Raw genomic sequence first — 56,879 nt, 5'->3', positions numbered from 1 at the left:
TAATTTCCAATAACTGAACCAAAAACAACAAAGTATAATGATGTAGATATTACGGGGGATAGAAGAGATTGACCTATAGTTCTTATAAATCTATTCATCTCATGAACATAAATAGCTTTAAAGCCGTAATAGTTAAATTTCATTATTCTCCTTTACTAAATCAACAAATATTTTCTCTAATGTACTTTGTTCTGTTTTTAAATCTTTTAATTTTAAGCCAGTATCTTTTATATCTTGCAATAAATCAGTAATACCTGTTTTTTCAGCCTGAACGTTATAAGTATAAATTAATGACATCTGCTCTTCACTTATTTCAAGATTATACTTAGATAAATCTTCTGGAATTTCTGTAATTTTTTTCTGCAATTCAATGGTTAGTTTTTTGTGTCCCATTTTCTTAATTAATTCTTTTTTATCCTCAACTACAATAATTTCACCTTGATTAATTACAGCTACACGGTCCGCTATAGCCTCAGCTTCCTCAATGTAATGAGTAGTTAAAATAATTGTGACGCCTTTTTTTCTAAGGTCATCAACAACCATCCACATATCTCTTCTAAGCTCAACATCAACTCCGGCTGTTGGTTCATCAAGAAATAATATTTTAGGTTCATGAGATAAAGCTTTTGCAATTAAAACTCTTCTTTTCATTCCGCCTGATAATTGTCTTAATCTTTGATCTTTTTTATCCCACAAACTTAAATCTTTTAAAATTTTTTCAATGTGTTCTGGTTTAGGTGCTTTTCCATACAGCCCTCTTGAATAAGATACGGTATCAAAAACAGTCTCAAAAGATTCTAAATTTAATTCTTGAGGAACAAGCCCTATTCTTGATCTTGTCTCTCTATAATCTTTTATAATATCATAATTATTAATTGTGACAGTTCCTGAAGTAGGTTTAACAATTCCACAAATAATACTGATTAAACTAGTTTTGCCCGCACCATTTGGTCCAAGCATTGCAAGAATTTCACCTTGTTTTACTTTAAGGCTAACATTATTTAAGGCTTTAAAGCCATTATCATAAACTTTTGATAAGTTGTTAATGGATATTTGAATCTCAGACATTTGTTAGGGTGTATATAGTTACTTATACACCTTTTACAAATTATTAGGTCTATTTTTTAGATCCTTTTATTTTCCAAAATATTACAGGCAAAAAAGTTGCGATTATAAAAGATAAAAACAACAATGATTGAGAGACAAAAGCTGGAAAAGTATCTGCTGGTAAAATTATACCCACTAACAAACTCTTTGAAAAATCAGGAGCTGGGAATAAAAGAAACCCTCCAATTAACCCAATAATAATTGAAATATATGCCGTTTTTTCATTCAACTTTTTATTATAGAAACTATAAAAAACAGTAAGTACAAACGCACAACAAAATAAATCAGCAAGCAAGAATAAGTATAAAACACTGAATCCTTTTGAAGCAATTACAAAAGCTATAATTGAAAGCACTACTATAAAATATTTTGAAAGAGTTAAATAATTAGTTTTTTTATTTAAATTTAAAGTTGCTTTTCCATCAACCACTATTAAGCTTGATATTGCATTGACCAATGTATCAACAGTACTAATTGTTAATGATAAACCAAGGATCACAATTATTAATGATAAAAATTCTGTCTGTTCACTTAATAATAAAGAAAAGAAACCAAGGTCAGGAATAACTTTTGGATTAGCTGATACTGCAACTAAACCACTAAAGCCCATAAAAAAAACAATTGGAATAATAACGATGAACGCTACTATTAAACTTTTCTTTAAAACTTCATTATTTTTTGCCGCATAAACTCTTTGCCAATTTCCTTGATGAAAAAGATTAGTTGCAGCAACCGCGATAAAGAACGTTAATCCTGCAGTATAGTTTGGAATATAACTCGCACTTAATAAGTGAGGACTTTTTTCTTTAATAAATGAGAAAGAAAACTGATCCCCTGTAAATGATGTTAGATAAAATACTGAAATTAATAATAAAGCTACAATTACAATCATTTGAATATTATCTGTAAAAATTGAAGCTCTTAATCCACCGTATAAAGTGTAAGCAAGTGTTGCGATTAGAATAATTAAAGAGGTAACCCAAAGTTCAGTTCCTGAAATATAATTTATCAATATTGCAACTGCAGTAACTTCAGCACATAAAAAGACGAACATATAAAATACTGTCATAAGCAAAATAAGTTTAAATAAACTCTTTCCAAATCTTTTTCTTAAAAATTCAATTAACGTTGAACCTTTTGGAAAGTCAGTTCTTATTTTTTTTCCAAGTGAAATTAAAAAGATCATAGGAAATGCTGTTCCTAATGCGTAACCAATCACAGCTCCTATTCCACCCCATGTTGCAGCAGATGCTGGACCAAATAAAATCCAAGCCCCAAGCGCAGATGCAATTAGGCTTGTTGCTAGTGAAAAGAAACCAATGTTTCTATTCGCAGTTAGATAATTGTTAATCCCTTGATATTTTTTAGAGTAAATTAATCCAACAATTGTAAAGATTAAGCTTATAGTTATGACGAGTGTTAATGATGTTGATTGACTTATAAAGTATGTTTTATCCATTGTTCTCCCTTTCTGAATTACCGGACAGGTTATTAGGGTTTATTCTCAGTCAGTTACGACACCCCTAACAATTTTTATAGACTATAATTTAGAATATTAAAGAGAAACTTAGTGTTTAGTATCTAATATTTCTAAAGGCAATGGTGCTTCAGGGTACTTTTGCTTACACAATTTTTCATAATTCTTGCAAAGAGTACTTACCGTGTCATGTGCTTCATCTTTTGAAGTTAAAAATTTAATTAAAGTATCTCTCTCGAGTTCGATTTCTTTAATATCTGCTCCTCTTAAATATTCACCAGTTTCAACTTCCCAGTAAGTATCATTTAATTCACCGATATCTAAAATATTAAGTTTATTCTGAAGTTCAATAATAATCTCATCATCCGTTTTACTATCTTTCATTGGAGAGTTAACTAATTTTCCTAAACATTTGTCTTTTAGATCATCTAAAAAAGTATTGTAGGGTTTACCTTCAGCTAAACCATGAAAGTGATTGCTTTCAAAGTACTTACTGATTGCAGCATTAGTTGAAATTTTATTTTTACCCTTAGCAACGGCTACTTGAACGTAAACTTCCTGGCTAATGTATTCGTTTAAATAATCTTTAATTTTATCCGATAACATTAGTTAAAAAAATTACAGAGTTTTTAAAGGATCGACATAATCATACCCAAAAACATCAGCCACTGCTTTATACGTTACTTGACCTTTACAAACGTTTAGTCCTGCAAGCAAATGTTTATCATCGCTTAGTGCTTTAGCGTAACCGTTATTTGCAATTTTTACTAAATGTGGAAGTGTTGCATTGTTTAATGCAATCGTTGAAGTTCTTGGAACTCCACCTGGCATATTTGCTACACAGTAATGAATAACATCATCAATAATATAAGTTGGATCACCGTGAGTTGTTGGTTTACTTGTTTCAACGCAACCCCCTTGGTCAATTGCAACATCAACAATAACTGATCCTCTTTGCATTAATTTTAACATTGGTTTAGTAATTAATTTTGGAGCTTCTGCACCTGGTATTAAAACACCCCCAATTAAAAGATCAGCTTTTGCAACTAATTTATTTAAATCAATTTTATCACTTTGTTCTGGAATAATTTTATCACCAAACATTTCAACCAATTGTTTCAATCTTGCTTCAGACTTGTCAACGATATGAACTTTAGCACCCATTCCAGTTGCAATCACAGCAGCATTTTCACCAACAACACCGCCGCCTAAAATAACAACAGTACCTCCTTCAACTCCAGGAGCTCCTCCTAATAAAAGACCTCTACCATTTTGGTTTTTTTCCAAGCAATGTGCTCCAGCTTGAACTGACATACGTCCAGCAACTGCACTCATTGGTGCAAGTAATGGCAATCTGCCATTATCATCTGTAACCGTTTCATAGGCTATACAAACACCTTTAGATTTAACTAAACCTTCTGTTAATTCTTTAGCTGCTGCTAAGTGTAGATAAGTGTAGACGATTTGATTTTCTCTAATCATCTTAACTTCACCTGCTTGGGGCTCTTTTACTTTAACAATTATATCTGCATCATTGAAAATATCTTCAGCTTTATCAACAATTTTAGCACCTACACTTGTGTATTGATCATTTTCAAAACCAGCTTCAAATCCACCATTATTTTCAACTAAAACTTCATGACCTTCTGATATTAAAGTTTTAACACTTTCAGGGGTTAATCCAATACGATGCTCTTGTGGTTTGATTTCTTTAGGTACGCCGATTTTCATAACCTTCTCTCCTTAATTTAATACTTTAAAATTTTAAAGTTTTTAGTTTTTTTGATTTTTTTGATAGTTAGTGATACCAGTTCTTAACTTTTCAATAATCTCATCAATGTGTTTTTCTTCACAGATGAATTGAGGAGCTATAATTAAACAATCTCCTGTAGCTTTAAAGTTAACACCAGCTTCATAACAAGCTTTAAAACATTCATAACCAGCTTTACCTGGTTTAGTGTTTAGCTTCATGTCTATTCCGCCCATCATTCCATATCCTCTAATATTATCTACAGACTCTAGATCCTGAAGAGAGAATAATCCTTTTTGGAAATAAGGAGATAAATTTTTTGCTCTATTGAAAATATCATCTTTTTCAAAAATTTCCTGCACTGCAAGAGCGGCAGCAACTGCAACTGGAATTCCTGAATAAGTATAGCCATGAAACAATTCAACTGCACCTGTTGGTGAAGCATCCATTACCGCATCATAGATATAATCATTACATGCAACAACACCCATGGGAACAACACCGTTGGTTGTAGCTTTAGCCATTGTCATGATGTCTGGAGTTACTCCAAATTCATCTGCAGCGAATTTAGATCCTGTTCTGCCCCATCCTGTAATTACTTCATCAAAAATTAAAAGTATTCCATGCTTGTCACAGATCTCTCTTAGTTTTTGTAAATATCCTTTTGGTGGAACCAGTGTTCCAGTTGATCCAGCAATCGGTTCAACAATACAAGCAGCAATGTTTTCACCACCAAAATTTTGACAAATAGTTTCTAAATCATTTGCTAAATAGTCTCCAGTTTCTGGTTGACCACTCACAAACTTATGTTCTGGTAAATGTGTATGTCTAATGTGTTGGACACCTGGCATTAAAACGCTTGCAAACGTTTTAACATTATTTACCATTCCACCCACTGAAATACAGCCAATGTTCATTCCATGATAACCACGCTCACGTCCAACAAATCTAAATCTTTCTGCATGTCCTTTTGCTCTGTGATATGCAACAGCAATTTTAATTGCAGTTTCTACAGCTGTAGATCCACAAATTGTAAAAAACATTTTATTTAAATCACCTGGTGTGTGTTTTGAAATTTTTGTAGCTAATTCAAATGAACCACCAAAACCTTGTTGAAATGGTTGTGCGTAATCTAAAGTTTCTAATTGCTTTGTAACAGCTTCTGTGATTTCTCTTCTTCCATGGCCTAGTGGGTTACAAAATAACCCTGAGCTCGCATCTATTTGTGTTTTTCCATGGTGAGTTTTTAAGTAAACCCCCTTAGCTTCTGTAATTAGTCTTGGGTTTGCTTTGAAATCTTTATTAGATGTAAACGGCATCCAATGTTCATTTAATGAATTAGGTACTGAAGTTCTGTTTTCTGAGCTCATAAATATTCTCTCTCTAAGTATGTAGTGTTATAATTTTATTCCTAACTATTAGACTAAATCAAAAGGTTTTCTATAATTATTTTTTTCTTTAAGGCTTATAATTTTACAACTTATAGGTGTATAAAAATTAAAATTTGTTTTACATCAATTCCAAATTCTATTTAAATACAGATAATTTAATTAAATTACTAACAAAGGAATAATAATGAAAAAAATAATTAGTTTTATTCTTGGTGCTGTAGTTGCTCTTAACTTATCAATGTCAGTTGCTAACGCTGCTGCTAAAGAAGTTAGAGTTGCATTCTTTTTAGAATGGCCTACTCCAAACCAAGAAGACAAAGTTAAAAAGATGTTTGATAAAGCTCTAGGTGTTCCAGTTAAATGGACTAACTTTTCAAACGGTGGTGCAATGACTGATGCTATGTTAGCTGGAGATATTGATATTTCTTACTCACAAGGCTTAGTGCCATTTATCAATGCTGTTAAATCAAAAGCTCCGCTAAAACTTGTAGATATTGCTATGGAATACGGAATGGGTGGAACAACTTGTGTTACATCTAATGCTTCTGGAATTACAAAAGCTAACGCTTCTGAATTAGAAGGTAAAAAAGTTGCTGTTCCTCTAGGAACAATGGCTGAGTATGTTTTTGATGAAAGTATGAAAGTTGTTGGCGCTGATAAAAGTAAAATGACAGTTATTCAAATGGATCCTGAAGAAGGTGCTGCTGCACTAGTTTCTGGTGATGTTGTAATGGCATGTTTATTTGGTGGAAATTCTATTAAAGCTGCAACTGCAGTTGGAAGTAGATTACTAACAGTTCAAGAAGCGCGTGATGCTGGTATCTTAGGTATTGACATTACATCTGTTACTGACAAATTTATGAAAGAGAACCCAGGTATGCTGAGAACTTTCATAGAAGTAACTCATGAAGCAAATGCTAGATATGCAGCAGGTAAAAGTGATTTAAATGTTATCGCTAAAGATGCTGAGATGAAGCTTGGTGATATGAAAGAAACTTTAAGCGGATTTAAATTTCTTACACCTGAAGAGACTGAAAAATCTATGACTTCTGGAAATCTAAGTGGATTTTTAAAAGGAATGGGTACTCCTAATGGAGCAGTTGATACAAGCTTTTTACCTCTTTAATTTAGAGAGTTAAATAAATTTAAATAGGCGCCAATTTAATAAATTGGTGCCTATTTTTTTAAGAAAATTCTAATATAGTATTGTCTTATGAGTGATTTAATTTCTCAGAATTTAAACATGATCTTTAAAACTCCTAAAGGAGAAACAGTTCATGCATTAAAAGATGTAAACTTTACACTTAAAAAAGGTGAACTTTTAACTGTTCTTGGTCCTTCGGGCTGTGGAAAAACAACTTTGTTAAACATTACTGCTGGATTTCTACGACCTACTTCTGGAGTTCTCACTCTTAACGGAAATGAAATTAATGGCCCTGGTGTTGAACGGGGAATGGTCTTTCAACAAGGTGCTTTATTTGAATGGCTAACGGTTGCAGAGAATGTTGACTTTGGTTTAAGAATGAAAAAAGAAGACCCAGTTAAAACTGCTAAGAAAGTTGAAGAATGGTTAAATATAGTAGGCCTACAAGGTTTTGGAAACACTCCTACTTATCAATTATCTGGAGGTATGCAGCAAAGAGTTGCTCTTGCTAGATGTTTAATTAATGACCCTGATTTAATTTTAATGGATGAACCGTTAGGAGCATTAGATGCATTAACCAGAGAGAAGATGCAGTCTTTAGTTTTAAAAATTTGGAAAGAAACAGGAAAAACAATTATCTTAATCACCCACTCAGTTGAAGAAGCTTTACTACTAGGTGAAAGATTATATGTAATGGCACCAAGACCAGGTCGTATCCATAAAGAATATAATCTTCCTTTTGCATCAATGGGTATTGATGGTGATTTAAGAGAGATAAAAAAAACACCTGACTTTGTAAGCACTAGAGAAGAAATTCTAACTATGATTTGGAATATGGAAGAAGAAATTATGGGTAAAGATATTTAGTATGCTAACAGGTATTATAACATTCGTAGTAATTTTTGCAGTTATTGGATCTATTTTGTATGGAAGAAAATTAGCAAAAACTGAAAAATTAGATGCTGTATTTGGTAATCCTGAAAGAGCTAAAGGTGGAGTTCATTGGGTTATTGTTGGTAGTAGTTTTTTACTATTAACTTGGCTTTACTATTCTTGGGATATGGCGAAATCATTTTATCCCCAGTCTGCAAATGAACTTTGTCAGGTTGCAAAAGTAAACGACTCTTTACTTTCGTTAACATATTTATTTCCAATTGAAGAACGTGAATTTAAGAGTACTTCAATAATCAAAGGTGAAAACAAAAATATACAAAAACTAGCTAATGAAATTAAAAATTCACCCAATATAAGAGAGCAAGACAAAACTACTCTTTTAAAATTTATTGCAAAAACTCAACAATCAATTCCATTGTTAACCAATATTGACCTTTTAGAAGAAGAAACAAAAAGTCAAATTCGAGATTTAACAAATAGAATTACTTGGTTAACAGAAGATTTTCAAAAAATAAGCTATCCACCAATTAAAAGTATTGAAGAAGAGAACGCAAGAATTGAAGCTTTAAAAAAACAAGGGAAATGGGGAGCCTCTGCAACCGCTGTAGAAAATACAGTTGAAATACCAACAATTCCTGAAACAAAAATGGGTTTAAAATTTGATGCAGCTGCAAAAGAATTAACTCTTATTAGTAATGACTTTTTCAAATTAAGAAATCATAACTATAAATATAAGCAGTTAATGAAAGAGATTAAGGATGAGATTAAAGCTTATCGATCTAGTTTAGATGATACCCAAGAAGTAGCTTCTGCATTAGCAAAAGATGTTTTAAAAATTGCTCGAAGAATCGAATACGCAAGTATTTTCCCACCTAATACTCTTGATGATATGCAAAAATCAATAATAGAGTTTGATGAAGTTCAAAAGAAAGAGCAAGGTGTTTTAAGACTAGTTGATATTTTTTTATTTCCTGCAGGTACAATTGTTTCAAGTGGACCAAATTGTTCTGAGCAAGGATCTGGAAGATGGTTACCAAAACCGTCTGATACCTTTAATAAATTTGTGCTACTCCTTAAACCCAGTATTGGATTTAAAAACGTACCTCTAATTTGGTATGAAATGATGGATGTAAGTAAAATAGTTGGTTTTATATTACCTGATTGGATTGCAGATGCTATGCCTGGGGCATATCCAATTCATAATGCTGATGGAACTGTTACTCCAAACTTTAAGAGTAAAGTCTTAAGTGTTGTTACAGGTGAGTTTAAATTATTTAAGATACCAGTTCCGATGGGTCATATCTGGGATTCTTTTTTAAGAGTTCTCCTAGGTTTAGTACTTGGAATTATTTTTGGTGTGCCACTAGGATTGTTTATGGGTTTAAACAGATTTGCTAAAGGATTTTTTGATCCATTAATTGAACTATATAGACCGGTACCCCCATTAGCTTGGGCTCCTCTAGTTATTACTGTATTTGGAATTGATAATGTTGGGAAAGTTTTCTTATTATTTATGGTTTCATTTTCAATTATGATCATCTCTGCTAGAGCAGGAGCTGCTGGTACGCAGTTGTCTAAAATTCATGCTTCACACTCACTTGGTGCATCTAAATGGCAAATATTAAGACATGTAATATTTCCAAACTCATTACCAGAAATTTTAACAGGGGTTAGAGTTGCTGTTGGAATGTGTTGGGGAACTTTGGTTGCAGCTGAATTTTTAGCCGGTACTACAGGTATTGGATTTGTTGAAAACGTTGCTAAAAAATACTTCCAATATGAAGTTATTTGGATCACTATTTTTGTAATGGGTATGTTAGGTTTATTATTTGATGTTGCTTTAAGAAAAATAATTGACAAAACAATTCCATGGCATGGTAAAGGTTAATCAAACTTTTATTAAACTATGAAATCTTCGAAATTAAAAAGAATTATTAAAGATATCTTTATTAAGTATAAATTAAACAAAGATCATGCCACTATTTGTGCTGAAGCCTTAATCAATGCAGAATTAGTTGGTGCTCCATCACATGGTTTATCTAGACTTAAGATGTACTGTGACCGTATTTCTAAAAAAGTTATTAATCCAAAAGCTAAAATTAAAGTTAAAAAAATTTCTCAATCCATTGCCCATGTTGATGGTAACAATAGTATTGGCTTTGTTGCAGCAGATACCGCTATTAAAACTGCTATAAACAATGCTAAAAAAACTGGAATTGGCTTAGTTGCAGTTAAGAATAGTGGTCATTATGGTTTATCTGGTTATTACGCAGAGCAAGCAGTTAAAAAAGGTTTAATGGTAATGGTATTTACTAATGCACCTCCAGCAGTTGCACCTCATGGGGCTTTAAAAAGTTTATTTGGAACAAACCCTATTTGTTTTGGAACACCTACTGGATCAAAGGTTCCTTTTATTTTAGATACTTCAATCTCAATGATTAATAGAGGAAAAATTAGAGTTGCAGCAAGAGAAGGAACTAAAATTCCTGAGGGAGTTGCTTTAGATAAATTTGGTAAACCAACAACGGATCCTAAAAAAGCATTAGAGGGTGTTCAATTACCAATAGCTGGTTTTAGGGGTTCTGGATTAGCTTGGATGGTTGATATTTTAAGTGGTGTATTAACAGGTGGTAATCATGCAGGTAGAGTTAAAGATCCATTTACTGATTTTAGTGGTCCACAAAATATTGGTCACCTATTTTTTGTTTTAAAGCCTAATTTATTTGTAGGAAATTCTTTCAATAAAAGAATAAAAGACAATATCAAAACTATAAAAAAACTACCTAAGATAAAAGGTGTTAAAGAAATTCTTTACCCAGGACAAAGTAAGTTTAATAGGTTTAAAAGTAATCTTAAAAAAGAAATTAATATTTCAAAAGCTGTTTTAAAAGACTTGGAATATTTACAAAGTATCTAACTATCGTACAGATCTTGAAAACTTTACAAGATCATTAACAAGAAGTTCAGGTTCCTCAAGGGCTGCAAAATGTCCACCCCTCGGCATCTCTGTCCATTGAGTAATATTAAACATTCTATCTACATAAGATTTTGGTGGCCACTCAGACATTTCTGCTGGAAAAATTGCTGCAGCTGTTGGAATTTCTATTTTTTTAAAATCTTTAGGAAAAAAACGTCCACCCTCTTCTCTTCTTCCGTAATAAATCCAAGTAGCTGTGTTGAAAGTTTTTGTAACTACATAAACCATAATATTAGCTAAGAGTGTATCTTTTGAATAAACACTTTCAATATTGTTATCTTTTAAATCAGACCATGAGTACATTTTTTCAATAATCCATGCTGCAATTCCAACAGGACTGTCCATCATTCCATAACTTAAAGTTTGAGGTTTAGTTGCTTGTTGAGTTCTATATCCATCCTGCATTATTTGGTCTGTGTTAAATCTTTGTTGCCATTCTTCCTCTTGTTTTGTTTGTGGACCATCAGGGTGGCGCATTGTTAAACAATTAATGTGAATTGCCTTACATGATTTTGAATGATCATAACCAATCCAGTTTGCAATAGTTGCTCCCCAATCACCTCCTTGTGCTAAATATTTTTTATAACCAAGGTTTTCTGTCATCAATTTATTTAAAGTATTGGCTATTTTTCTTGGTCCCATGGGTCTTGAAGGTCTCCCAGAAAAACCAAAACCAGGTAATGATGGGACCACTACATCAAAGGCATCGTCAATGTTTCCACCAAATTTTTCAGGGTGTGCAAGTCTTTCTATAATATGTAAAAACTCAATTACCGATCCAGGCCATCCATGCATAAGAAGTAAAGGTGTTGGGTTGGACCCACTTCCCTTTTCATAAATAAAATGTATTTCGATATCATCTACAATAGTTGTGAAATTTGGAAATTGATTTATTTCTGCCTCATGTTTTCTCCAATCAAAATCTTTAATCCAATAATTTGAGATCTCTTTCATATAATCAAGATTACTTCCATATTTCCAGCCACCATCATCTGGCATTTCATGCCATGGGTAATTTTTTACTTTAATGTATATTTCTTGAAGTACTTTATCGGGAATATCTAATTTAAAAGGCTTAATCATTATCAATTTACAGTATATACTTTTTAAAAATTCAGACTAAATATACCTCATGCTTTCAAATAAAGAAATTGTTTGTCCTAATAACCTTCTGGATCATGCACATAAGAAAAAAGGTGTTAATGCTGCAATCGTAAATGCAGGGTTGCCTTTACCAATGCTTTCAGTTCAAGATGCTGTTAATGAAAATTTAATAACACCTATCTTTATAGGGAATAAAAAAGAAATTCTTAAATGTGCTGAAGATTTAAAATGGGATATTTCAAAATTTGAAATCATTGATGAACCTATTGAAAATAATACTGCTGCTATTGCTGCAAAACTTGCTAGCCAAGATAAAGTAAAAATTATTGTTAAGGGTCATATTCATACAGATGTCTTAATGAAAGAAATTTTAAAAAGAGATTACAATTTACTTGGTAAAACTAGACTTAGTCACATATGGCATATGACAAATACTAAAGATGACAAGCCACTTATAATTACTGATGGTGCTTTAAATGTTTTACCCAACGTAAAAACAAAAATGCATATTTTAAGAAATGTAATTGATTTTTCAAACCGTATAGGAATTGAAAGGCCCAAAATTGCAGTTCTATCAGCAACAGAAGAAATTTTAGATAGTGTACCAAGCTCTATCGATGCAGATGAAATTACAAAACTTGCAAAAGAAGAAAATTTAAATGCTGATGTTTTTGGTCCCTTGGCATTTGATAATAGTATTTCAAAAAAATCTGCCGCTATAAAAGGTGTTAAAAATATTGTAGCTGGTAATGCAGATGTATTGCTAGTTCCAAGTGTTGAAACCGGAAATAGTTTGGTTAAAATGATGATTTATTTTATGGGAGCTTGTGCAGCTGGTGTAGTAGTAGGTGGTAAAGTTCCAATAGTAATTACTAGTAGATCTGATGAAGCACAAGCTAGATTAGCCTCTATTGCTGCAGCTGTTGTTGCTTTAGACTAATTCTTCATTGAAATAATGGCATTAATGTTTTAAATAAAGCTTCAAAATTAGAGAGGGAAACAATGGCTATAACGTACTTAAAAAAATCACCAAAAACATCTTCAACGGACGATACTAAAACAACTGGAATTGTTCAGGATTTATTAAAAAATATCGAAACTACAAAAGAACAAGGTTGTATCGATCTTACAAAAAAATTTGATAAGTACGATGGAGAAATCATCGTTTCTAAAGAAAGAATTGAAGAAATTAAAAAAACATTAGATCAAAAAACAAAAGATGATGTTCAATTTTCATATGAAAGAGTTAGAAAATTTGCTGAAGCTCAATTAAAAAATTATGGTCAAGATTTTGAAGTAGAGCTTTCTGATGGACTTTTTGCTGGTCAAAAATTAATACCTGTAAATACTGCTGGATGTTATGTACCAGGAGGTCGTTATGCACACATTGCATCAGCTGTTATGAGTGTAACAACAGCAAAGGTTGCTGGTGTAAAAAACGTTATTGCCTGTAGTCCTCCAAAAGAAGGAGTGGGTGCACATCCAACAATTATTTATACCGCAGATCTTTGTGGTGCTGATGTAATTTTAAATTTAGGTGGTGTTCCTGCAATTGCAGCAATGACTAATGGCTTATTTAATAACCCTCCTGCAGACATTATCGTTGGTCCTGGAAATCAATTTGTTGCTGAAGCTAAAAGAATTTTATTTGGAAAAGTGGGTATTGACTTGTTTGCCGGTCCTACTGAGATTGGAATTATTGCTGACGCTAAAGCTGACCCTGAGATAGTTGCTGTAGATTTAGTGGGTCAAGCTGAGCATGGTTATAATTCACCTTGTTGGTTATACACAACGAGTAAAGAGCTTGCAGAAAAAGTAATGAAAAGAGTTCCAGAATTAATTGTTGAACTACCAGAAGTTCCAAGAACAAACGCAGATGCAGCGTGGAGAGATTATGGTGAAGTTATCCTTTGTGATACTGATGAAGAAATGGCAACTATTAGTGATGAGTATGCTCCAGAACACTTAGAAGTACAGACAGAAAATTTAGAGTGGTTTCACAAAAGACTTACAAACTATGGTTCTTTATTTATTGGAGAAGAAACAACTGTTGCTTATGGAGATAAATGTTCAGGAACTAATCATATACTTCCAACTAAAGGTGCGGGAAGATATACGGGTGGATTATTCGTTGGTAAGTTTGTTAAAACTTTAAGTTTTCAAAGAATGACAAAAGAATCTACTGAATTAGTTGGTGCTGCAGCTGCAAGAATTTCTAGATATGAAGGAATGGAAGCGCATGCAAGAACAGGCGACGTTAGGCTTAAAAAGTACGGTTATTCTAGTTAAATTATATAATTTCCATTAGCACTGTTAAAGCCAAAATAGACATAAAAAGAATAATCAAATAATTTATTCTTTTCCACACTGTTGCACTTTTAAGATATTTAGAAAAATATTTTGAAAGATATCCTATTATAAAAAAAAATAGGAATGAAGAAATGGCTGCCCCAGCACCAAAGTAATACTTATCCACTTGACTAAGGCTTTTAGAGAAGTTTCCAAGGAAAAACACAGTGTCTGAATAAACATGTGGATTAAGAAAAGTAAAACCTAAAGTTTTAACTACAATGTTAGATAAATTATTAGTTTTACTATCCACATCAAATGAAGTTTCTGAAACTTTAGTTTTAATTTTTCCCCAAATAAAATGTAATAAAAATATTAAAAGTAAAATATTAAAAACTAACTCAATAGTTGGAGTAAAAAAATGATTCAGATACTGAAATAAAAAAATTCCTAAAAAAATTAATAAAAAGTCTGAAATTGAACAAATTAAACATACAATAAAAATATATTGTTTTTTTAAGCCTTGTTCTATGACAAATATATTTTGAGCACCTATTGCAAGAATTAAACTTAACCCAGTTAAAAAACCTAATATTAAATAATCCATTAAGTTTTATTAAACTCTTTTTTTACCCTGAACAACCCTATCAAGTATTAATGCAACAAATAAAATAGCTATACCCGCAAGTATACCTTGTCCAACATTAGCATATTGCAATGCCTCAAGAACATCTTGACCTAAACCTTTTGCACCAATTAGGGATGCTACAACTACCATGGCTAAACTTAACATTACTGTTTGGTTCACACCTGCTAAAATTGAAGGTGTAGCTAGTGGCAGATCTACTTTTCTCAGCAAATACCATTTAGTTGCACCGTATGCGATAGCAGCTTCTCGAATTGTTTCTGGCACTCCACGTAACCCTAAAACTGTAAGTCTTACAACAGGTGTACCACCAAAAATCATTGTAATAATTACTGCTGCAACCTTTCCAGTTCCAAAAAACGCTATTACTGGAATCATAAATACAAAAGCTGGCATTGTTTGCATGAAATCCATTATCGGTCTAATTAATGAATAAAATCTTTGTCGTCTTGCACAGAAAATTCCAAGCGGAATTCCAATTGCTATACTTAAAACTGCAGCAGTTCCTAATAAGGCAAGTGTAGTCATTGCTTTAACCCAGAAACCTAAAAAACCCATGTAACATAAAAATCCTGTAGAATAAATTGCAGCCCTGGGTCCTGCAGATAACCCAGTTAAAGTTACAATTGCAGTTATAATTACAATCCAAGGAGTTTTAACAAACAATAATTCTAAGAAATCTAATACGGACCTAATACCAATTGTTATAGCTGTAAAAATTAAATCTCCTTTAACAACGGCATAATCAAAAACAATTTCTATCCATTTAATTGAAAATAATCTTATTTCAGGATGTGTTGGGAACGTATCCATTATCTGAAGTAAGCCCGGAAAACTGTAATGGATAACTGTAAAAATCATTATAACAGAGGTAAAAACACCACTTAAAATGTAATTTTTCATCTGCATTCCTGGATGAATAGATTTATCGGATAACCATTCAGAATATTTCTTTTCTAAAATTGAATTTGCCAAAACACCCTGAACAATTTTAACTCCTATCAATAAAATAAAACCAAAAATTGCTATCCAAATTGCTGAAGCTTCTATTCTCGTAATTTCATCTAAATAACCTTGCATAGCATCCTCTAAGGATTTTATGTTTCTTTCAAAGACATCAATTTTGTCTGGATTATTTTCTATCGCAGCTTCTAATTGTTTATTTCTAAAGGCTATAGTGCTTTTTACTTGTTCAACTTTAGCAATGGCCTCTGCCGTAATATTACCAAATAAACCTCTGATTATTTGTACTACTGAAAAAGTTTCAATAATTAAAAAAGCTAAAGTCCAATTCCAAATATTACGCATTCCAAACCAAATTGGTCCAAATATGAATGCAAATAAATTAAATGAAAATGAGTAAGTAGGCTTGCTACCAATTTTTTTAAACTCTTTAATATAATAGTCTGGATTACTTTTTACAAAGTCAGTAATTAATTCATCTCTTGATGGGTTTCTGTTTGCTTTATTATCCATCACTACCCTCTACAACAGCTTTTAATAAGTCTGCCTGTGTTATTATACCAATATTTTTGTTTTCATTATTAATTACTAATATCGGCTCATCCTTAATAGAAGATTTTTCTATCAACTTATTTAGTAAATCATTTTCATGAACGCTTTCTAAATTTTTTGATATTAATCCAAATTCTTTTTCAAATTTCTCAACAGGCTGCATGATGGATTTTGCTTGAATAATTTTTAATCTAGATATTCCTTTTACAAAATCAGCAACATAATCATCTGCTGGTTTCATTACTATTTCTTCTGGTGTTCCTATTTGAATAACTTTTCCATCTCTCATGATAGCAATTCTATGACCCACTCTTACTGCTTCATCTAAGTCGTGAGTTATAAACACAGTGGTCTTTTTCATTTGTTTTGAAAGTTTGATAAATTCTGCTTGAAGCTGTCTTCTTATTAATGGGTCTAGTGCACTAAAAGGTTCATCCATTAATAAAACATCAGGATCCGCTGCTAAAGCTCTAGCTAATCCTACTCTTTGTTGCATTCCACCTGAAAGTTCATGGGCAAATTTATTTCCCCAACCTTGAAGTTCCACAATATCTAAAATCTTATTAGCAGCATCCAATCTATCATTTTTACTAATGCCTCTTATTTCAAGCGGCATTGCTATATTGTCTAAAACTGATCGGTGAGGCATTAGAGCAAAGTTTTGAAAAACCATGCCTATCTTTTTATTCCTTAAATCTTGTAAACTTTTTGGATCAAATTTCATCACATCTTCATTATCGATCAAAATTTGTCCTGAAGTAGGTTCTAGTAATCTATTAATATGTCTCACTAAAGTGGATTTACCACTCCCTGAAAGACCCATTACACAGAATATTTCTCCTTTCTTAACGTCAAAAGAGACATCTGATACACCAATTACTGAATTATATTTTTCTAAAGCTTCTTGTTTTGAAATACGATTATTTTGAATGGCATTTAATGCTTCCACAGAAGTGTTACCAAAAATCTTCCAAACATTTTTTATTTCTATAGCAGAGTCCATCAGATCCGTTCGAAAATTTAATAATTTTTTAAAGAAATATACCCGGCAACAAATTTGGTTGCCGGGTAAAATTTAGTTTAACTTAAAGGCCTAACCAACCATCAACTTTAGACTTATTGTTTTTCATCCATGTTCTAGCAACATCAGCTGGATCTTTTTTCTCAACTGAAATTTGAAAAGCCATTAATGAAACATCGTCTGCTGACAATTGAAAGTTCTTAAAGAAATCAACAATCGCTGGTGACTTTGCTTCTAAAGAAGTTCCCCAACCGATTTGGATTTGCTTAAGAGCATCTTTTGATGCAACATAAGATTTTTTGTACCAATCAGCATCTTCTTTAGGCTGAACCATTTTGTATTTTGCTTCATCGAACTTAGGTTCAGTTAACATAACTACATCAGCCATTCCCCAAATTGCATGTGGCTTGTAACAATAAAATGCATAACCTTCACCTTTTTTAATAGAGTCAAGCACTCTTGCATTTTTTACAGCTTCAGCAGCTCTGATTGCTTCAATGCCTGCATCGTATAAACCGTAATCTCTAAGTTTTACTTGGTTTACATTTGCAGAAGCCCATCCATCAGCACCAATCCAAAACTCACCTTTACCATTTCCGTCACTGTCCATTGCTTTAACAACTTCTGGTCTAGCTAAGTCTTCAATTGCTGTAATATTCATTTTTTTAGCAAATTGTTGAGACACACAATATCCTTGGTTTCCTTCGTAAGGTTTTGAACTTAACTTAAGAGTTCCTTTAGGAACTAGATCGTTAGTATAAGCCTGTTGATTAGGTAGCCAGATATCAGGGTGAACTTCTATCTCACCTTTGCTTCTATCAATTGCTGCGTAGATTGCAGTATTATTTCCTGGAACTAATTCTGCTTCTCCACCCATTTTGTCATTAACAACTGCTGCTAATAAATTTGCAATAGCTGTTGCACCTGTCCAACCTGGATCTCCAATTTTAACTTTCTCAGCAAATGTTGAAAAAGTAGCAAATAAAGAAATCAAACCAGCTACAAGTGTAGTTTTTATTATTTTCATTATATCCCTCTCGATTAATTTAAAAAAACTAGCATAACTTAAAACTTTTGAGCAAGTCAAAGAAAATTATCTACTTATAATCCCTAATATTATTTATCTTTTTATGAATGACTAATCCAAATAGTCTTGGTTTGAAGGTATTGGTCCAGAGCTTCTGTACCTTGATCTCTACTTAAAGATCCAGATTGTCTATATCCACCAAAGGGCGTTTTAATATCTCCTTCAGAAAAAGTATTAACAGAGACAGTTCCACAAGGTAAACTTTTAGCCATATGAAAAGCCCTATCTATATCTTGAGTAAAAACACTTGCATGCAATCCATACTTTGAATTACTTGCAATTTTCAAAGCTTCTTCATCACTATTAATTGTAAGAACACCAAGTACTGGTCCAAAAATTTCCTCTTGGGCAATAGTCATGTTCTCTTTTAAATCATCAAAAAGAGTTGGTTTTGCAAAAAAGCCTTTTTGATCTTTACTTGAAACTCCTCCAAATAATAATTTGGCACCTTCATCAACTCCTTTTTGAATGTACCCATCAACAGTTGCTAGATGTTTTTTAGAAATCATTGATCCCATATTAGAGCTTGGATCTAAAGGATCTCCTACTTTAAGATCTTTTACTTTTTTGGAAACTTTATCTAAAAATTCATCTTTAACTTTAGTGTGAATTATTTGCCTCATATTTGCAGAGCAGTTCTGTCCACCATTCCAAAAGGCAGAATTAATTGCATTATCAATTAAATTATCTGTAATCTTTGCATCTTCTAAAACGATGAACGGACTTTTACCACCCATCTCTAAACCAATTGTCTTTAAATTACTTTCACCAGAATATTTCATGAACAGTCCTCCAACTTCTGTTGAGCCAGTAAATGAAACTGCATCAACATCATTGTGTCTACCCAGTGCTTCTCCCACATCTCCAAAGCCAGGTAATACATTTAAAACTCCATCTGGAATACCTGCATCTTTAGCAATTTGAGCAACTCTAATTGCAGTTAAAGGTGTGTCTTCTGCTGGTTTAATTATAACAGAGCATCCTGCAGCTAACGCTGGTGCCATTTTCCAAACTGCCATCATTAAAGGGAAGTTCCATGGAACAACTCCAGCAACAACACCAATTGGTTCTTTAACAATTAAACTAGTTAACGATGGTTCTGTTGGTCCAACTTTACCAAATACTTTATCTATTAATTCTCCATACCACTGGAAATGCATTGGCGCGTCATTTGCAACTTCATTAATACAATCTCCAATTAATTTTCCAGTATCCACACATTCAAGAACTGAATTTTCTTCACCAGTTTGTCTTAATAATTCTGCAAATTTCAGTAAGACATCTTTCCTAAACTCTGGAGATGTTCTGGACCAAATTCCACTATTAAAAGCTTTTCTTGAAACTTTAACTGCTAGATCAACATCTTTATGATTACATTTTGAAACTGCACAAAGGACTTCGCCTGTTGCAGGGTTTATATTTTCAAATTTTTCGCCATCAATAGCTTCAACATATTTACCATCAATAAAGGCTCTTCCTTCAAGCTTTAAATTTTTAGCGATTGATTTGTAGTTAACAGCCATGATCTTTGTAGGCTATTACTTAAAAGATTAATTATCAATAATTAATTCATTGGTCCAAACCAGTCAAACTTATTAGTCCAGTTTCTCCAATTACAAGTTGGTCCAATTCTATTCTTGTACCACTTGTTTGATTTTTCAGCTTTAGACATAATCTTAACTAGCTTTGGATGTGTGTACTTTCCAAGATTTCTTTCACACATAATTTCATACGGATTATATGGATCTTTAGATGTTGGAGTTAGATAAACACTATCAATTAACTGAGGACACCCTTCAATATCATGAGTATACAAATTTCTATTTAATTTAAAGCCGACACTTAGCATATGATCGGTGCCACCGTTATAATGATCGGAGTAGTGAATTTTTTTCATACCTTTAATACATCTTATTCCCATTAGCTGAGTATGAAACAATTCATGTATATTAATCTGTGTTAATCTTTCTTCATTGTTATGACCATTGCTTCTTACGAAAATGCCACCTATTCCAACGCCAGCATCTCCACCATGATTTCCTTTATTAACGTCGGTCCATAAAAAATATGTTTTCTTCTTATTTGTAAAACCACCAAATTGATGAAAATAATGACCCATTTGAGTATTAACACTATTATCTTGTAATTCTTTCCAGTTCTTACTCGTTCTAATAAAAGTGATATCTAGTTTTCCATCTTCTCTATAATCATATCTAAATTTTTTACCCTCACCACCTGAACCTTTGTTTGCTTTAGTAGCCTCAAACATTGCATCATTAGCTTTTTCCAAAATATCCTGCATTTTACCATTGATATCTAGCTCTCTATCTTCTCCATCAGATGGCAGTAAATAAATAAAGTGTATTTGATGTTCGTCAGTTATATCAGGCTGATCTTCAAAAAATCTTCCAGACTTTTGATCTTTAGATAAATCTATTTTTTCAAAATCTTTAATACCCTTAGCTGATAAAGAATTTGATAATGAAAATAAAAAAACTATTAGAATTAAAGATAGAAATTTAAACAAAATTTTTATTGACCTTGAATAGTAATTGTTGCGTCTGGTGGCGTTGCATACATTCTCGCAGCTCCATCACAACTTGCACCATTGCTTACAGTTACGGCTGTGGCAGTACCAAATGCTACTTTAACAGTAGGAATTGCAGTTGGATCAAGAATAAAAGGTGCAGTTAAAGCTTGTCTTGCTTGAAAGTGAGTATCTGATGCATTTACTGTGCCAGCAATTCTTGCTCCTGCACCAGTTGCATCACCTACAGAATTTATTTCTGGAAAGTTAGTTGGATCAACAAAAGGCGGAACATACAATGTTGCTTCTGTTGAATCACCTGATGTAGTTTCAGCAACACCATGTGTACCATTTAAGTTTCCATCTCCTTTAGTATAACAAACAGTTGAGTCTGCTGTTGCAGAACCTTTTATTGTTATTGCTCTATTCATTGTCATCTGAACGTATGTGTAAGTAACACCTGATTTGGCTAAACCAAAATTTCCAAGAGTTGCAGCAGTTTCACCAGCAGTTATTGAGGCTAAATCCACATCTGTCGATAAACCTGCTTTACTTACTGTAATTGGGTTTAAACAAGTTGTAACTGAGCTACCCGTTTCGCATAACTCGAGTTTATTAACATTTATTTTATATACCGTAGCAAGACCCGAGCCCGAAGCTGCATATAAAAAAGTTACACCTAAAAAGTATAGAGTAGCTAGTATTGTTAAATTTTTAAATATTTTCATAATAGTCTATTTACTTGTTAATATTATTGATCCTTGAATTTCCATTACTAGTTTATTTCTTCTTCTAACTTTTTCTTTTAATTTTTGTTCCATGTTACTTTTTTCAAACATGTCATTTGATAAGCCATCAGACATCACCATAGATTTTTCTTTTGGTGGATAAATATAATTAATACTTAAAGAAGTTTCATCATCCACACCATTTAGTGAGGATTTGTCTAAACTTGCAACAACTTCTACTGAGTTTGTTACATCTAGTTCTAGAGAATAAATATTACCTTTTTGATCAGCAGATCCTTTTTCAGTTTCCCATTTATAACCATTATAATTAATTCTAGCCCATGGTGCTCTTGGAATTTGAGATGTTAAGTTAAAATCCCAACCAGATAAAACTTGCTCTCTATCACCATTAACAACTTCAGAGTTTGAAATTTTTGTATAGCTATTTGCAGTTAAATCTAAAATTGAACCTTTAGCTTCAATACCAAGGCCTAATCTGTCTTGACCCTCTGTTAAATCTCTATCGTAGAAAGTATTTGCGCCAAACATAAAATTTTTATCTTCAGATAGTTTTCTATAACCTAAGCCTATGTTTCCAATAATTCTTCCGGAACTGTTTATTTCCTGGTTCATCAAACTAAATTGAGTAAAAAAATTAGAGTTATCTGTTGTTTCAATATCTCTTACCCCTAATATTGAGAAGTTAAGCTGATCCTCATCACCATCATTATAATCTAAAGATACTTCAGTAATTCCTTCACCTGGGATTAAATTTGATATTTTTTCAGATACTTTATTTAAAGCTTGAGAGGCTACATCTGCATTAGCTACAGTTGTGATTATTAAACAGAGTGATGTTAAAAATATTTTTATAAATTTCATTAAACAGATTATTATAAAAATAAAAAAAAATTGATAATAAAAAAAAACCCAATTTAGGTTTTATAGACCCAAAATAGGTTTTAAAGGTATTACAAATATTAGAAATTTAAAACTTTTTCTAAAGTGTTATTTTTTTTTAGATTTTTTAGAAATTTTGAAAGAGTTTTTAATTCAATTTCAGCAAAAGGTTTCATTATTTCTTCGGTTTTGTTTGTTGGTAAAAGACCCATTTTAGTTGAATGACTTATTAATTTTTTTTTTTTAAAATTTCTATTTTTCTTCTAACAGTTTCTTTTGGTAAATTTAAAATATTTGCTACAGCATAAATTGTTAACTTACGTGCTATATAAAACTCCTCTATTTTTGATGTTCTTAAATTTTTCCATACAGCTTCCCAATCTGATCCTAACTTATCACTATGTTTTAAATAATGGGCCCCCATAACAGAAAGTATCATGAAAGAATCGTAATCAATTCCTAACATCTTTTTTAATTGTTGGAATTGGTCTGTTCGAAAATTTATTAAATGATATAAAATTTCACTGTATGCAGCTACTTTATTTGTCATTTAAAAGTTTAGCCAGGATTTGCAGTTAATGTTTTGATCTCTAAAATATTTTCATTAGGATCTTTAACAAAGAATGTTTCTTGCTCATATTTTGTTCCTTTAAATCTTAAATAAGGTTCGTCATAATATTTAGTATTTTTTTCTCTTAGTCTACTTTTAAGAGCATCAAAATTTTCTCTAGATAAATGTACACCGAAATGAGGAACAGAAACGTTACCCATATCAACATCATGTCTTTCGCTTTCAAGTTTATGCTCGCTTGCGTGAAGAGTTAATTCATTTCCCCAAAAATCTACATCTGCCCATTCTTGAGCTGAGTTATCTAATCTGCACCCTAATATTTCACTGTAAAAATGTTTTGCTTTCTCTAAATCGCCACAAGGTATTGCTAAATGAAAACAGTTGGTGTTTTTGTACATAGATTTTCCTCTTTAAATTACTTATTTAAAGCTTATATAAACCACTATAAATTTATAATCAACATTAGCAAATAATGAACGACTTTTTACAATCTATAATTGATAGAGATCCTGCGGCAAAATCTAAACTAAGTTTAATTTTAACTTACCCAGGCGTTAAAGCAGTTTTTTTTCACAGAATTGCAAATTTTTTTCAACTAGCCAAATTTTATTTGGTTGCAAGAATGATTTCTCAACTCTCTAGGTTTTTAACTGGAATAGAAATTCACCCAGGTGCTAAAATTGGAAAAAATTTATTTATTGACCATGGTATGGGTGTTGTAATTGGTGAAACTTCAGCAATTGGAAATAACGTAACCATTTATCATATGGCAACTTTAGGTGGGATTGCGCCAAGTATTAATTCAAATGACCAAAGACAAGTTAAAAGACACCCTACATTAGGTGATTGTGTTGTAGTTGGTTCTGGTGCACAAATATTAGGCCCTGTAATAATTGGCACTCATGCTAAAATTGGAGCTAACGCCGTTGTAACTAAAGATGTTCCTGAGAATGCAGTAATGGTTGGAATACCCGCTAAAAATGTTGGTACAGCAACTGAAGAATTTAAACCTTATGCGGTAGAAGAGGTAGATAAAGATACTTCAAACTAATGAAAAATATTCAAGACAATTTTATTTCTGGAATTGGTAACACTCCTTTAATCAAACTTAGAGCTGCATCAGAAATAACTGGTTGTAATATTTATGGTAAAGCTGAATTTATGAACCCTGGTGGCTCTGTAAAAGATAGAGCGGCACTTGCTTTAATTAAAGATGCAGAGACCAAAAAATTAATTTCTAAAGGTGGAACAATTGTTGAAGGTACTGCTGGTAATACTGGTATTGGCTTATGTCTACTTGGTAATTCACTTGGTTATAAAACAATCATAGTAATGAATGATAACCAAACACAAGAAAAAAAAGATCTTCTTAGAAATATTGGTGCTGATTTAAGACTAGTTCCAGCTAAACCTTATAAAGATGATGCAAACTTTGTAAAAGTTGCAGCAAAACTTGCTGATGAATTAAGACCATCAAATAATAACGGTGTTGTTTGGGCTAATCAGTTTGACAATGTTGCAAATGCTAAGGGTCATTATGAAGGAACAGGACAAGAAATTTGGGATCAAACTGAAGGTAAAGTTGATGGTTTTGTATGTTCATCTGGAACAGGTGGAACGATTTCAGGAGTAAGTAACGCTCTTAAAGAAAAAAATAAAGATATAAAAATATTTCTATCTGATCCAAAAGGATCTGCTCTTTACAATTATATAAAAAATGGAGAATTAAAATCTGAAGGTGGTTCAATTACTGAAGGAATTGGATCAAGTAGAGTAACAAAAAACTTTGAAAATGCTAAGATAGATGACGCCTACTCTATTGATGACCATGAAGCGCTTCCTATACTTTATGATTTAATTGAAAATGAAGGCTTAAGCCTTGGTACTAGCTGTGGAATTAATATTGCTGGTGCGATTAGAATGGGTAAAGAGTTGGGTCCTGGAAAAACTATTGTAACAATTCTTTGTGATAAAAGTGATAAATACGCTACCAAAATGTTTAACAAATCTTTTCTTGAGGAAAAAGGGTTGCCTTTTCCCAATTGGATTGATTAAATTTAGATAAAAATTATGACTGGTCAAAGACGTTGGTTAAAAATTTGGGCAAGAACAGTTGGGATGCCCATAGGTATTAATGACAAAGACAAACCTGAATTTTTACCTATAAAACAAAACGATGTTAAAAAAGCATTAGCTTTTAGAACATTTTGGATAGCACTTCATGTATTAACTTGCCTATTAATTATTGCTGGTAACGGCCGTGTAATGGGTTGGTGGTAATATCTAAATAATTATATATCTCTAACAATATTTCATTTAAGATAATTAGATGAATCTTACTGGCGGCTACATATTTCTAGTATTAGCAATAATACTTGGTATTTCATCCAATGGTTTCTTAAAAGCTACAGATGGCTTTACAAATATTTATCCTACTATTTTTTGCATTATTACAATTGTTGCATGTATCTTTTGTTTATCTAAAGCAATGACCATTATACCCGTTGGCTTTACTTACGCTACTTACGGGGGGCTCACTATTACAGCTGTAACAATCTTTGGTGTTGTAAAATACAATCAAACACCAAACCTTTATGCTGTTCTTGGAATATCTTTAATTATTATTGGTGTTATATTATTAAATACAATGGGAAAAACTAATTAATGAATATGACAACTTCCTACTTATTTCTAGCTTTAGCAGTAGTACTAGGTGTTGCTTCAAATAGTTTTGCAAAAAGCGCCGAAGGTTTTACTCTACTTGTTCCAAGTATTATTACGGCAATTACTATAGTTTTGTGCATGTATGCCTTATCAATGGTGATGAAAAATATTCCAATGGGAATTACTTACGCATCATTTGCGGGTCTTGCGATTATCTCAACTGTAGGTGTTGGCATAATCAAATATAATCAAGTTCCAAATCTTTATTCGATAGTTGGTTTATGTTTTATTATTGTGGGTGTACTAATGGTAAATCTTTTAGGTAATAATTAATAAAATTATTTAAATAAAATTAGTTAGAAGAGTTTCTAAAATTATCGAAATCCTACAGTTTTGCTAGGTTGCATTCAATAAATATATTTAACATAAAGTGAAATAAATATTTTGAATAGAGTATTCAAAAATGCTAATATATGAATATCAATAAAGGAGGATGATTATGAATTTATCACCACCTGACACATAACTGGTGTGATTAAATAATCAAAGACTAGATAAGACCATAGAAAATAAAAAATCTATTATTATAGATTTTAGCGTAAACCGCTGACTTATAGGGGAACTCTTTTGGAGTTTACCGAAAGGGTGACCCCCTTAAAAAAAAAGCGGTCAAAAAATATCCGGCAACACATGATTGCCTTCATCATCTAAAGTAATATCAAATTCATTTACTACATTAGAAATATCTAGTGGTGAATATAAATGTGGAAACATATTTCCATCTGATGCTTGTTCCCAAACTAAATGATCTAGTTTTAAAGTATCTACCTTTAATAAAATTAAATCTTTTTGGTTTTGGTAAAATTTTTTAAGAGTTCCGGCAACTTGATCATCACCTGAAAAATGAATATAGCCATCTTCCAAATCTTTTTTAGAACCTGTTAATTGACCTTTGCTCTTAATTTCATGCCATTCAGATTTGGTACATATTTTATAAACAAATTTGAAATTCATTTAAAATTTATATTATTCAGTGGGGATATTAACAATAAGAAACTTCCCTCTTTCGAGGGAAGCTAATATTAACTATCTAATAGAGAGAGAAGATAATGTTAATTTTTGAATTTTGTAGGCTCCTTATAGACGGCACTTTAAGATATTAAAATGACTTATTGTCACTACAGCAATGCAGAGATTGAATAGCTTATTTTATTTGTTCATTTAGTGAACATTTTACCAGGATGAATTTGGTTGAGCTAGAAACTCTATTTCCTCAGGAGTAGATTTTCTAACTAACACTAAGTTTCGATGAGGATATCTATGAAATTTCTTTATTACTAAGGTGTGATCTTTCCAAGATTTTTTTATAGAGATTAAACCTGGATGATCTTTTAAGAATTTATCTAGTAGATAATAGGCCATATCATGATCTGTGATCTCTTCACTGTGAATTAGTGGTAATATCATAAACAATCTTTGATCTTGATCCATTTCATCTAAAAAGCCTGCATAAACAGAATCGTTAACTATCAACCTTGCTTTATGATCTTGGATAAAAGCTTTCGGATCATCTCTAAACATATTTCTTGAAAATTGATCAAATAAAATAACTAGAGCTAAAGAACCAAGGGGACTATCTTGCCAATCATCATACTCATTTGAACCTGCTAACTCATAATCTTTTAAAAAATTCTTTTTTATTAGCGCATCAAAATCTTTATGTCTTTGAAATCTTTTTTTTGGTGGGGTTTCTTTAAACCAAAAATCTAATATCTTTTTAGTTCTTGTATGCATTTATTTTGAAACTGGTTTTAAAAGCTTAAGCATTTTATTATGAATAGATTGATTAGCTGAAACTAAAATATTTCCAGCATTAACTGCGTCTCTATTATCCCATGTTGAAACAATACCTCCTGCAGCTTTTATAATTGGCATCAATGGGTGAATATCCCAAATTTTATTAGTAGCCTGAAAGACAACATCAATTTTCCCCTCACATAAATGGGAGTAACTTAATGCATCTGCAGTTGGAAATTGCATTAATTTTAAAACTTTTGGAATTGTCATTTGTTGTTTAAGAGAGACCGCTCCATGAAATGCTCCTGATACTTTTATCTGACTAAATGGTATATTTTTTGAAACAGAGATTTTTCTTTTTTTACCCTTTTCAAAAACAAAAGAATTTTTATTATCAAAATTTAAATAATATTTATTTAGTATTGGAAAGTTTGCTAAACCAATAACGGGTATACCTTTAAAATTTAAAGATATCAAATTACTCCATGTTGGATTGCCTATTACAAATGATCTTGTTCCATCAATTGGGTCTATGACCCATGTGTAATCACTAGTTGATTTTTTGTGACCAAACTCTTCACCTATAACTTGATGACTTGGAAATTTTTTTTTTATCTTTAATCTAATAAATTTTTCAAATGCTTTGTCAGATGTTGTTACTGGGTCATAGCCTTTACCTTTAAGTTTGTTAGATATCATGAAAGTTTTATTAAGTTTTGAAAAATAAAATTTATTTAAGTATTTTGCTAAGGTATTTAGAAAGTTAGAATATAACTTGTAATCCTTTTTATTTAATAAATTCATTAAATTATATTTTCAATTTGTTTTTCAGCTTCTTTAATTGATTTCTCATAATCTAACGCCATTTGATCAGCACTTATTACTTCAACTTTTTCAATTCCAAAGAAATTTAATATAAATTTTAACCATGGAGTTAAAAAATCCTCTGAGCTATTTAATTTAGTTCCACCTGAAGTAATTACTAAATAAGCTTGTTTATTTTTAAGTAATCCCTCTCTTCTCCCATTAGGTTTAAACTTGAAAGTTTCACCAATTCTTGCTGCTAGATCACACCAAGCTTTAAGAGTTGCTGGAGGGCCATAGTTATAAATTGGCGCTGAAATTATAATGATATCACTTTCTTTTAATTCACTTACAAGTTTATCTGATAGTTCAAACATTTTTTTATGCTCTTCAGTTTGGTCTTTTTCTGCAATCTTCATTCCAGACTCAGTTAAACCACTAACAAAAAGCATATCGTCATCTAAATCTCTATAAATTACTTCATCGCCTGGTTTTTTGATTTTATTTAATAATTTTTTTGCTAATGCTCTTGAACTTGATCCTTCTTTTCTGGCACTTGAGTCAATTTGATAAATTTTCATAAGTATAGATTGTTATTAACCTATTAACCGAAGTTTTGCAAAAAGGGTAAATAGTTTAAAATATAGTAGCCAAGAACTTGTAATTGATTTGTTAAAATTAAAATTCCTGTAATTAAAAGTATTATACCACCACCTTTTGTGACTAAATTAATATTTTTTTTGAAGTTTTTTGAAAATAATAAAAACTTTTGCATCAAATAACCTGATAAAATAAAAGGTATCGCTAACCCAAGTGAGTAAAAACTTAAAAGTAAAATTGCTTTGTAAATAGTTTCTTCTGTAGAGGCTAAGGCAAGTATCGACCCTAAAATAGGCCCAATACATGGTGTCCATCCAAAGCCAAATGCCATTCCCACAATAAATATAAAGAAAATATTATTTGATTTTTTTGTATAAAATTTCTTTTCAATGTTAAGAAATTTAATATTTAAAACACCAATTAATTGAAGAGAAAATATGATTATTATAACTCCAGCAATAATTCTTAAAATTTGAGAATTTTGTAAAAGAATTTGCCCCAAAAAAGAAGCAGTTGCACCAAAGATAATAAATACAAAAGAAAACCCTAATGAAAAAACTATCAACGGTAATAAATCAATTTTCTTTTTTTCTAGAATTTCACTTAATGTACTGCCAGTAATAAAGGAAACATAACCAGGTATTAAGGGTAAGACACATGGAGACAAAAAGCTGATTAAACCAGCCCCAAAAGCTATAATTAATTCAATCATATTACCCTGTGTTTTTCATGGCTGCAGATATACCAGCAATAGAAGTCATTAACGCATCATCAAGATATTGTTTTTTATTTTTATTTAATTTTTTTAATGTAAGTTTTTTCATAACTATTGATTGAGTTATGTGTAACACCTCAGAATAGATATTTCTAATAATAACAGATGTTCTAAATACCTTTCTTTGTTTTCTTATTTGAAATGGCGTGATTACTTTATTTAATCTTTTTAATGTTTCAAATTGCGATCTTAACTTTTTTCCTACAATTTTAAGCTTTTTATCTGCTAGTTGGTTTTCATATACTTTTGATATTTCTGGATCAACTTTAGAAATTACCATATCTAAAATATCCATTGTTGAATTAAAAAAAGGCCAGTTTTTTTCCATATCTACTAATATTTTTTTAAATACCTTGGATGACGCATAATTTAACGCTTCTGTTGTGCCAAGCCATGCAGGTAAAAATAATCTAATTTGTGTCCATGCAAAAACCCAAGGGATAGCTCTTAAACTTTGTATGTTATCAACATTTTTTCTTTTTGAAGGTCTAGAACCAATTGAAAGTTTACCCAATGCTTTATGAGGGGTTACAGTTCTAAAATATCTTATAAAATCTGATTTTTCATTAATATTACTCCTATAAGATTTCATGGAAATTTCTGACATTTTTTCAATTAATTGTTTCCATTTTATTTTAGGTTCTGGTGGAGGGTTTAACGTTGCCTGAACCACTGCCCCTATATAGCTACATAAATTATATTTTGCTAATGGTTCATAACCATATTTTTGTTGGATAACCTCACCCTGATCTGTAATTCTAATTTTTCCATTAACTGAATTTGCTGGTTGTGATTTTAATGTTGCTTGAATTGGTCCTCCGCCACGCCCTGCAGATCCACCACGACCATGAAAAAAAGTAATGTCAATTTTATACTTCTTAGCTAATTTCAAAATTTCATCTTGTAATTTATATTGATGCCAACTAGCAGATAATTTACCTGCATCTTTACTTGAGTCTGAATAGCCAATCATAATTTCTTGTTTATAATTGATTGATTTTCTATACCAAGGCAACGAAAATAAACTGTTCATTATTGATTTGGCATTTCTCAAATCATCCAAAGTTTCAAATAAAGGAACTACTCTTAATTTATTGACAATTTTGGCTTCTTTTTGCAAATAGGCAACAGATAATATATCTGATGCCGCTGAAGTCATTGAGATAACGTAGGCACCCAAACATTCTTTAGGTTGATCAACAAGTACATTAAATGTAGACCAAACTTCTTTATTTTCTTTGTTTTTAAGTAAAGAATTTTTTATTAAATTTTTTTTACTTTTAATTCCTGAAGATAGAAAAGCGAGTTTTTCACTTTCATTCCATGAAAAATAGTCTTTATTGTATTTCTTTTTTACAATTTCTGAGATTAATTTGGTATGTCTTGAGGATTCTTGTCTAATATCTAATTTAGCTAAATTAATTCCAAAACATCTAGCCCTTCTAATTAAGTCCAGCAAATCACCTTCTGCAATATTTTCACTTTGGTTTTGGATTAGTGAGTCTCTTACAACTCTAAGAGGTGTTAAAATTTCACCAGTATTAGATAAAAGTTTTTTATGATCCAATGGTTCTTTATTAACCAGATGTTCTTTTATCAAAATATGTGTTGCTCGTAATTTGTCCCTCAATGGTCTTAAAAAAACCCTATAGGGTTCAAATGTTTTACCTGTTATATTTAATATTTGTGTAGAGCACTTTTTCATAGACAATGAACGTATTAAATTCGTTAATTGTTTTTCATATAGTTTTGCAGCTTCCCATCTAGATAAAAGTAAGGCTTCGCTAGTAACTTCTGCTGTAACATTTGGATTGCCGTCTCTATCACCACCCATCCATGATCCAAATTCAATTGGATTAAAGTTTCTAGGAAGTGATTTTCCCATATTTTTAAGAAAGATGTTATTTAGTCTTCTATATACTTTGGGAATAGAGTCCCAAAGACTGTCTTCTATTACTGCCAATCCCCATCTTGCTTCTTCAGACGGTGTAGGTTTCGATCTTTTAAGCTCATCAGTGTTCCATATAATGGTTATTTCATTATATAAATCTTTATCTAAGGTTTTTAATTTTGATAGATTTTTTTTATATAAATCTCTTTGTTCTAAAATTTTTATAATTTTGTTATATTTTTGTATTAGTGTTCTTCTTTTAACTTCTGTTGGGTGTGCTGTTAAAACAATTCCAATATTTAGTTTTTTTGCAACATCATAAATTTTTTTATTGGTAATCTTTTTATCTTTAAAAAGTTTTTCAAATATTTCTTCAATAAAAATATTTTTATTACTGTTTTTTTTATTATTTTCATATTCATCAAGTTTTCTTGATGCATCTGTAGTTTCTGACAGATTTATAAAGTTCATGAAATGATTAAAAGCCCTTGCTAACTTAAAGGTATTTTCAGGGTTTAGATTTTTAATTTTATTTAAAATATTCTTAAAAGGATCTTTGACATGTTTGTTGGCTAAATTTGCTTTAGAAAGTAATCTCGTATCCTCTACTAGTTTAAAAAAACTTTGTCCTTCTTGTTTTTTTATTACTCTTCCTAAAACATCACCTAGATATCTAACATCTTCTCTTAATGATTTTGTTGGTATTCGTTCGTAATAAAGGTCTCTTTTGATCATCTTGTCTTAATTATTGTTCTAAAATAACTTTTGAATTTTGAGAGCCCAAACTGTCAATATTTAGCTTCATCTCATCACCTTCTTTAAGAAAAACAGGAGGATCCATTCCAAGTCCAACTCCAGGAGGAGTTCCTGTAGTCACTATATCACCAGGCATTAACGTTATAAAACTTGTAATATGAGCTACCAAGAAGTTAAAATTGAAAATCATCTGATTGGTGTTACCTGTTTGATGTCTGTGACCATTAACATCTAGCGTTAAATTTAAATTATTAACGTCTTGAATTTCATCTTTAGTTACTAAATAAGGCCCTAAAGGTCCAAATGTATCACCAGATTTACCCTTTACCCACTGACCTCCTTTTTCTTTTTGCCATTCACGTTCACTGATATCGTTACAAATACAATAACCAAAAATATAATCTTGTGCATCTTTTTCTAAAACTCTTTTTGCTTTTTTTCCTATGACAAAAGCAATTTCAACTTCATGATCTAATTTTTTTGAAGTCTTAGGAATAATCACATTATCGTTTGGTCCAACTATAGAATGAACTGACTTATTAAATAGAACTGGGTTATCAGGTGTTTTTGCTCCTGTTTCTTTTGCATGCTCAACATAATTTAAGCCAATTGCAAAAAAATTTCCTGGTTTAGAAATACAAGACCCTATTCTTTCATTTTGATTTACCTCTTCCAGGTTCTCTAAATTTATATCTTTAATTTTATCTAAAGTTTCAAAATTAATAGTTTCTGAATTTAAATCTTTAATAATCGATGATAGATTTCTATATTTTCCATTTCTATCTAGTGCTACAGGAATTTCTTGACCTGCCTTTCCAATTCTTAAAAATTTCATTTTTTATTTATTTTTTCTATTGCTTTATATAAAGAGCTATGATCTGTATTTCCCTGACCATCTGCTACTAAATCTTTATACATTTCTTTAACTAAACTAGAAATAGGCAAATGAGTTTCAGCTGCTTTTCCAGCATTAATAATGTTAGTCATATCTTTTAGTTGTGTTGTAGTTTTTCCTTTTGGGGTAAAATCTTTGTTGATCATTCTTTTTCCATGAGTTTGCAATATTTTACTATCAGCCCAACCCCCTGATAAAGCTTCAATCATTTTATTTGGGTTAGTGCCTGATTTCTCACATAATGTAACAGCTTCTGCTACAGCTCCAATGGTAACACCAACAATTATTTGATTTGCTAGTTTTGAAATTTGACCAGAGGAAACAGGTCCAACTAAAGTTGGGTTGCCTAATATTTTAAGAAGATCATAACATTGTTTAAATGTTTCTTCATCACCGCCTACCATAATAGCAAGAGAGGCTTCTTCTGCACCAATTGTTCCGCCAGATACAGGTGCATCTAAATAATTAATATTTTTTTCTTTTAAAATCTTAAAATATTTTTTTGTAATAACGGGGTTAACTGAGCTCATATCAATTACAGTCGCTCCCTCTTTAATATTAGATATAAACTCATCACTGCCCATTACCTTTTCTACTGCAGCATCATCTGTAAGCATCGTAATAATTACATCAGAATTTGTAACAACGTCTTTGATGGATGTGGATATTTCTGCTCCAAATTCTTTTAATCTATCTGCTTTATCTTGAGATCTATTATAAGCTCTTAAGTTAAAGCCTGATTTAAGAAGATTTTTTGCCATTGGAAACCCCATAAGACCAATTCCAATAAAGCTAATATTCTGCATATGATTTATTATATCCTATAATATTTTTAAACTACACTTAATCACTTTGTAATTTTTATATTTTAAAGGATTTTGACTTAATCCCCTTAACATTTGTTTTAATTTTAAAAAAAGAGCCTGAAAGTTTATATTTCTTAATTTCATTTTTAGTCATACCCTTTAAGGCAGTTGATATATAAATTTCATTATTACTCAATCCACCAAACGTACAATTAGTAATATTTTTTGCTGGTAATTCAATTTTGTGAATTTTTTTACCTCTTGAATTATAAACAGAAATACATGCTCCACCATAATGACAAATCCAAACATTTTTTTTTGAATCAATTGTCATTCCATCGGGTGAGCCATCTATTTTTGAAAATTTTAAAAATTTTGTCTTTTTAATTATCTTGTGTTTTTTATTTATTCTAATTTTATAAATTGTTTTACTTCGACTATCAGTATGTAAGAAGTTTTCAGAGTTAATAAAAGCAGGACCATTTGTAATATAGTATTTTGTATCGACTTTATGAATATTAAGTTTTTTATCTAAGCAATATAAAGATCCATTTTTAATGTTTCTCTCAAGATTATCCATAGTACCAAACCACAATCTACCTTCAGGATCAATTTTTCCATCATTTATTCTATTTAGAGGTTTGTCTTCTTCAATTGGAATAGATCTAATAGTTTCTTTATTTTTTAGATTAACAATTCTAAGCTCTGATTGTAAACCAAGTATAAAGATATCTTTTTTAATGTGAGCTAGAAACCCAATTTCTTTATTAATCTTTATAATTCTTCTTTTATTAGTTTTAACATTTAAAGTAAAAATCTTTTTTTTCTTAATATCAACAAAGTAAATTGAATTATGTGATGGCACCCATAAGGTGCCTTCACCTAATATTGTTTTCGAATTCCATATAACTTTGGGCTTTGAAGTTATGATATTCAAATTATTCAGCTACAACTTTTGAGTTTTGTTCACCTAAATTATCAATTGATAATCTAATTGTGTCACCTGCTTTTAAAAATACCTGTGGTTTTTTTCCCATACCTACTCCTGGAGGTGTTCCAGTCGTAATGATATCACCCGCTTGTAACGTCATGTACTTACTTAAATATGAAACAATAAAGAACACATTAAAAATCATTTTATCTGTGTTTCCAGTTTGCATTCTTTGCCCATTAACATCTAAGCTTAAATTAAGACTGTTAATGTCGGAGATTTCATTCTTGGTAACTAAATAAGGTCCAATTGGTCCATAAGTATCATGTGATTTTCCTTTAACCCATTGTCCCATTTTTTTAAGTTGCCATTCTCTTTCACTCACATCGTTTACTAAACAATATCCAAGAATGTGATTTTCAGCCTCTTTTTCACTAATATTTTTAGTGTCTTTTCCGATAATTATTCCCAATTCTACTTCCCAATCAAGCTCTTTTGAATCTTTTGAAATTTCAATATCATCGTTAGGACCATTAATTGAGCTTGTCGCTTTCATGAATACAATAGGTTCTGATGGAGCATCCATACCAGATTCTGCTGCATGGTCAGAATAATTTAAACCAATTGCTACAAACTTTCCTGGCTTATTAATACAAGCTCCTATTCTCTCAGAATTTGAAATTTCAGTTAAACTTTCTAAATCTATACTTTCTAATTTTTTAATAGTTTCAAAATTTACAGTATCTGAATTTAAATCAGTAATATGAGAACTTAAATCTCTAAATTTTCCATTTTTATCTAATGCTGCTGGTTTTTCTTTTCCTTTAACACCTACTCTTAATAGTTTCATAATTTACCTTTTCTTAATTTATTAAATTGAAATTCCACCATCAACAGAAATTGTTGTTCCTGTAGTAAATGTTGCATCGTCTCCAGCTAAATAAACTGCTACAGCAGCTATTTCTTCTGCTGTTCCTAGTCTTCCCATTGGTTGTCTTGCTATAAAATCTTTCTTTGCTTGTACCGGGTCCGGGCTTTGATTAACTCTATCTTGCCAAGAAGGTGAAAATACTGTTCCTGGTGCAATAGAATTGCATCTAATATTTTGTTTTACAAAATCTGCAGCTATTGATTTAGTTAAGCCAATTACTGCTCCTTTTGTAGTTCCGTAAACAAATCTATTTGGAAAACCTTTAAGGCTAGAGGCGCATGACGAAACGTTAATTATACTTCCACCATTTTGCTTAACCATTAAAGGTAAAATTGCTTTACACATTTGATACATAGATTTGACATTTACATCAAAAGAAAAATCCCAATCTTTTTCTTCACATTCTAGAATAGTTCCATGATGAACAAAACCTACTGCGTTGAATAAAACATCAACTTTATCAACACTTTTCATAAATTCTGAAATAGCATTATTGTCTGTTGAATCTAAAGTTTGAACTTTAATTTTAGGATATTCTTTATTTAATTCAGCTAAAGTTTTATTATTTAAATCTGTTGCAGTTACATTTGCTCCTTCATTATGAAGTGCTATAGCCGTTGCTTTACCAATTCCCTGGCCTGCAGCTGTTACAATAATATTTTTACCTTCTAGTCGATTGCTCATGTTTTTCCTTTTTAATGTGAATGCCTGGGCATCCCTTTTGTGTTTGTTATATCTAAATATAAAGATTCAGTTTCTAGGCAAGCACCCGTTTCTAATTGACCTACCATTTTTCTGGAAATTTCCTGCCATGGTGTTTGGTTTGTTAATACTGGGATCTTGGTATTTTTTTTTCTATCTGAGATCTCAGTCTCTGATACTAATAAGTCAATTCTTCTATTGTTAAGATCAATCTTAATTTTATCTCCTGTTTGAACTATCAATAAATCCCCACCAATAGCCGATTCTGGTGAAACATTCAAAATAGATGGACTTTCTGAAGTGCCACTTTGTCTGCCATCTCCTAATGTTGGAAGAGTGTTAATCCCTTTTTTCAATAATCTATCTGGTGGCTGCATATTTACAACTTCAGCGGAACCTGGATAACCTACGGGTCCACAGCCTCTAATCATCAAAATTGATTTTTCATCTATATTTAACTTTTCGTCGTTTATTCTTGAATGGTAATCCTCTGGTCCTTCAAATACTACGGCATTAGCTTCAAATACATTTTTATTTTTTGGATCTGATAAATATCTTTTTCTAAACTCATCACTAATAACTGATGTTTTCATAACAGCAGAACTAAAAAAATTACTTCTCATAACGATATAACCTGCATTTTCTACTAGTGGATTTTCAAATGATTTAATAACATCACTATCTACATCTATTTTAATCTTTAAATTTTCTTCTACAGTTTTCCCTGATACTGTAAGTACGTTTTTGTGTAATTTATTATTTTTTAATAATTCTTGCATAATTGCAGGAACCCCTCCTGCTCTATAAAATCTTTCCATCAAATGTTCGCCAGCTGGCTGACAATTTACAAGTAATGGGATATCGTGACCTATTGTTTGCCAATTTTCTATATCTAATTCTAAACCCATATGTCTTGCTATTGCTGTGAGATGTGGTGGACAATTACTTGAAGCTCCTATTGCACTTGCAACTAATATTGCATTTTCGAATGCTTCTTTAGTCATGATTTTTGAAGGTGTTAAATCTTCATGAACCATATCAACAATTCTTTTTCCTGTTTCAAATGAAATTTGTGATCTTTCCCTGTATGGAGCAGGTATAACCGCACAGCCTGTTAAAGACATTCCTAATGCTTCTGCAATAGAGTTCATAGATGAAGCTGTTCCCATTGTATTACAATGACCTATGCTTGGTGCTGATGCAGCAACCATGTCCATAAATTCATCATATGTAATTTCTCCTTTTGCGTGCAGTTTTCTCGCTTCCCAAACTACAGTTCCAGAACCTACTTTTTTTCCTTTATAACTTCCATCAAGCATCGGACCACCTGATAAAACTATTGCTGGTATATTTACAGTTGCCGCAGCCATTAATGCTGCTGGCGTAGTTTTATCACAACCAGTTGTTAAAATTACTCCATCTATAGGATAGCCAAATAAAACTTCTACTAAAGACAAGTAAGATAAGTTTCTATCCAAACCAGCTGTAGGCCTTTTACCTGTTTCTTGAATAGGATGAGTTGGGAATTCAATGGGTATTCCTCCCGCCTGTCTAATCCCATCCTTAATTCTACTACTTAATCCTTGAAAATGTCTATTACATGGTGATAGATCACTACCAGATTGAGCAATTCCGATTATAGGCTTTCCAGATTGCAATTCTTGTCTTGTCATTCCATAATTTAGATATCTTTCTAAATATAGAGCAGTAAGAGCTGGATCATTTGGATTATCAAACCACTGTTTGCTTCTTAATTCTTTTTTTTTCATTTTTGTGAATTTTATTATAACCAACCTTTATCGACTACATAATCTTGATTAGTACATCCAGATGAAGCATCAGAACCAAAAAATAGAACTGTTTTAGCTATATCTGAGGGCATTAACTTATGTTTTAAACACTGTTTTTTTAACATATCTGCCTCAGACTCAGGTGTTAACCATTTCTCAACTTGTCTCTCTGTCATCACCCAACCAGGAACTACTGAATTTACTCTTATATCAAACTCACCAAGGTCTCTTGCAAAAGATCTCGTTAAACCCACAACGCCAGATTTAGCAGCAGTATAAGCAGCCATTCCACCTTGTCCAATCATCCATGAAACAGACCCAATATTTATAATGGAGCCACTTTTATTTGCTATCATTGCTTTTTTAACTGACTGAACTGTAAAAAAATAATGTCTTAAATTAATATTCATTCTTTCGTTCCAAAATTCCTCAGTTACTTCATCGATAGAATGTCTCTCATCATTTGCTGCATTATTTACCAAAACATCGATTGCTCCATTATTATCAATAATTTTTGATATAGTATTTTGTAAATCTTTTATATTTAATAGGTCACACTTTATAAAAGTAGGAACAGAAAAATTTTTATTTTTACATTCTAAAACTAATTTATTTGATGCTTTCTCATTTATATCTATAAAATATACTTCTGAACCTTGTTCACAGAAATGCTCTACGATAGAGGCACCAATACCAGAACCGCCTCCAGTTACAAAAACTCTTTTATTTTTTAAATCTTCATAAATAGCTGTCATTTAAATCCTCTTTTTTGAATCTTTATCAAATAAAGAAATTTGAGATGTATCAATATTTAATTTTAATTCTTTATTTATTTCTATATCAAATGTAGATGCAAACTTACCAAGAACTTGTTGTCCAAGATAATCAAACGTTACTATTTGCTCATGACCTGTGTATTCTAAAAGCTCCGACTTTAAATCAATTTCAAAACAATCAGGATTAATTTTATCAAAGTAAATGTGTTCTGGTCTAATTCCTAAATAAGTAGTTAGTTCAGTGTTTTCAAATTTATTTTTAAAAGAGTAGTTCCCAACTGGTATTTTAATACTATCATTTGAACCATTGGGCATAAAAATAATATTATTATCATGTTTCTTTAATTTACCTTCAATCAAATTCATTGATGGAGATCCAATAAAATCTGCAACAAAGACACTTTCAGGTTTATTGTAAATATTTTTAGGTGTATCACATTGTTGAATTAATCCATGATCCATAATTGCAATATTTGTACCTAAGCTCATAGCTTCCGTTTGATCATGTGTAACATAAACTATTGTAGTTCCAAGTTTTTGATGTAGTTTTTTTATTTCTCTTCTCATTTCAACTCTTAATTTTGCATCAAGATTTGATAACGGTTCATCAAATAGAAAAATTTTGGGGTCTCTTACTAACGCTCTACCCATTGCAACCCGTTGACGTTGACCACCAGATAATTGAGATGGTTTTCTGTCTAACAGTTGTGTTATTTGTAATAAATTAGAAACATCATTTAATGCTTTTTCTATTTTTTCTTTTGGAGTTTTTCTTTGTTCCAGTCCAAAGGTAACGTTTTTTCTAACAGTCATTGCTGGATAAAGAGCATAAGACTGGAACACTAAAGCAATATCTCTATCACTTGGCTCCATATTATTTACATTATGATCGTCTATCAAAATATCCCCGCTATTGGATGTTTCTAGACCTGCAATTGTATTTAACAATGTAGATTTTCCACACCCAGATGGTCCTAAAAGTACAAGAAATTCACCGTGTTTAATATCTAGATTAATTCCTTTTAAAACTTCAGTTTTTCCAAAGTTTTTATTGATGTCATTAATTTTTAAAGTTGCCATATTATCCTTTCACTGATCCTGCTGTTAGTCCTTTAATAAAATAATTTCCAGCAAGAATATAAACTATTAATGTTGGAACACCTGTAATAATTGCTGCTGCCATATCTACGTTATATCTTTTGACAGCTGTACTTGTTAATACCAAATTATTAAGGGCTACTTGAATTGGTGCTGCTTCCCCAAATGAAAAAGTAGCTCCAAATAAAAAATCATTCCATACTTGTGTGAATTGCCAAATGACAGTTACAACTAGTATAGGAATAGAAATTGGTAGGATAATTTTAAAAAATATTTTAAAGAATCCTGCTCCATCAATTCTTGCAGCTCTTACCATTTCATCTGAAATAGATACATAATAATTTCTGCAGAATAATGTTGTAAAACAAACTCCATATACTACATGAACTAATATTAGCCCACTTATTGAATTTGACATTCCTAGGACACCTAGAGTTCTAGCCATTGGTAATAATATTGCTTGATAGGGTATAAAAGTTCCAAATAAAAATAATAGAAATATATATGAATCTCCTTTAAATCTCCATTTTGTTAAAGCGTAACCGTTAATAGCTCCAAGTAAAGTTGATATTATAACTGCTGGGACTACTAACTTAATAGAATTCCAAAAATAAGGTTTAAGAACAACATCACCTCCTGTAAATCCAGCTCCATCCCAGGCCTGTTTCCAAGCATCAAACTTAATAGATTCTGGTAAAGAAAATAAATTACCCTGTCTAATTTCTGGCATAGTTTTAAATGATGTTACAATCATTACATATAGTGGAGTTAAATAATAAAATACAAAAATTCCTAATATAAAATATAAAATCCATCTATAGATAATATTTTTTCTTTTAGAATTTGCTTCTAATCTATTAAGATTTAATTTTTCTTTATCTTGCATTTTCCCTCTTTAATTCTGAATACAAATACGGCACAACAATTGCAGATACTGTTAAAAACATCATTATCGCACTTGCAGATGCTAGTCCCACTTCACTTCTATGAAAAGCCATAGCAGTCATAAACACTGCGGGCATATCTGATGAAATTCCTGGCCCACCTGAGGTTAGTGCTATAATTAAATCATAACTCTTGATTGATAAATGAACCAAAATTACTATTGCACTCATAAAAACTGGTCTCATCATTGGAAGAATAATTTTACTATAAATTGAAAAAATTCCTGCACCATCTATTTTTGCAGCTTTAATAATTTCATCATCAACCGATCTCAGGCCTGCTAAAAAAATTGCCATAATAAATCCGGAAGATTGCCATACACCGGCTATTACTATCGTGTAGATTGACATTTCTGGTGTTACTAACCAATCAAATTTAAAGGTTTCAAAACCCATATCATTAACAAACTTTTCAATGCCTAGTGTTGGATTTAGAACCCATTTCCAAGCTGTTCCTGTCACTATGAACGATAAAGCCATAGGGTATAAATAAATTGTTCTTAAAAAACCTTCTGCTCTAATCTTTTGGTCCAGTAATATTGAAAGAAGAATTCCAATAGCAATACATAAGATTATAAATAACACTGTAAATATTAGTAAATTTTCAACTGCTACATGCCATCTTGGCATATTCCATAATCTAATATACTGATCTATCCCCCAAATTTCGTACCTTGGTAGCATCTTAGATTTTGTAAAAGAAATATAAATCGTCCAAAAAATAAAACCATACACAAACCAAGATAAAATTCCAAGTGATGGTACTAGAACTAATTTAGGTAAATTTTTTTTTAACCAAAACATATTTTTAATTAGATCTGCGCTATCATTTTTATGAAAGCGCAGATTTTAACGTACTTTTTTTTATTATAGCGAAGCCTTAACTGCTGCAGCTAGTTTTTTAGCAGCATCAGATGAAGACATATTTGAATTGAAATGCTCAGTAACTACATCTTGAATAGCACCTTTTTGTGCAAGTCTTAATGCCATACCGTGAGCAAAACTTGGTAGTAATCCACCCTTAGAACCAGCAGTTTTTAAGTCTGCGTTTGATTTTTTAGCACACATATCAAACTCATCCATAGAAACATCTAATCTTGCAGGTATCGAACCTTTATAGATGTTGAAAACTTTTTGGAAGTTTTTTCCCATCATTAAGCTAGCAAGTAGTTTTTGACCTTCAACTTTATCTTTACCTTTAACTTTGTAGAAAATAAATGAGTCTACATTGTAAAGATATCCATTGTTAGATGGAGTTGGCGCACAGATATAATCTTTTCCTGGTGCCATGTTGTTAGCAGCAAATTCACCTTTTGCCCAATCACCCATGATTTGAAAAGCAGCTTTGCCTTCCATTACCATACCAGTAGCAACGTTCCAGTCTCTACCTGGAGAACCAGCATCAGTGTAACCTTTAAGTTTTCTCATTTGATCAAACACTTTAGTCATAGTTGATCCACCTAACGTAGCAGCATCTAAATCTACAAAAGCTTTTCTGTAGAAATCATTACCACCGACACCAAGAGCTACAGCTTCAAATACTGTTGCATCTTGCCAAGGTTGACTACCATGAGCTAAAGGAATAATTCCATTTGCTTGTAGTTTATCCGCAGCAGCATTAAACTCTGCCCAAGTAGAAGGCATTTTAATACCATTAGAATCTAGAACTTTTTTATTAGCCCAGATCCAGTCAATTCTGTGAATGTTTACAGGTGCAGCACAATACGCTTTACCATCATCACATTTCATATGACTAGCAACTTGCTTACTTAAAAGATTGTCCCAACCCTCTTTTTTTGCAACAGCATCAATGTTGTAAGGTGCAACTACACCCTCTTCATCGTACTCTTGAATTGTAGGACCTTTAATTTGAGCTGCTGCTGGTGCATCGTTAGCAACTATTCTAGCTTTTAGTGTTTGCATTGCTGCATCTCCACCACCACCAGAAACAGGCATGTCTAACCAAACTCCATTTTGTGCAGCAAACTCATCTTGTAATACTTTTAAAGCTTTTGCTTCACCACCACCTGTCCACCAGTGCAATACCTCAGCCTTAGGTGCTGCAAATGAAACACTTGGAGTAAGAGCTAGAGCTATTAAAGCAACTATCAGTTTCTTCATTTTCATTTTATTTTCCTCTTTTTAGTTAATATAATTAATCGATTAATTAATTTAAAAAATTAACTTATTAAAAAAACAAAAAAACCTAAACAAAAAACTTTTTCTACAACCTAAGATTGATTTAATTATTTTTAAATTAAACTATGTTTTATTTGAATAAAAAATTTTATAAAAAAAATTTTTTCACTTTTTAATAGATATAAAATTTAATAGCTTGATTTTCTACCTAATCTTGCCGCACCCCTAACTCCACTGGCATCTCCATATTTGGGTTTTAAGAAAACACCTTCATATTCTTTGCCTATAACATATTTTTTAGTTAAGTTTTCTATCTCATCAAAAAAATCTATTTCATTTGTAACACCACCACCAAATATAAAAACATCTGGGTCAAGAATATTAACTATAGTAGCTAAAGACATTGCAAGATTAGTCTTAAATTCCTCTATCATTTTTTCTGCATCTAATTCATGTCTTCTATAGAGTTCAAATATTTCATTAGCTTTCAAATTTTTTTTATACTTTTTATTAAATCTTTTAGCCAACCCTAATCCTGATACAAAACTTTCAACCTCTGCATCTCTTAGATTTAATGTCTTAAGCTCCTCTTTTTGGGCAGCCATAAATGGTAGCTGATTGTGACCCCATTCCCCAGCAACACCATTAGGTCCTGAAACAATCTGTTTATCTATAACCAATCCACCTCCCGCACCAGATCCAAGAATAATTCCATATACAATTTTATAATGTTTGCCAGCACCATCTATTGCTTCAGATAATGCAAAACAATTTCCATCATTTTCACAAAAAACTTCTCTATTTAGAGCTTCACGAAGACTTTTTTGAAAAGGTTGTTTTTCAATCCAAACACAGTTAGGCGCATTTTTAACTAGTCCTGTTTGTGGAGAATGAACGCCTGGATGACATACACCAACTGGTAATGTTTTATTATGTTTTTTTTCTAGCTCAACTACAACATCTTTTATGGTTTGAACTATTGAAAGGTAATCTTTTGGACAGTCTCTTCTACTTCTGTCAACTTCTTCACCGTTATCTTTTAAAATGACACTTTCTATTTTTGTGGCACCAACGTCAAATCCAATTTGCATAACTTAATAAGTTGCTCTTCCACCACTTAAATCAAAAACTGCAGCAGTTGAAAAAGAATTCTCTTCTGCAGCTAACCAAGTAACTAATGACGCTAACTCATCAACTTTAGCAAATCTATTTCTTGGAATTTTAGAGAGCATATAATTTATATGTTCCTCAGTCATTTGATCGAAAATTCTAGTCTTAGCTGCTGCTGGCGTTACAGCATTAACGGCAATATTTTTATCAGCTAATTCTTTACCTAACGATTTTGTAAGTCCTATAACACCCGCTTTTGCGGTGCTATATGCACTAGCATTCGGATTACCCTCTTTTCCTGCAATAGATGCAATATTTACTATTCTTCCATAATTATTCTTAATCATGTGAGGTGCTATTGCTTTACAGCAATAAAAGACTGAATTTAAATCTAAGTTCATTACTTTTAACCATTCATCATTTGGATAATTCCAAACTTGTGTATTTTTACCGGCCATACCCGCATTATTTACAAAAATATCTACATTTTTTTCTTTAGTACTTAGTTCAATATTTTTTGTTATGTCACCGAAGTTAGTGACATCAACTATTTGATGGCTACATTTTTCAGATGAAAGCTCTTTTAATGCTTCATCAACAGCTTTTTGATCAATATCCCAAATTATAACTTCAGCACCAGATTCTAAAAATCTTTTTGTAATTGCAAAACCAAAACCTTGTGCGCCACCTGTTACTATTGCTCTTCTACCCTTTAAATTATAATTATTCATAAATAAAACTTTTAATTTAGGATTTATTTAATTCAACCTTATTTACTAGCCCTTAATACCCATATGAGTATATTTAACATTTAGATAATCTTTAATTGCGTTAGAGCCACCTTCTCTACCATAGCCAGTTTGTTTTATTCCACCAAATGGAGCTTCTGCAACTGCTACAACACCAGTATTCACACAAGCAATGCCTGCTTCCATTAATTCAGAGGCTCTATAAGCTTTATCCATTGAATTAGTACAAATATAACTACAAAGACCTAAATCATTATCATTTGCTCTTTCAATAACTTCATCAAAAGATTTAAATGACAGCATTGGAACTAATGGCCCAAATGGTTCTTGTTTCATGATCGTAAAGTCATCTTTAACATCATCAAAAACAGTTGGCTCATAATAAAAACCTTTATTAAATCCTGCAGGCCTCTTACCTCCCAATAAAACTTTAGCTCCTTCTTGTTTCGTTTTTTCAACTAGCTCTTCAACTTCATTTAGTCTTTTTTGCGTTGTTAACGGTCCTAGTTGTGTATCTGGATCCATACCATTACCAATCTTAAGTTTTTTAGTTTTTTCAATAAATAAACCAACGAACTCATCTTTTTTACTTTCCTGAATGTAAAATCTATTAGGTGAAATACAAACTTGACCATTATTTCTAAATTTAGCAGCAATAGCTATGTCCGTTGCTTTATTTAAATCAGCATCATCAAATACAATGAAAGGAGAATGACCACTTAACTCCATTGTTACTCTTTGTAATTTATCTGCAGCTTGTTTTAAAATTATTTTACCAACTCTAGTTGAGCCTGTAACTGAGATTTTTTTAATAATATCAGATGAAATTAATTGTGACGCAATTGTAGGTGGATCACCTGACAAAAGATTAACTACACCAGCGGGTATTCCGCATTCCCTACAAATATCGACTAATTCCATAACCACACCTGGTGTAATTGTGTCTGGCTTGATAATTACTGAACAGCCCGCAGCTAATGCTGTAGAAATTTTTCTAGCAGCTAATACAAGTGGAAAATTCCAAGGTGACAAAGCAGCCACTACTCCAATCGGTTGATAATAAACATGCACTCTCGTGTCTTCAAATCTACTTTCTACAATTTGTCCATAAATTCTTTTTGTCTCTTCAGCATTCCATTCAAAAATATCTGCAGCACCATTCGTTTCACCAACACCTTCTGCTAAAGGTTTTCCATTTTCTAAAGTCATCCATTTAGCAAGTACATCTTTTTTTTCTCTTACCATGTCAGCAATTTTTCTAAGCGTATAAGCTCTTTGCCATGGTGGAGTTTTTCTCCAAATAGCTAATCCCTTTTCTGCAGATTTTAATGCTCTATCCACATCAACAGGTGTTGCTTTTGAAGCGTGGCCTAAAACTTCTTCTGTTGCAGGATTGATAACTTTATAAGTTTCCTTGTTAGAAGAGGGCGACCAATTGCCATCGATAAATTGTCCAAATTTTTCGTACATAATTTGCTAAACCTTGAGTTGATTTTTAAAAAATAAATTTTTAAATTTTTAACAAATATGATTAGATCTTACAAATTAATAAAGGAGAAAGTTATGAAAAAATATATTGTAATGGGTAATTATACAGCAAAGGCCTTCCAAGGTTTTATGAAGGACCCTAAGCAAGATAGATCAACTGCGGTAAAAGCATTAACTGAAGCAGTAGGAGGGAAATTTGAATCTTTTTATATTACGAGAGGTCCTTATGATTTCGTTGCTGTCACTTCAGGAGATATGCCTTATGAAAATTTTGCTGGTATAAAATTAGCTGTGGAAGCAAGCGGAACAGTAGAGAATATGGTTATTCTTGAAGAGATGAATATGAATAAAGCTGCCGAGATTGCCGCTAAAGCTATGGCTGGCTACAAACCTGCTGGTTAATTATTTATGTTAACTTCCAGTGTAAAAAGCTTGAAGTTAGCTAGTTTCAAATAAAGTTGGAAACATTTTTCCAGATAAATCATCACCATTTTTATAACCATTATCTTCCATAATAACTCTTTCTTCTCTGGCCCAATCTCCTCTATAAATAATTCTAGAATTTTCTTTTGCCATTCTTAGTGTGTATCTATGAATATCTTTTTTGGGTGTGACAGTATTTAATCCTCCATGTAGTGTTCTAATATCAAAATAAATACAGTCACCAACTTCCAGATCCCATTGTAGAAATTCATAATTATCTTTATTTTCTAATATGTTAGGAGTTAATTCATATTTTTTTCCATTAACAATCCCTGGTTCACCATCAACTTCATGGCCGTCATTAAACCGCGTTCTTAGGAATAATTTATCCCATAAATGTGAACCTTTAACCCATGCTATACCATCCTCTTTTTTTATTGGTTCAAGTGGTAACCACAATACACACATAGATCCTTCAAAATCGAAATATGATATATCATGATGAAAAGGTGGTGATGACTTCGACCCAGCTTCCCTGAAAAACCAATTATCCATCACTAAGTTAATCTTTTGTGCTTCTAAAAGTTCTGCTGCAATTTTTGGAGTTGGTGAATTAAATATAAAATCTTTGAATTCTTCATGTAAATTCCAGGTCCAAAAATCCTCATAATATCCTGGTAATTTTTGATCTTTTGTATGATTTACAAATCTTGGACTAGGACTTTCTTTACCTTTTTTGATTCCTTTTTTTAACTTTTCAATCCATGCGTTATCAAATTTACCTTTGATTAAGACAGCTCCGTCTTTTTTAAATAGATCCAGTTCCGATTTGGTAATAATTTTGCTCATATATTATTATTATAATATAATATAATAAATATAAGATGAAATTACTAAGTGATACTTTTGGAAGAAAATTTCCCTACATAAGACTATCGATCACAGACGTCTGTAATTATAAGTGCTCCTACTGTTTGCCACAAGGTTATAAAAAAACGCCTGGAGACACGAGAAGTTTTATGTCTGCTCAAGAAATATCCAGATTAACAAAAGCATTGTCTGAATTAGGTGTTTGTAAAATTAGATTAACTGGTGGAGAACCAACAGTTAGAAAAGACTTTTTTGATATCTTAAAAGATATGAAGCAAAATTCCAATATACCCAAAGTAACAATGACAACTAATGGTTATCGTTTGGACAAAATTGCAGAACAATTATTTGAAGCTGGTTTAGATGGAATAAATATTAGTATTGACAGTTTAAATAGAGAAACTTTTAAAAAACTAACAGGACATGACAGGCTTAATGAAATTTTAGAAGGCATAAAGATTTTACAAAAACTAGATTTTAAAAATATAAAAATTAATGCCGTTTTACTCAAAGGTATTAATGATACCCATGAAGAGTTTAAAAAATTTGGAAATTTCATAAAAGATAACAATATTGATTTTAGATTTATAGAATTGATGCAAACTGGTGATAATTTAGAATATTTTAAAAAAAATCATGTTTCCTCTAAATTATTCAAAGATTATTTAGAGAAAAATAACTGGATACCGCAAACTTATGGGAAAGATGCGGGTCCTTCATTAAATTTTATACATCCAAATTTTAAGGGTAAATTTGGATTAATTGCTCCTTATACTAAAGATTTTTGCCAAACTTGTAATAGATTAAGAGTTACCTCTAGAGGTGATTTAAGATTATGTTTGTTTGGTAATACCGGAATTAGCATCAGGCATTTATTGCAAGATGATGCTCAAAAAGATGAACTTGTAGATCTTATCATAAAACAATTGCATCTTAAAAAAGAGTCACATTATTTAGAACTTGGAGATACTGGAATTACTCCAAATTTATCTAGTACTGGAGGATAAATGGCAAACTTAAAAGTGATAAACGAAGAAAAATTAAAAGACTGGGCTAAAGAAATTTTTAAAAAAAATTCTTTTAACATGATTGATGTTTCATCAAAAAAAGAAACATTTAGAAGAGCGTTAGCTTCTGGGAGAATTTATGTAGGAAAAGAAGTTTTTAATCTAATTAGAAATAAAGAAATGCCTAAAGGTGATCCGATCACTTTAGCTGAAGTTTCAGCAATTTTAGGTGTTAAAAAAACTAGTGAATTAATTCCATTATGTCACCCACTTCCAATAGATCATACTGCAACAAAAATTATCATGCATGAAGATGATAGCTCTTTAGAGGTTTTTTGTGTTGTGTCAGCTGTTGCAAAAACTGGTGTTGAAATGGAAGCTATTATGGGAGTTAATGCTGCATTAATTACAATCTATGATCTTAGTAAAATTGTAAACCCACATCTTAGAATTGATAATGTGAAATTATTAATTAAAGAAGGTGGAAAAAGTGGTCTATGGATCAATCCTGATGGACTACCAGAGTTTTTAAAAGATATTTTTTAAACATGAAAATTAAACTTGAGTTATTTGGAGCAAGTAGAGATTTTAGCAATAAAGATTACTTAGAATTTGATCTTAAAGAAAAAATTGAAATCAAAGATTTAAGAAGAGAAATCATCGATTACTTGGATATTAATTTTAAAGGTAATGAAGATTTTATAAAAATAGTTAAAAGCTCTGCTTTTTGCTCTGAAGATAATAATATTGTTAATGATAATTTTAAAATTACAAAAGATCAAAAAATTGGGATTATACCTCCAATAGGCGGTGGCTGATGTTACATGCAAAAATTATAGATATTGAAAAAAATAAAATAAAAACTTCTGAAGCAGAAGCATTTATCAAATCATCTACATACGGAGCTTCAATTATTTTTACAGGAAATGTAAGAAATATTAATGAAAATAAAGAAGTTATTGGTATAGCTTATGATAGTCATGACGAACTAGTACTAAAAAGTTTTGAAGAAATTTATAAAGAGACTACAGAAAAACTTAAAATTATAGATAAAGCAGTCTTTATAGAGCATATAAAGGGCTATGTGGGGCTTGGAGAAACTAGTATAATTATCGCAGTTGCCTGCAAACATAGAGATGAAGCTTACGTATTATCTAGGTATATAATTGAAGAAATCAAAAAAAGATCACCTATTTGGAAAAAAGAACATTATAAAAATGATGAAAGTGAATGGTTAAAAGGTAATCCTATTAAAAAATGAAAAAATATAAACATTCAGAAATTACACCAGAATTAATTTACAATAAAAGAAGAAAATTTATTAAATCAATTGGGCTTGGTGTTGGTTCAATATCTTTGAGCAGTATACCATTCTTAAACAATGCTTATTCACAAAATAAAACTAAGCTAACATCATATGAAGATATTACGACGTATAACAATTATTATGAATTTGGTACCAGTAAAAGTGATCCTTATAGAAATTCACAAGAATTTATTACTAAACCTTGGAGTGTAACTATTGAGGGGGAAGTAGAAAATCCAGTTACGATTTCAGCTGAAGAAATAATTTCTTTATTTCCTTCGGAAGAAAGAATCTACAAACTAAGGTGTGTTGAGGGTTGGTCAATGGTTATTCCTTGGATGGGATTTTCTCTAAGTAGGTTACTTAGTAAAGTATCTATCAAAAATACTGCAAAATTTGTTGAATTTGAAAGTGTTTATGACCCTGAACAAATGAATGGCCAAAGATACCCTGTTCTAAATTGGCCTTATAGAGAAGGATTAAGAATTGATGAAGCTATGCATCCTATAACAACAGTTGTTACTGGGCTTTATGGAAAAACATTGCCTAATCAAAATGGAGCTCCATTAAGAATTTTTGTTCCTTGGAAGTATGGTTTTAAAAGTGCAAAAGCAATTGTTAAAATAAAATTAGTTGAAAATATGCCTACATCATCTTGGATGAGATCGTCCCCAAGAGAATATGGATTTTATTCAAATGTTAACCCAAATGTTTCTCATCCAAGATGGTCACAAGCAACAGAACGTGTCATAGGTGAAGGTATTTTAGCTCCTAGGATTGAGACTGAAATGTTTAATGGGTATGGTGATGAAGTTGCACATTTATATTCAGGTATGGATTTAAAGAAAAACTTTTAGATACATAAATTTGTTTTATAAAACATGCAGAAATATATAAAAATACCAATTTTCTTTTTTTGTTTACTGCCAATATTAATCATTGTTTATCAAATTATTTTTAATCAATTAGGTCCAGAACCTGTGAAAAAAATAACACATGTAACTGGTGAGTGGACACTTCGTTTTATCATAATAACTCTTGCAATGACTCCTTTACAAAAATTTACTGAATTAAATTTTTGGATTAGCTATAGGAGAATGTTTGGGTTGTTTGTTTTTTTTTATGCATCAGCACACATGATGACATATGTTGGCATAGATTATCGTTTTGATTGGTCTAGTATTGGAGATGATATTATAAAAAAAAAATTTATATTTGCTGGATTTTTAGCTTGGCTTTTATTAGTGCCACTTGCTCTTACTTCATCTAAACGAATGATAAGGTTGTTGAGAGATAAATGGAAAAAACTACACAAGCTTGTTTATATAATTTCTTTATTAGGAATTATTCACTACTTATGGTTAGTTAAAGTAGTTACAGTTGAACCCTTAATCTATCTTATTATTATAGTAATTTTACTTACACTAAGAGTTAAAATGAAATTTAATTAATTAATTGATTTTTTTTCAGGAACGCAAATCTCAGATCTTGTTAAAAATCTTCTGCCAGTTCCATTGTCTAAAGAAAACATTCCACCCATACCTTGAATGCAATCAATAATTAAATCTGTATTTTTCCATGCTTCATGTTGAGTTTCACTTATGTAAAAAGGAATACCACCAATTTTTCCAACTAAAACATCGTCATCACTTACTAAAAATTCTTTAACAGGGTAACACATTGGAGCACTTCCATCACAACATCCACCAGATTGATGAAAGAGTAATTCTTTACCATGATCTTTCTTTAGATCTTCAATTAGTTCTAAAGCTGAAGGGGTTGCGGAAACTTTCATAGTTATATGGCCTGTAGTTTAATACAGGCCATTATAATATATCTGTTAAAAGAAGCCTAATTTTTTCTCACTGTACGACACGTGTAAGTTTTTCACCTGTCTATAATGATTAAGCATCATTTTATGTGTTTCTCTACCGATTCCAGATTGTTTGTATCCTCCAAAAGCAGCATGAGCTGGATAAGCATGGTAACAGTTAGTCCAAACTCTACCAGCCTGGATTCCTCTTCCCATTCTATAAGCAATATTCCCATTTCTAGTCCAAACACCTGCTCCTAAACCATAAAGAGTATCATTAGCTATTTCTAATGCATGAGCTTCATCTTTAAATTTAGTAACAGATACAACTGGTCCAAAAATTTCTTCTTGGAAAACTCTCATAGAGTTATTACCTTCAAAAATAGTAGGCTGGATATAATTTCCTTTTTCCAAACCACTGTTTAAGTTAGCAACTTCACCACCACATAGAACTTTGGCACCTTCTTTCTTACCTAAATCTAAGTAAGATTTTATTTTTTCCATTTGTTCTAATGATACTTGAGCACCAATCATAGTTTCCATTTTTAGAGGATTGTCCTGCTTGACTGCTTTCGTTCTAGCAACTGCTCTTTCCATAAATTTATCATAGATAGATTCTTGGATTAATACTCTACTAGGACAAGTACAAACTTCACCCTGATTAAGAGTAAACATTGCAAAACCTTCAAGACATTTATCAAAGAAATCATCATCTTGATCCATAACATCTTCAAAGAAAACATTTGGAGATTTTCCACCTAATTCTAAAGTTATTGGAATTAAGTTTTGTGATGCATATTGCATGATTAAACGTCCAGTTGTAGTCTCACCTGTAAAAGCAATCTTTCTAATTCTTTTAGAAGAAGCTAATGGTTTACCTGCTTCAAGACCAAAACCACTTACAACATTAACAACTCCTGGAGGCAATAAGTCTCCAATAAGTTCCATTAATAGTAAGATTGATGCTGGTGTTTGTTCAGCTGGTTTTAAAACTACACAGTTACCTGCAGCAAGTGCTGGTGCAAGTTTCCATGTTGCCATTAATAATGGAAAGTTCCATGGTATAATCTGTCCAACTACACCAAGTGGTTCAGGTATATGATAAGAATATTCACTATTACTTATCTCTGAAACCGAACCTTCTTCTGCTCTGATTACTCCAGCAAAATATCTCCAATGATCAACAACTAATGGTAAGTCAGCTGCCATACACTCTCTAATTGGTTTTCCATTATCTAAACATTCAGCAGTAGCTAATAGTTCAAGATTTTTTTCAATAACATCAGCTATTTTAAGTAGTATGTTAGATCTTTCAGTTATTGATGTAACTCCCCAAGTAGGAAAGGCAGCGTGTGCAGCATCTAATGCAGCCTCAACATCTTTTGCATCTGATCTTGGAACGGAACATATAACATCATTATTAATTGGACTTACGTTATCAAAATATTTTCCTGATTTTGGTTTAACGAATTTTCCTCCTATAAAATTTCCATATTGTTCTTTAAATGGAAATTTAACTTTTAAGTGAGACGTATCTAGTAATGGAGATCGTCCACCTTTTACTGTTTCTGTGCTCATTTTTACCCTCTCTCTTTTATTAATATTCTTAAGCTTATTTTTTTTTATTGGCTTAAGTAACTTCTCTTTAGCCACACCTTTTTTCTTTTTAACTTTTTTAGTATTTTTAGGTGATTGCTTGACCAAGTTTTTCTTAATTTTTTTTTTGGTCTTACGTTTAGATTTTTTGGCTGTTTTTTTCTTTTTTGTAGCCATTACTTAACTAAACAAAAATTGATCTAAAGATCCATTAATTATATTATTATTTTCTACTTAAGATTGAATATAGCCTACATCTTGTGCTTAATTGAAATGTGTCTAATAATTTAGTTATGGATAATGATATAAAAAAAGAATTACAGTCTGCTACATTTGAAAGATTGCTCAAACATCTAGATGAACGAAAAGATGTTCAAAATATAGATATTATGAACCTTGCTGGCTTTTGCAGAAACTGTTTATCAAAATGGTATCGAGAAGAAGCAGAGAAAAAAGGTATTGAAATTTCAGACTTAGATGCACGTGAGCATGTTTATGGTATGCCTTATTCTGAGTGGAAAGAAAAATATCAAAAATAATTATTTTTCTTTAAGCCTTGGAAAAAGTTCTACAAAATTACAAGGTTTATGATTTATATCTAACTGATGTTTTAAAATTCCATCCCAGGCATCCGTTACTCCCCCTGAAGAACCTGGCAAAGCAAATACATATTTGCCATTAGCTAGTACTGCACAAGCTCTAGATTGAATGGCAGATGTACCAACTGTTTTTAAACTTATTGTTCTAAACACCTCTCCAAATCCTGGAATATGCTTGTCAGCTATCTCGTTTACTGCCTCTGGTGTAATATCTCGACCTGTAAGCCCAGTGCCCCCTGTTGTAATTACAACATCTATTTCTGATTGATTAATCCAATCTTTAAGGATTTTAATGATGTCATCTTTGTTATCTTTACAAATTTTTCTATCTATTAATTTATGTTTAGCCTTTTCTATTTTTTTTACTAAGATCGCACCGGACTTATCGTTCTCAAAAGTTCTGGTGTCCGTAACAGTTAAAAGTGCTATATTTACAATCATAAATTTAAAATAATTATTATGATTATATTATCATTTTTATTTCTTCTAACAGCAACTTTATATTCAAGTGTTGGCTTTGGTGGTGGCTCTACCTATCTAGCCCTTCTATTAATTTGGGATATTCCTTACTTGATCTTTCCTGTAATTGCTCTCTTTTGTAATATTATTGTCGTATCAGGAAATTGTATAAATTATATTAAAGCTGGAAATATCAATTTTAAGATCCTTACCCCATATTTGATATCATCTGTGCCACTTGCATTCATAGGGGGATCTTTATCAGTAGATAAAGAAATTTTTGAAATTTTACTTTTTTTAGTCTTAGCGCTAGCAGGAGCTCTACTTCTCATCAAATTTCAATCTTTTGATCAAAAAATTGAAATTTATAACAAGATACCAAAAATATTATCGCTATTCATTGGTGCATCTATTGGATTTGTGTCTGGTGTAGTTGGAATTGGTGGTGGAATTTTCTTAAGCCCTATATTGTTATTAATTAGAGTAGATAAAGCAAAAAACATTGCAACAGCAGCATCATTATTCATACTGATTAATTCTTTATCAGGACTTGCTGGCCAATTTACAAAGGCATCAACAATAAATGGAATTTATGATTATTGGCCATTATTTCTATTTGTTTTAATAGGCGGCCAGCTTGGAAACTATTTAAATCTTAAAATTTTTCCTGCAAGAATATTAGCTCTAGTGACATCGGGACTTGTCATATTTGTCGCTATTCGAATGGGACTGAAGTTGTTTGCATAACAGAAGTATTAAATTATTATAGAAAGGTTATGAAAACATTTAGAGCATTTGGACCCACTATAGGAAAAACAAAGTTATCCAAAAAAATTATTACTATATTAAATAATCACATTGATAAGTCTCAATTATCTAAAAAAAATGATTATAGCCCTAAACTTGCAAGTCAAATTAAGAATGAAATTAAGATACCTAAAACTTTAATTAATAAGAGTTTGTCTAAAGAATTAATAAAAAATATTAAAGTTTACCTTGATAAGTCAGGTATTAAAAAAATTAAAGAAATTAAGATAATAAATCTATGGGTGGTTAGGCAATTAAAAAATGAATATAATCCAATTCATTATCATGAAGGACAACTGTCAGGTGTTGGCTATCTTAAAATCCCAAAAGATATGAATCAAAATAAATTAGTTAAGAATAAAAAGATTAAAACTAATGGAACAATTGATTTTATTAATGGTCAAAAAAACTTTTTAAGTAAAAGTATCTATAATTTAAACCCTAAATTAGGAGATCTATTGATTTTTCCAAATTATTTAATGCACACAGCTTATCCATTTAACGTTGATGGTGAGAGAAGATCCTTTTCATTCAATGCTAAAATATTATTCAAGAAGTGATTTACTAATCAGTCTAATAGATATATAAATAGTTAACCGATTTGATCCATATTGCAGGTACTAACTGCTAAAAAGGAAATCATTATATAATTGGTAAAGGTAGTTGAACTGTATTGTGCACCTGGCATAAAGCCAAAGCACTAAAAAAGTAAGGAATAAAAATGGATATCAATTTTTTTAAAACAACACGAATTTTAGATGGTGGTATGGGACAAGAATTGTTGGCTCGTGGTATGAAGCCAAACGGCACATTGTGGAGTGCAAATGCTGTTTTAAAAGAAGAATACCATCAACTCTTACTAGACACACATTTAGACTTTATTAAAGCGGGTGCTGAAGTTATTGTTACAGCAACCTTTACTACTAGACGAATAAGATTACGTGATAATAAAATTGAAGATAAGTTTGAATACTTAAACAAAAAAGCTGGTGAAATAGCTCAGAAAGCTAAAGAACAACATCCTAAGGTGTTAATTGCAGGCGGTCTTCCACCTCAATATTTAACATACGAAGAAGATACAAGACCAGATGACGAAATTAAGCAAAACTTTTATGATCAAGCAAAATTATTAGATCCTTATATTGATTTTTTTTACTTAGATGTTTTGTCTAGTGTAAAAGAGTTTAAATTAGCAATTGAAGCAATTGAAGAATTTAATAAGCCA

Annotated in this window: 63 protein-coding genes and 1 riboswitch (2 of these 64 only partly in view); of the genes, 22 read left to right on the top strand and 41 right to left on the bottom strand. The window is 31.4% G+C overall.

Annotated elements, in window-relative coordinates:
• The 6 genes from AC5SL0_RS02125 to aptA form a co-directional block, all read right to left on the bottom strand.
• A protein-coding gene (locus tag AC5SL0_RS02125; RefSeq protein WP_020169293.1) for an ABC transporter permease crosses the window boundary here: on the bottom strand, positions 1–143 show its beginning. It extends 625 nt beyond the left edge of the window; 143 of the gene's 768 nt are visible here — the first part of the coding sequence; it begins with the start codon at positions 141–143; the stop codon falls past the left edge of the window.
• Positions 133–1,068 carry an ABC transporter ATP-binding protein gene (locus AC5SL0_RS02120; RefSeq protein ID WP_494618556.1) on the bottom strand — a complete coding sequence of 312 codons (936 nt, stop codon included), beginning with the start codon at positions 1,066–1,068 and terminating at the stop codon, positions 133–135. Before AC5SL0_RS02120 ends, AC5SL0_RS02125 begins: the two co-directional genes overlap by 11 nt.
• 49 nt (positions 1,069–1,117) lie before the next feature.
• Positions 1,118–2,566 carry a sodium:solute symporter family transporter gene (locus AC5SL0_RS02115; RefSeq protein ID WP_494618554.1) on the bottom strand — a complete coding sequence of 483 codons (1,449 nt, stop codon included), beginning with the start codon at positions 2,564–2,566 and terminating at the stop codon, positions 1,118–1,120.
• Between the two features lie 108 nt (positions 2,567–2,674).
• A complete protein-coding gene (locus AC5SL0_RS02110) occupies positions 2,675–3,190 on the bottom strand; it encodes a hypothetical protein (RefSeq protein ID WP_494618553.1) in 516 nt (171 codons plus the stop codon).
• A 12-nt stretch (positions 3,191–3,202) separates the two neighbouring features.
• Positions 3,203–4,315, bottom strand: coding sequence for an alanine dehydrogenase (gene ald, locus AC5SL0_RS02105; protein ID WP_006997110.1), 1,113 nt, complete (start codon positions 4,313–4,315; stop codon positions 3,203–3,205).
• A gap of 42 nt (positions 4,316–4,357) precedes the next feature.
• Entirely contained in the window at positions 4,358–5,704 is a 1,347-nt protein-coding gene (aptA, locus tag AC5SL0_RS02100; protein ID WP_006997111.1) for an omega-aminotransferase AptA, read from the bottom strand.
• Positions 5,705–5,909: 205 nt separating this feature from the next.
• Between aptA and AC5SL0_RS02095 the strand changes: the two genes are divergently transcribed.
• The 4 genes from AC5SL0_RS02095 (at position 5,910) to AC5SL0_RS02080 (ending at position 10,680) form a co-directional block, all read left to right on the top strand.
• Positions 5,910–6,851 (top strand): ABC transporter substrate-binding protein, encoded by a 942-nt coding sequence (locus AC5SL0_RS02095; RefSeq protein ID WP_018414008.1) that lies wholly within the window; start codon positions 5,910–5,912, stop codon positions 6,849–6,851.
• Positions 6,852–6,938: 87 nt separating this feature from the next.
• Complete coding sequence (locus AC5SL0_RS02090; RefSeq protein ID WP_027306618.1) at positions 6,939–7,736, top strand: taurine ABC transporter ATP-binding protein; 798 nt, start codon at positions 6,939–6,941, stop codon at positions 7,734–7,736.
• A 1-nt stretch (position 7,737) separates the two neighbouring features.
• Positions 7,738–9,651 carry an ABC transporter permease gene (locus AC5SL0_RS02085; protein ID WP_494618552.1) on the top strand — a complete coding sequence of 638 codons (1,914 nt, stop codon included), beginning with the start codon at positions 7,738–7,740 and terminating at the stop codon, positions 9,649–9,651.
• 18 nt (positions 9,652–9,669) lie between these two features.
• Positions 9,670–10,680, top strand: a complete 1,011-nt coding sequence (locus tag AC5SL0_RS02080; RefSeq protein WP_271479879.1) for an Ldh family oxidoreductase — start codon at positions 9,670–9,672, stop codon at positions 10,678–10,680.
• Here AC5SL0_RS02080 and AC5SL0_RS02075 read toward each other — a convergent pair whose 3' ends face one another.
• The gene (locus AC5SL0_RS02075) at positions 10,681–11,823 is read right to left on the bottom strand and encodes an epoxide hydrolase family protein (RefSeq protein WP_494618551.1); all 1,143 of its coding nucleotides are present in this window, start codon (positions 11,821–11,823) and stop codon (positions 10,681–10,683) included.
• A gap of 49 nt (positions 11,824–11,872) precedes the next feature.
• Here AC5SL0_RS02075 and AC5SL0_RS02070 point away from each other — a divergent pair, with 49 nt between their 5' ends.
• Together AC5SL0_RS02070 and hisD are read left to right on the top strand one after the other, a co-directional pair.
• Positions 11,873–12,784: a bifunctional enoyl-CoA hydratase/phosphate acetyltransferase gene (locus AC5SL0_RS02070; RefSeq protein WP_271627144.1), complete on the top strand. Its 912-nt coding sequence runs from the start codon at positions 11,873–11,875 to the stop codon at positions 12,782–12,784.
• Between the two features lie 62 nt (positions 12,785–12,846).
• Positions 12,847–14,133, top strand: a complete 1,287-nt coding sequence (gene hisD, locus AC5SL0_RS02065; RefSeq protein WP_494618550.1) for a histidinol dehydrogenase — start codon at positions 12,847–12,849, stop codon at positions 14,131–14,133.
• 1 nt (position 14,134) lies between these two features.
• On the opposite strand, the gene AC5SL0_RS02060 is transcribed toward hisD, so the two are convergent.
• From AC5SL0_RS02060 to AC5SL0_RS02015, 10 genes are all read right to left on the bottom strand, one after another.
• Positions 14,135–14,740, bottom strand: a complete 606-nt coding sequence (locus AC5SL0_RS02060) for a LysE/ArgO family amino acid transporter (protein ID WP_006997119.1) — start codon at positions 14,738–14,740, stop codon at positions 14,135–14,137.
• A 9-nt stretch (positions 14,741–14,749) separates the two neighbouring features.
• Positions 14,750–16,255, bottom strand: coding sequence for an ABC transporter permease (locus tag AC5SL0_RS02055; RefSeq protein ID WP_006997120.1), 1,506 nt, complete (start codon positions 16,253–16,255; stop codon positions 14,750–14,752).
• The gene (locus AC5SL0_RS02050; RefSeq protein ID WP_006997121.1) at positions 16,248–17,297 is read right to left on the bottom strand and encodes a quaternary amine ABC transporter ATP-binding protein; all 1,050 of its coding nucleotides are present in this window, start codon (positions 17,295–17,297) and stop codon (positions 16,248–16,250) included. Before AC5SL0_RS02050 ends, AC5SL0_RS02055 begins: the two co-directional genes overlap by 8 nt.
• Before the next feature lie 82 nt (positions 17,298–17,379).
• Positions 17,380–18,342, bottom strand: a complete 963-nt coding sequence (locus AC5SL0_RS02045; protein WP_006997122.1) for an ABC transporter substrate-binding protein — start codon at positions 18,340–18,342, stop codon at positions 17,380–17,382.
• Between the two features lie 101 nt (positions 18,343–18,443).
• Positions 18,444–19,925, bottom strand: a complete 1,482-nt coding sequence (locus AC5SL0_RS02040; protein WP_494618548.1) for an aldehyde dehydrogenase — start codon at positions 19,923–19,925, stop codon at positions 18,444–18,446.
• 41 nt (positions 19,926–19,966) lie between these two features.
• Positions 19,967–20,929, bottom strand: coding sequence for a hypothetical protein (locus AC5SL0_RS02035; RefSeq protein WP_494618547.1), 963 nt, complete (start codon positions 20,927–20,929; stop codon positions 19,967–19,969).
• 5 nt (positions 20,930–20,934) lie between these two features.
• Positions 20,935–21,657 (bottom strand): hypothetical protein, encoded by a 723-nt coding sequence (locus tag AC5SL0_RS02030; RefSeq protein WP_494618546.1) that lies wholly within the window; start codon positions 21,655–21,657, stop codon positions 20,935–20,937.
• A 6-nt stretch (positions 21,658–21,663) separates the two neighbouring features.
• Positions 21,664–22,539 carry an inverse autotransporter beta domain-containing protein gene (locus tag AC5SL0_RS02025; protein ID WP_494618545.1) on the bottom strand — a complete coding sequence of 292 codons (876 nt, stop codon included), beginning with the start codon at positions 22,537–22,539 and terminating at the stop codon, positions 21,664–21,666.
• A gap of 247 nt (positions 22,540–22,786) precedes the next feature.
• Positions 22,787–23,107, bottom strand: coding sequence for a hypothetical protein (locus tag AC5SL0_RS02020; RefSeq protein WP_494618543.1), 321 nt, complete (start codon positions 23,105–23,107; stop codon positions 22,787–22,789).
• A gap of 8 nt (positions 23,108–23,115) precedes the next feature.
• Positions 23,116–23,526, bottom strand: a complete 411-nt coding sequence (locus AC5SL0_RS02015; RefSeq protein WP_011281947.1) for a VOC family protein — start codon at positions 23,524–23,526, stop codon at positions 23,116–23,118.
• Between the two features lie 74 nt (positions 23,527–23,600).
• Between AC5SL0_RS02015 and epsC the strand changes: the two genes are divergently transcribed.
• Genes epsC through AC5SL0_RS01990 form a run of 5 tightly spaced genes read left to right on the top strand, consistent with a single transcriptional unit; the run spans position 23,601 to position 26,125 of the window.
• Positions 23,601–24,179 carry a serine O-acetyltransferase EpsC gene (gene epsC / locus AC5SL0_RS02010; RefSeq protein WP_011281946.1) on the top strand — a complete coding sequence of 193 codons (579 nt, stop codon included), beginning with the start codon at positions 23,601–23,603 and terminating at the stop codon, positions 24,177–24,179.
• Complete coding sequence (locus tag AC5SL0_RS02005) at positions 24,179–25,183, top strand: cysteine synthase A (protein WP_011281945.1); 1,005 nt, start codon at positions 24,179–24,181, stop codon at positions 25,181–25,183. The genes epsC and AC5SL0_RS02005 overlap by 1 nt, the downstream gene beginning before the upstream one ends.
• A 15-nt stretch (positions 25,184–25,198) precedes the next feature.
• The gene (locus tag AC5SL0_RS02000; RefSeq protein ID WP_011281944.1) at positions 25,199–25,408 is read left to right on the top strand and encodes a hypothetical protein; all 210 of its coding nucleotides are present in this window, start codon (positions 25,199–25,201) and stop codon (positions 25,406–25,408) included.
• Between the two features lie 49 nt (positions 25,409–25,457).
• A complete protein-coding gene (locus AC5SL0_RS01995) occupies positions 25,458–25,793 on the top strand; it encodes a DMT family transporter (RefSeq protein ID WP_011281943.1) in 336 nt (111 codons plus the stop codon).
• Positions 25,793–26,125, top strand: coding sequence for a DMT family transporter (locus AC5SL0_RS01990; protein ID WP_006997130.1), 333 nt, complete (start codon positions 25,793–25,795; stop codon positions 26,123–26,125). Before AC5SL0_RS01995 ends, AC5SL0_RS01990 begins: the two co-directional genes overlap by 1 nt.
• Positions 26,126–26,461: 336 nt before the next feature.
• Here the strand turns inward: AC5SL0_RS01990 and AC5SL0_RS01985 are convergent, their stop codons facing one another.
• From AC5SL0_RS01985 to AC5SL0_RS01890, 20 genes are all read right to left on the bottom strand, one after another.
• On the bottom strand, positions 26,462–26,806 hold the full coding sequence (locus AC5SL0_RS01985) for a DUF952 domain-containing protein (protein WP_011281942.1): 345 nt from the start codon (positions 26,804–26,806) through the stop codon (positions 26,462–26,464).
• Between the two features lie 219 nt (positions 26,807–27,025).
• Positions 27,026–27,586 carry a DUF924 family protein gene (locus AC5SL0_RS01980; protein ID WP_011281941.1) on the bottom strand — a complete coding sequence of 187 codons (561 nt, stop codon included), beginning with the start codon at positions 27,584–27,586 and terminating at the stop codon, positions 27,026–27,028.
• Entirely contained in the window at positions 27,587–28,393 is an 807-nt protein-coding gene (locus AC5SL0_RS01975) for an inositol monophosphatase family protein (RefSeq protein ID WP_494618541.1), read from the bottom strand.
• A complete protein-coding gene (locus AC5SL0_RS01970; RefSeq protein WP_011281939.1) occupies positions 28,393–28,974 on the bottom strand; it encodes an FMN-dependent NADH-azoreductase in 582 nt (193 codons plus the stop codon). Before AC5SL0_RS01970 ends, AC5SL0_RS01975 begins: the two co-directional genes overlap by 1 nt.
• Before the next feature lie 23 nt (positions 28,975–28,997).
• A complete protein-coding gene (locus AC5SL0_RS01965; RefSeq protein ID WP_011281938.1) occupies positions 28,998–29,705 on the bottom strand; it encodes a cytochrome c biogenesis CcdA family protein in 708 nt (235 codons plus the stop codon).
• A gap of 1 nt (position 29,706) precedes the next feature.
• Positions 29,707–32,394 carry a phosphoenolpyruvate carboxylase gene (gene ppc / locus AC5SL0_RS01960; protein WP_494618540.1) on the bottom strand — a complete coding sequence of 896 codons (2,688 nt, stop codon included), beginning with the start codon at positions 32,392–32,394 and terminating at the stop codon, positions 29,707–29,709.
• Between the two features lie 10 nt (positions 32,395–32,404).
• Positions 32,405–33,250, bottom strand: coding sequence for a fumarylacetoacetate hydrolase family protein (locus AC5SL0_RS01955; protein ID WP_011281936.1), 846 nt, complete (start codon positions 33,248–33,250; stop codon positions 32,405–32,407).
• Positions 33,247–34,116 (bottom strand): NAD(P)-dependent oxidoreductase, encoded by an 870-nt coding sequence (locus tag AC5SL0_RS01950; RefSeq protein WP_006997137.1) that lies wholly within the window; start codon positions 34,114–34,116, stop codon positions 33,247–33,249. The genes AC5SL0_RS01955 and AC5SL0_RS01950 overlap by 4 nt, the downstream gene beginning before the upstream one ends.
• Positions 34,117–34,171: 55 nt before the next feature.
• A complete protein-coding gene (locus AC5SL0_RS01945; protein ID WP_011281934.1) occupies positions 34,172–35,053 on the bottom strand; it encodes an SMP-30/gluconolactonase/LRE family protein in 882 nt (293 codons plus the stop codon).
• A gap of 1 nt (position 35,054) precedes the next feature.
• Complete coding sequence (locus tag AC5SL0_RS01940; protein ID WP_006997139.1) at positions 35,055–35,897, bottom strand: fumarylacetoacetate hydrolase family protein; 843 nt, start codon at positions 35,895–35,897, stop codon at positions 35,055–35,057.
• 21 nt (positions 35,898–35,918) lie between these two features.
• A complete protein-coding gene (locus tag AC5SL0_RS01935; protein WP_011281933.1) occupies positions 35,919–36,662 on the bottom strand; it encodes an SDR family oxidoreductase in 744 nt (247 codons plus the stop codon).
• Positions 36,663–36,673: 11 nt separating this feature from the next.
• Positions 36,674–38,449, bottom strand: a complete 1,776-nt coding sequence (locus AC5SL0_RS01930) for an IlvD/Edd family dehydratase (protein WP_494618538.1) — start codon at positions 38,447–38,449, stop codon at positions 36,674–36,676.
• Between the two features lie 14 nt (positions 38,450–38,463).
• Complete coding sequence (locus AC5SL0_RS01925; RefSeq protein ID WP_006997142.1) at positions 38,464–39,225, bottom strand: SDR family NAD(P)-dependent oxidoreductase; 762 nt, start codon at positions 39,223–39,225, stop codon at positions 38,464–38,466.
• Positions 39,226–40,326, bottom strand: coding sequence for an ABC transporter ATP-binding protein (locus AC5SL0_RS01920; RefSeq protein WP_006997143.1), 1,101 nt, complete (start codon positions 40,324–40,326; stop codon positions 39,226–39,228). It lies immediately after the preceding gene.
• A 1-nt stretch (position 40,327) separates the two neighbouring features.
• The gene (locus AC5SL0_RS01915) at positions 40,328–41,230 is read right to left on the bottom strand and encodes a carbohydrate ABC transporter permease (protein WP_006997144.1); all 903 of its coding nucleotides are present in this window, start codon (positions 41,228–41,230) and stop codon (positions 40,328–40,330) included.
• Positions 41,220–42,092 (bottom strand): carbohydrate ABC transporter permease, encoded by an 873-nt coding sequence (locus AC5SL0_RS01910; protein WP_006997145.1) that lies wholly within the window; start codon positions 42,090–42,092, stop codon positions 41,220–41,222. Before AC5SL0_RS01910 ends, AC5SL0_RS01915 begins: the two co-directional genes overlap by 11 nt.
• 63 nt (positions 42,093–42,155) lie before the next feature.
• Positions 42,156–43,415: an ABC transporter substrate-binding protein gene (locus AC5SL0_RS01905; protein ID WP_006997146.1), complete on the bottom strand. Its 1,260-nt coding sequence runs from the start codon at positions 43,413–43,415 to the stop codon at positions 42,156–42,158.
• Between the two features lie 200 nt (positions 43,416–43,615).
• Positions 43,616–44,518 carry an ROK family protein gene (locus tag AC5SL0_RS01900; protein WP_011281931.1) on the bottom strand — a complete coding sequence of 301 codons (903 nt, stop codon included), beginning with the start codon at positions 44,516–44,518 and terminating at the stop codon, positions 43,616–43,618.
• Between the two features lie 3 nt (positions 44,519–44,521).
• Positions 44,522–45,268 carry an SDR family NAD(P)-dependent oxidoreductase gene (locus AC5SL0_RS01895; protein ID WP_011281930.1) on the bottom strand — a complete coding sequence of 249 codons (747 nt, stop codon included), beginning with the start codon at positions 45,266–45,268 and terminating at the stop codon, positions 44,522–44,524.
• A 45-nt stretch (positions 45,269–45,313) separates the two neighbouring features.
• The gene (locus AC5SL0_RS01890; protein WP_494618536.1) at positions 45,314–46,756 is read right to left on the bottom strand and encodes an NAD-dependent succinate-semialdehyde dehydrogenase; all 1,443 of its coding nucleotides are present in this window, start codon (positions 46,754–46,756) and stop codon (positions 45,314–45,316) included.
• A gap of 93 nt (positions 46,757–46,849) precedes the next feature.
• On the opposite strand from AC5SL0_RS01890, the gene AC5SL0_RS01885 reads away from it, so the two are divergent.
• Positions 46,850–47,176: a GYD domain-containing protein gene (locus AC5SL0_RS01885; protein ID WP_011281928.1), complete on the top strand. Its 327-nt coding sequence runs from the start codon at positions 46,850–46,852 to the stop codon at positions 47,174–47,176.
• A gap of 36 nt (positions 47,177–47,212) precedes the next feature.
• Here the strand turns inward: AC5SL0_RS01885 and AC5SL0_RS01880 are convergent, their stop codons facing one another.
• Positions 47,213–48,046, bottom strand: a complete 834-nt coding sequence (locus AC5SL0_RS01880; RefSeq protein WP_011281927.1) for a phytanoyl-CoA dioxygenase family protein — start codon at positions 48,044–48,046, stop codon at positions 47,213–47,215.
• A gap of 35 nt (positions 48,047–48,081) precedes the next feature.
• Between AC5SL0_RS01880 and moaA the strand changes: the two genes are divergently transcribed.
• From moaA to msrQ, 6 genes are read left to right on the top strand one after another with little or no spacing between them, the layout of a single operon-like run.
• On the top strand, positions 48,082–49,074 hold the full coding sequence (moaA, locus tag AC5SL0_RS01875; RefSeq protein ID WP_011281926.1) for a GTP 3',8-cyclase MoaA: 993 nt from the start codon (positions 48,082–48,084) through the stop codon (positions 49,072–49,074).
• Entirely contained in the window at positions 49,075–49,620 is a 546-nt protein-coding gene (moaC, locus tag AC5SL0_RS01870) for a cyclic pyranopterin monophosphate synthase MoaC (RefSeq protein ID WP_018413985.1), read from the top strand.
• Between the two features lie 2 nt (positions 49,621–49,622).
• Positions 49,623–49,892: a hypothetical protein gene (locus tag AC5SL0_RS01865; protein WP_011281924.1), complete on the top strand. Its 270-nt coding sequence runs from the start codon at positions 49,623–49,625 to the stop codon at positions 49,890–49,892.
• Positions 49,892–50,335, top strand: a complete 444-nt coding sequence (locus AC5SL0_RS01860) for a molybdopterin synthase catalytic subunit (RefSeq protein ID WP_011281923.1) — start codon at positions 49,892–49,894, stop codon at positions 50,333–50,335. The genes AC5SL0_RS01865 and AC5SL0_RS01860 overlap by 1 nt, the downstream gene beginning before the upstream one ends.
• A complete protein-coding gene (gene msrP / locus AC5SL0_RS01855) occupies positions 50,332–51,237 on the top strand; it encodes a protein-methionine-sulfoxide reductase catalytic subunit MsrP (RefSeq protein WP_011281922.1) in 906 nt (301 codons plus the stop codon). The genes AC5SL0_RS01860 and msrP overlap by 4 nt, the downstream gene beginning before the upstream one ends.
• Before the next feature lie 24 nt (positions 51,238–51,261).
• Positions 51,262–51,831: a protein-methionine-sulfoxide reductase heme-binding subunit MsrQ gene (gene msrQ, locus AC5SL0_RS01850; protein ID WP_011281921.1), complete on the top strand. Its 570-nt coding sequence runs from the start codon at positions 51,262–51,264 to the stop codon at positions 51,829–51,831.
• On the opposite strand, the gene AC5SL0_RS01845 is transcribed toward msrQ, so the two are convergent.
• Together AC5SL0_RS01845 and adh are read right to left on the bottom strand one after the other, a co-directional pair.
• A complete protein-coding gene (locus tag AC5SL0_RS01845) occupies positions 51,828–52,175 on the bottom strand; it encodes a DUF779 domain-containing protein (RefSeq protein ID WP_006997157.1) in 348 nt (115 codons plus the stop codon). The genes msrQ and AC5SL0_RS01845 overlap by 4 nt on opposite strands.
• A 45-nt stretch (positions 52,176–52,220) precedes the next feature.
• Entirely contained in the window at positions 52,221–53,771 is a 1,551-nt protein-coding gene (gene adh / locus AC5SL0_RS01840; protein WP_026362714.1) for an aldehyde dehydrogenase, read from the bottom strand.
• A gap of 311 nt (positions 53,772–54,082) precedes the next feature.
• On the opposite strand from adh, the gene AC5SL0_RS01835 reads away from it, so the two are divergent.
• Positions 54,083–54,328 (top strand): DUF1244 domain-containing protein, encoded by a 246-nt coding sequence (locus AC5SL0_RS01835; RefSeq protein ID WP_271564112.1) that lies wholly within the window; start codon positions 54,083–54,085, stop codon positions 54,326–54,328.
• Here the strand turns inward: AC5SL0_RS01835 and AC5SL0_RS01830 are convergent, their stop codons facing one another.
• Positions 54,329–54,829, bottom strand: coding sequence for a molybdenum cofactor synthesis domain-containing protein (locus tag AC5SL0_RS01830; protein WP_494618535.1), 501 nt, complete (start codon positions 54,827–54,829; stop codon positions 54,329–54,331).
• 18 nt (positions 54,830–54,847) lie between these two features.
• Between AC5SL0_RS01830 and AC5SL0_RS01825 the strand changes: the two genes are divergently transcribed.
• The 3 genes from AC5SL0_RS01825 to AC5SL0_RS01815 all read left to right on the top strand — a co-directional run.
• Positions 54,848–55,594, top strand: a complete 747-nt coding sequence (locus AC5SL0_RS01825; protein ID WP_494618534.1) for a sulfite exporter TauE/SafE family protein — start codon at positions 54,848–54,850, stop codon at positions 55,592–55,594.
• A gap of 29 nt (positions 55,595–55,623) precedes the next feature.
• Positions 55,624–56,214 (top strand): 2OG-Fe(II) oxygenase family protein, encoded by a 591-nt coding sequence (locus AC5SL0_RS01820; protein ID WP_494618532.1) that lies wholly within the window; start codon positions 55,624–55,626, stop codon positions 56,212–56,214.
• A gap of 88 nt (positions 56,215–56,302) precedes the next feature.
• Positions 56,303–56,366: riboswitch (SAM riboswitch) on the top strand.
• A gap of 9 nt (positions 56,367–56,375) precedes the next feature.
• Positions 56,376–56,879 carry the 5' portion of a homocysteine S-methyltransferase family protein gene (locus AC5SL0_RS01815; RefSeq protein WP_494618531.1) on the top strand. The gene runs 405 nt beyond the window's last position, so the window shows 504 of its 909 coding nt (coding positions 1–504); the start codon lies at positions 56,376–56,378; the stop codon falls past the right edge of the window.

Source organism: Candidatus Pelagibacter sp. PS_16, assembly GCF_059417965.1.
The sequence above is the reverse complement of the archived record's forward strand: the minus strand, read 5'-3'. Positions and strand labels throughout refer to the sequence as shown.

Excerpts from the sequence above, each read along its gene's own strand:
- AC5SL0_RS02120 (WP_494618556.1), bottom strand. The coding sequence starts at position 1,068 with ATGTCTGAGATTCAAATATCCATTAACAACTTATCAAAAGTTTATGAT.
- AC5SL0_RS02115 (WP_494618554.1), bottom strand. The coding sequence starts at position 2,566 with ATGGATAAAACATACTTTATAAGTCAATCAACATCATTAACACTCGTC.
- AC5SL0_RS02110 (WP_494618553.1), bottom strand. The coding sequence starts at position 3,190 with ATGTTATCGGATAAAATTAAAGATTATTTAAACGAATACATTAGCCAG.
- ald (WP_006997110.1), bottom strand. The coding sequence starts at position 4,315 with ATGAAAATCGGCGTACCTAAAGAAATCAAACCACAAGAGCATCGTATT.
- aptA (WP_006997111.1), bottom strand. The coding sequence starts at position 5,704 with ATGAGCTCAGAAAACAGAACTTCAGTACCTAATTCATTAAATGAACAT.
- AC5SL0_RS02095 (WP_018414008.1), top strand. The coding sequence starts at position 5,910 with ATGAAAAAAATAATTAGTTTTATTCTTGGTGCTGTAGTTGCTCTTAAC.
- AC5SL0_RS02090 (WP_027306618.1), top strand. The coding sequence starts at position 6,939 with ATGAGTGATTTAATTTCTCAGAATTTAAACATGATCTTTAAAACTCCT.
- AC5SL0_RS02085 (WP_494618552.1), top strand. The coding sequence starts at position 7,738 with ATGCTAACAGGTATTATAACATTCGTAGTAATTTTTGCAGTTATTGGA.
- AC5SL0_RS02080 (WP_271479879.1), top strand. The coding sequence starts at position 9,670 with ATGAAATCTTCGAAATTAAAAAGAATTATTAAAGATATCTTTATTAAG.
- AC5SL0_RS02075 (WP_494618551.1), bottom strand. The coding sequence starts at position 11,823 with ATGATTAAGCCTTTTAAATTAGATATTCCCGATAAAGTACTTCAAGAA.
- AC5SL0_RS02070 (WP_271627144.1), top strand. The coding sequence starts at position 11,873 with ATGCTTTCAAATAAAGAAATTGTTTGTCCTAATAACCTTCTGGATCAT.
- hisD (WP_494618550.1), top strand. The coding sequence starts at position 12,847 with ATGGCTATAACGTACTTAAAAAAATCACCAAAAACATCTTCAACGGAC.
- AC5SL0_RS02060 (WP_006997119.1), bottom strand. The coding sequence starts at position 14,740 with ATGGATTATTTAATATTAGGTTTTTTAACTGGGTTAAGTTTAATTCTT.
- AC5SL0_RS02055 (WP_006997120.1), bottom strand. The coding sequence starts at position 16,255 with ATGGATAATAAAGCAAACAGAAACCCATCAAGAGATGAATTAATTACT.
- AC5SL0_RS02050 (WP_006997121.1), bottom strand. The coding sequence starts at position 17,297 with ATGGACTCTGCTATAGAAATAAAAAATGTTTGGAAGATTTTTGGTAAC.
- AC5SL0_RS02045 (WP_006997122.1), bottom strand. The coding sequence starts at position 18,342 with ATGAAAATAATAAAAACTACACTTGTAGCTGGTTTGATTTCTTTATTT.
- AC5SL0_RS02040 (WP_494618548.1), bottom strand. The coding sequence starts at position 19,925 with ATGGCTGTTAACTACAAATCAATCGCTAAAAATTTAAAGCTTGAAGGA.
- AC5SL0_RS02030 (WP_494618546.1), bottom strand. The coding sequence starts at position 21,657 with ATGAAAATATTTAAAAATTTAACAATACTAGCTACTCTATACTTTTTA.
- AC5SL0_RS02025 (WP_494618545.1), bottom strand. The coding sequence starts at position 22,539 with ATGAAATTTATAAAAATATTTTTAACATCACTCTGTTTAATAATCACA.
- AC5SL0_RS02020 (WP_494618543.1), bottom strand. The coding sequence starts at position 23,107 with ATGACAAATAAAGTAGCTGCATACAGTGAAATTTTATATCATTTAATA.
- AC5SL0_RS02015 (WP_011281947.1), bottom strand. The coding sequence starts at position 23,526 with ATGTACAAAAACACCAACTGTTTTCATTTAGCAATACCTTGTGGCGAT.
- epsC (WP_011281946.1), top strand. The coding sequence starts at position 23,601 with ATGAACGACTTTTTACAATCTATAATTGATAGAGATCCTGCGGCAAAA.
- AC5SL0_RS02005 (WP_011281945.1), top strand. The coding sequence starts at position 24,179 with ATGAAAAATATTCAAGACAATTTTATTTCTGGAATTGGTAACACTCCT.
- AC5SL0_RS02000 (WP_011281944.1), top strand. The coding sequence starts at position 25,199 with ATGACTGGTCAAAGACGTTGGTTAAAAATTTGGGCAAGAACAGTTGGG.
- AC5SL0_RS01995 (WP_011281943.1), top strand. The coding sequence starts at position 25,458 with ATGAATCTTACTGGCGGCTACATATTTCTAGTATTAGCAATAATACTT.
- AC5SL0_RS01990 (WP_006997130.1), top strand. The coding sequence starts at position 25,793 with ATGAATATGACAACTTCCTACTTATTTCTAGCTTTAGCAGTAGTACTA.
- AC5SL0_RS01985 (WP_011281942.1), bottom strand. The coding sequence starts at position 26,806 with ATGAATTTCAAATTTGTTTATAAAATATGTACCAAATCTGAATGGCAT.
- AC5SL0_RS01980 (WP_011281941.1), bottom strand. The coding sequence starts at position 27,586 with ATGCATACAAGAACTAAAAAGATATTAGATTTTTGGTTTAAAGAAACC.
- AC5SL0_RS01975 (WP_494618541.1), bottom strand. The coding sequence starts at position 28,393 with ATGAATTTATTAAATAAAAAGGATTACAAGTTATATTCTAACTTTCTA.
- AC5SL0_RS01970 (WP_011281939.1), bottom strand. The coding sequence starts at position 28,974 with ATGAAAATTTATCAAATTGACTCAAGTGCCAGAAAAGAAGGATCAAGT.
- AC5SL0_RS01965 (WP_011281938.1), bottom strand. The coding sequence starts at position 29,705 with ATGATTGAATTAATTATAGCTTTTGGGGCTGGTTTAATCAGCTTTTTG.
- ppc (WP_494618540.1), bottom strand. The coding sequence starts at position 32,394 with ATGATCAAAAGAGACCTTTATTACGAACGAATACCAACAAAATCATTA.
- AC5SL0_RS01955 (WP_011281936.1), bottom strand. The coding sequence starts at position 33,250 with ATGAAATTTTTAAGAATTGGAAAGGCAGGTCAAGAAATTCCTGTAGCA.
- AC5SL0_RS01950 (WP_006997137.1), bottom strand. The coding sequence starts at position 34,116 with ATGCAGAATATTAGCTTTATTGGAATTGGTCTTATGGGGTTTCCAATG.
- AC5SL0_RS01940 (WP_006997139.1), bottom strand. The coding sequence starts at position 35,897 with ATGAAACTATTAAGAGTAGGTGTTAAAGGAAAAGAAAAACCAGCAGCA.
- AC5SL0_RS01935 (WP_011281933.1), bottom strand. The coding sequence starts at position 36,662 with ATGAGCAATCGACTAGAAGGTAAAAATATTATTGTAACAGCTGCAGGC.
- AC5SL0_RS01930 (WP_494618538.1), bottom strand. The coding sequence starts at position 38,449 with ATGAAAAAAAAAGAATTAAGAAGCAAACAGTGGTTTGATAATCCAAAT.
- AC5SL0_RS01925 (WP_006997142.1), bottom strand. The coding sequence starts at position 39,225 with ATGACAGCTATTTATGAAGATTTAAAAAATAAAAGAGTTTTTGTAACT.
- AC5SL0_RS01920 (WP_006997143.1), bottom strand. The coding sequence starts at position 40,326 with ATGGCAACTTTAAAAATTAATGACATCAATAAAAACTTTGGAAAAACT.
- AC5SL0_RS01915 (WP_006997144.1), bottom strand. The coding sequence starts at position 41,230 with ATGCAAGATAAAGAAAAATTAAATCTTAATAGATTAGAAGCAAATTCT.
- AC5SL0_RS01910 (WP_006997145.1), bottom strand. The coding sequence starts at position 42,092 with ATGTTTTGGTTAAAAAAAAATTTACCTAAATTAGTTCTAGTACCATCA.
- AC5SL0_RS01905 (WP_006997146.1), bottom strand. The coding sequence starts at position 43,415 with ATGAAAATGAAGAAACTGATAGTTGCTTTAATAGCTCTAGCTCTTACT.
- AC5SL0_RS01900 (WP_011281931.1), bottom strand. The coding sequence starts at position 44,518 with ATGCAAATTGGATTTGACGTTGGTGCCACAAAAATAGAAAGTGTCATT.
- AC5SL0_RS01895 (WP_011281930.1), bottom strand. The coding sequence starts at position 45,268 with ATGAATAATTATAATTTAAAGGGTAGAAGAGCAATAGTAACAGGTGGC.
- AC5SL0_RS01890 (WP_494618536.1), bottom strand. The coding sequence starts at position 46,756 with ATGTACGAAAAATTTGGACAATTTATCGATGGCAATTGGTCGCCCTCT.
- AC5SL0_RS01885 (WP_011281928.1), top strand. The coding sequence starts at position 46,850 with ATGAAAAAATATATTGTAATGGGTAATTATACAGCAAAGGCCTTCCAA.
- AC5SL0_RS01880 (WP_011281927.1), bottom strand. The coding sequence starts at position 48,046 with ATGAGCAAAATTATTACCAAATCGGAACTGGATCTATTTAAAAAAGAC.
- moaA (WP_011281926.1), top strand. The coding sequence starts at position 48,082 with ATGAAATTACTAAGTGATACTTTTGGAAGAAAATTTCCCTACATAAGA.
- moaC (WP_018413985.1), top strand. The coding sequence starts at position 49,075 with ATGGCAAACTTAAAAGTGATAAACGAAGAAAAATTAAAAGACTGGGCT.
- AC5SL0_RS01865 (WP_011281924.1), top strand. The coding sequence starts at position 49,623 with ATGAAAATTAAACTTGAGTTATTTGGAGCAAGTAGAGATTTTAGCAAT.
- AC5SL0_RS01860 (WP_011281923.1), top strand. The coding sequence starts at position 49,892 with ATGTTACATGCAAAAATTATAGATATTGAAAAAAATAAAATAAAAACT.
- msrP (WP_011281922.1), top strand. The coding sequence starts at position 50,332 with ATGAAAAAATATAAACATTCAGAAATTACACCAGAATTAATTTACAAT.
- msrQ (WP_011281921.1), top strand. The coding sequence starts at position 51,262 with ATGCAGAAATATATAAAAATACCAATTTTCTTTTTTTGTTTACTGCCA.
- AC5SL0_RS01845 (WP_006997157.1), bottom strand. The coding sequence starts at position 52,175 with ATGAAAGTTTCCGCAACCCCTTCAGCTTTAGAACTAATTGAAGATCTA.
- adh (WP_026362714.1), bottom strand. The coding sequence starts at position 53,771 with ATGAGCACAGAAACAGTAAAAGGTGGACGATCTCCATTACTAGATACG.
- AC5SL0_RS01835 (WP_271564112.1), top strand. The coding sequence starts at position 54,083 with ATGGATAATGATATAAAAAAAGAATTACAGTCTGCTACATTTGAAAGA.
- AC5SL0_RS01830 (WP_494618535.1), bottom strand. The coding sequence starts at position 54,829 with ATGATTGTAAATATAGCACTTTTAACTGTTACGGACACCAGAACTTTT.
- AC5SL0_RS01825 (WP_494618534.1), top strand. The coding sequence starts at position 54,848 with ATGATTATATTATCATTTTTATTTCTTCTAACAGCAACTTTATATTCA.
- AC5SL0_RS01820 (WP_494618532.1), top strand. The coding sequence starts at position 55,624 with ATGAAAACATTTAGAGCATTTGGACCCACTATAGGAAAAACAAAGTTA.